Annotated in this window: 49 protein-coding genes and 1 riboswitch (1 of these 50 only partly in view); of the genes, 24 read left to right on the plus strand and 25 right to left on the minus strand. The window is 36.4% G+C overall.

The features are described 5' to 3' along the window. Positions 1 to 284 carry the 3' portion of a TlpA family protein disulfide reductase gene (locus OQZ33_RS09655; RefSeq protein WP_265798831.1) on the plus strand. Its footprint begins 439 nt before the window's first position, so only the last 284 of its 723 coding nucleotides appear in the window; its start codon lies beyond the left edge, outside the window; its stop codon occupies positions 282 to 284. Here the strand turns inward: OQZ33_RS09655 and OQZ33_RS09660 are convergent. Continuing rightward, the gene (locus OQZ33_RS09660) at positions 281 to 1,291 is read right to left on the minus strand and encodes a glycosyltransferase family 2 protein (protein WP_265798832.1); all 1,011 of its coding nucleotides are present in this window, start codon (positions 1,289 to 1,291) and stop codon (positions 281 to 283) included. The two genes, OQZ33_RS09655 and OQZ33_RS09660, sit on opposite strands and share 4 nt — an antisense overlap. Before the next feature lie 4 nt (positions 1,292 to 1,295). Beyond that, positions 1,296 to 2,168 carry a lysophospholipid acyltransferase family protein gene (locus OQZ33_RS09665; protein ID WP_265798833.1) on the minus strand — a complete coding sequence of 291 codons (873 nt, stop codon included), beginning with the start codon at positions 2,166 to 2,168 and terminating at the stop codon, positions 1,296 to 1,298. Between the two features lie 38 nt (positions 2,169 to 2,206). On the opposite strand from OQZ33_RS09665, the gene OQZ33_RS09670 reads away from it, so the two are divergent. The 3 genes from OQZ33_RS09670 to mgtE all read left to right on the plus strand — a co-directional run bounded on the left by OQZ33_RS09670 (position 2,207) and on the right by mgtE (position 5,359). Next, positions 2,207 to 2,818, plus strand: coding sequence for a WbqC family protein (locus tag OQZ33_RS09670; RefSeq protein ID WP_265798834.1), 612 nt, complete (start codon positions 2,207 to 2,209; stop codon positions 2,816 to 2,818). 1 nt (position 2,819) lies between these two features. Next, a complete protein-coding gene (corA, locus tag OQZ33_RS09675) occupies positions 2,820 to 3,941 on the plus strand; it encodes a magnesium/cobalt transporter CorA (protein ID WP_265798835.1) in 1,122 nt (373 codons plus the stop codon). Positions 3,942 to 4,006: 65 nt separating this feature from the next. Continuing rightward, the gene (mgtE, locus tag OQZ33_RS09680; RefSeq protein ID WP_265798836.1) at positions 4,007 to 5,359 is read left to right on the plus strand and encodes a magnesium transporter; all 1,353 of its coding nucleotides are present in this window, start codon (positions 4,007 to 4,009) and stop codon (positions 5,357 to 5,359) included. Between the two features lie 63 nt (positions 5,360 to 5,422). On the opposite strand, the gene OQZ33_RS09685 is transcribed toward mgtE, so the two are convergent. Further along, a complete protein-coding gene (locus OQZ33_RS09685) occupies positions 5,423 to 5,833 on the minus strand; it encodes an organic hydroperoxide resistance protein (protein WP_265798837.1) in 411 nt (136 codons plus the stop codon). 410 nt (positions 5,834 to 6,243) lie between these two features. On the opposite strand from OQZ33_RS09685, the gene OQZ33_RS09690 reads away from it, so the two are divergent. The 4 genes from OQZ33_RS09690 to OQZ33_RS09705 all read left to right on the plus strand — a co-directional run bounded on the left by OQZ33_RS09690 (position 6,244) and on the right by OQZ33_RS09705 (position 10,075). Continuing rightward, the gene (locus OQZ33_RS09690; protein WP_265798838.1) at positions 6,244 to 7,299 is read left to right on the plus strand and encodes a hypothetical protein; all 1,056 of its coding nucleotides are present in this window, start codon (positions 6,244 to 6,246) and stop codon (positions 7,297 to 7,299) included. A gap of 227 nt (positions 7,300 to 7,526) precedes the next feature. Continuing rightward, positions 7,527 to 8,636 carry a gliding motility-associated C-terminal domain-containing protein gene (locus OQZ33_RS09695; RefSeq protein ID WP_265798839.1) on the plus strand — a complete coding sequence of 370 codons (1,110 nt, stop codon included), beginning with the start codon at positions 7,527 to 7,529 and terminating at the stop codon, positions 8,634 to 8,636. Next, positions 8,636 to 9,631, plus strand: a complete 996-nt coding sequence (locus tag OQZ33_RS09700) for a PorP/SprF family type IX secretion system membrane protein (protein WP_265798840.1) — start codon at positions 8,636 to 8,638, stop codon at positions 9,629 to 9,631. Before OQZ33_RS09695 ends, OQZ33_RS09700 begins: the two co-directional genes overlap by 1 nt. Further along, entirely contained in the window at positions 9,632 to 10,075 is a 444-nt protein-coding gene (locus tag OQZ33_RS09705; protein ID WP_265798841.1) for a hypothetical protein, read from the plus strand. Here the strand turns inward: OQZ33_RS09705 and OQZ33_RS09710 are convergent. After that, the gene (locus tag OQZ33_RS09710; protein ID WP_265798842.1) at positions 10,072 to 12,246 is read right to left on the minus strand and encodes an FUSC family protein; all 2,175 of its coding nucleotides are present in this window, start codon (positions 12,244 to 12,246) and stop codon (positions 10,072 to 10,074) included. The two genes, OQZ33_RS09705 and OQZ33_RS09710, sit on opposite strands and share 4 nt — an antisense overlap. A 739-nt stretch (positions 12,247 to 12,985) precedes the next feature. Between OQZ33_RS09710 and OQZ33_RS09715 the strand changes: the two genes are divergently transcribed. After that, on the plus strand, positions 12,986 to 14,338 hold the full coding sequence (locus OQZ33_RS09715; protein ID WP_265798843.1) for a PhoH family protein: 1,353 nt from the start codon (positions 12,986 to 12,988) through the stop codon (positions 14,336 to 14,338). Positions 14,339 to 14,354: 16 nt separating this feature from the next. Beyond that, a complete protein-coding gene (locus OQZ33_RS09720) occupies positions 14,355 to 15,119 on the plus strand; it encodes a hypothetical protein (protein WP_265798844.1) in 765 nt (254 codons plus the stop codon). On the opposite strand, the gene OQZ33_RS09725 is transcribed toward OQZ33_RS09720, so the two are convergent. After that, positions 15,116 to 16,327: a TCR/Tet family MFS transporter gene (locus OQZ33_RS09725; RefSeq protein WP_265798845.1), complete on the minus strand. Its 1,212-nt coding sequence runs from the start codon at positions 16,325 to 16,327 to the stop codon at positions 15,116 to 15,118. The genes OQZ33_RS09720 and OQZ33_RS09725 overlap by 4 nt on opposite strands. A 310-nt stretch (positions 16,328 to 16,637) precedes the next feature. On the opposite strand from OQZ33_RS09725, the gene gyrA reads away from it, so the two are divergent. The 3 genes from gyrA (at position 16,638) to OQZ33_RS09740 (ending at position 21,597) form a co-directional block, all read left to right on the plus strand. Then, entirely contained in the window at positions 16,638 to 19,229 is a 2,592-nt protein-coding gene (gene gyrA, locus OQZ33_RS09730; RefSeq protein WP_265798846.1) for a DNA gyrase subunit A, read from the plus strand. A gap of 25 nt (positions 19,230 to 19,254) precedes the next feature. Further along, the gene (locus OQZ33_RS09735; RefSeq protein WP_265798847.1) at positions 19,255 to 20,343 is read left to right on the plus strand and encodes a tetratricopeptide repeat protein; all 1,089 of its coding nucleotides are present in this window, start codon (positions 19,255 to 19,257) and stop codon (positions 20,341 to 20,343) included. A 108-nt stretch (positions 20,344 to 20,451) separates the two neighbouring features. Next, complete coding sequence (locus tag OQZ33_RS09740) at positions 20,452 to 21,597, plus strand: tetratricopeptide repeat protein (RefSeq protein ID WP_265798848.1); 1,146 nt, start codon at positions 20,452 to 20,454, stop codon at positions 21,595 to 21,597. A 293-nt stretch (positions 21,598 to 21,890) separates the two neighbouring features. Here OQZ33_RS09740 and hemF read toward each other — a convergent pair whose 3' ends face one another. The 3 genes from hemF to OQZ33_RS09755 all read right to left on the minus strand — a co-directional run bounded on the left by hemF (position 21,891) and on the right by OQZ33_RS09755 (position 24,448). After that, a complete protein-coding gene (hemF, locus tag OQZ33_RS09745; RefSeq protein WP_265798849.1) occupies positions 21,891 to 22,784 on the minus strand; it encodes an oxygen-dependent coproporphyrinogen oxidase in 894 nt (297 codons plus the stop codon). A gap of 122 nt (positions 22,785 to 22,906) precedes the next feature. Next, positions 22,907 to 24,136 (minus strand): MFS transporter, encoded by a 1,230-nt coding sequence (locus OQZ33_RS09750; protein ID WP_265798850.1) that lies wholly within the window; start codon positions 24,134 to 24,136, stop codon positions 22,907 to 22,909. A gap of 99 nt (positions 24,137 to 24,235) precedes the next feature. Further along, positions 24,236 to 24,448 carry a coproporphyrinogen III oxidase gene (locus OQZ33_RS09755; RefSeq protein WP_082454911.1) on the minus strand — a complete coding sequence of 71 codons (213 nt, stop codon included), beginning with the start codon at positions 24,446 to 24,448 and terminating at the stop codon, positions 24,236 to 24,238. A 378-nt stretch (positions 24,449 to 24,826) separates the two neighbouring features. On the opposite strand from OQZ33_RS09755, the gene OQZ33_RS09760 reads away from it, so the two are divergent. The 3 genes from OQZ33_RS09760 to OQZ33_RS09770 all read left to right on the plus strand — a co-directional run bounded on the left by OQZ33_RS09760 (position 24,827) and on the right by OQZ33_RS09770 (position 27,441). Further along, complete coding sequence (locus tag OQZ33_RS09760; RefSeq protein WP_265798851.1) at positions 24,827 to 25,312, plus strand: PaaI family thioesterase; 486 nt, start codon at positions 24,827 to 24,829, stop codon at positions 25,310 to 25,312. Positions 25,313 to 25,320: 8 nt separating this feature from the next. Continuing rightward, entirely contained in the window at positions 25,321 to 25,947 is a 627-nt protein-coding gene (locus OQZ33_RS09765; protein WP_265798852.1) for a helix-turn-helix domain-containing protein, read from the plus strand. A gap of 138 nt (positions 25,948 to 26,085) precedes the next feature. After that, positions 26,086 to 27,441: an MATE family efflux transporter gene (locus tag OQZ33_RS09770; RefSeq protein WP_265798853.1), complete on the plus strand. Its 1,356-nt coding sequence runs from the start codon at positions 26,086 to 26,088 to the stop codon at positions 27,439 to 27,441. A gap of 67 nt (positions 27,442 to 27,508) precedes the next feature. Here the strand turns inward: OQZ33_RS09770 and OQZ33_RS09775 are convergent, their stop codons facing one another. The 8 genes from OQZ33_RS09775 to OQZ33_RS09810 form a co-directional block, all read right to left on the minus strand. Continuing rightward, complete coding sequence (locus tag OQZ33_RS09775) at positions 27,509 to 28,243, minus strand: hypothetical protein (protein ID WP_265798854.1); 735 nt, start codon at positions 28,241 to 28,243, stop codon at positions 27,509 to 27,511. A 38-nt stretch (positions 28,244 to 28,281) separates the two neighbouring features. Continuing rightward, positions 28,282 to 28,965, minus strand: coding sequence for a pseudouridine synthase (locus OQZ33_RS09780; protein WP_265798855.1), 684 nt, complete (start codon positions 28,963 to 28,965; stop codon positions 28,282 to 28,284). A gap of 23 nt (positions 28,966 to 28,988) precedes the next feature. Further along, positions 28,989 to 29,891 carry a histone deacetylase gene (locus OQZ33_RS09785; protein WP_265798856.1) on the minus strand — a complete coding sequence of 301 codons (903 nt, stop codon included), beginning with the start codon at positions 29,889 to 29,891 and terminating at the stop codon, positions 28,989 to 28,991. After that, complete coding sequence (locus OQZ33_RS09790) at positions 29,891 to 30,751, minus strand: bestrophin family protein (protein ID WP_265798857.1); 861 nt, start codon at positions 30,749 to 30,751, stop codon at positions 29,891 to 29,893. Before OQZ33_RS09790 ends, OQZ33_RS09785 begins: the two co-directional genes overlap by 1 nt. 3 nt (positions 30,752 to 30,754) lie before the next feature. Next, positions 30,755 to 32,050, minus strand: a complete 1,296-nt coding sequence (kynU, locus tag OQZ33_RS09795) for a kynureninase (RefSeq protein WP_265798858.1) — start codon at positions 32,048 to 32,050, stop codon at positions 30,755 to 30,757. A gap of 65 nt (positions 32,051 to 32,115) precedes the next feature. After that, positions 32,116 to 32,604, minus strand: a complete 489-nt coding sequence (locus OQZ33_RS09800) for a pyridoxamine 5'-phosphate oxidase family protein (protein WP_265798859.1) — start codon at positions 32,602 to 32,604, stop codon at positions 32,116 to 32,118. 53 nt (positions 32,605 to 32,657) lie between these two features. Beyond that, complete coding sequence (locus OQZ33_RS09805; RefSeq protein WP_265798860.1) at positions 32,658 to 33,263, minus strand: DNA-3-methyladenine glycosylase; 606 nt, start codon at positions 33,261 to 33,263, stop codon at positions 32,658 to 32,660. A 10-nt stretch (positions 33,264 to 33,273) separates the two neighbouring features. Then, positions 33,274 to 33,753 carry a GAF domain-containing protein gene (locus tag OQZ33_RS09810; protein ID WP_265798861.1) on the minus strand — a complete coding sequence of 160 codons (480 nt, stop codon included), beginning with the start codon at positions 33,751 to 33,753 and terminating at the stop codon, positions 33,274 to 33,276. 114 nt (positions 33,754 to 33,867) lie between these two features. Between OQZ33_RS09810 and OQZ33_RS09815 the strand changes: the two genes are divergently transcribed. Both OQZ33_RS09815 and OQZ33_RS09820 read left to right on the plus strand, forming a co-directional pair. Next, entirely contained in the window at positions 33,868 to 34,569 is a 702-nt protein-coding gene (locus tag OQZ33_RS09815) for a DUF3291 domain-containing protein (RefSeq protein WP_265798862.1), read from the plus strand. A gap of 2 nt (positions 34,570 to 34,571) precedes the next feature. Next, positions 34,572 to 34,823, plus strand: coding sequence for a hypothetical protein (locus OQZ33_RS09820; protein ID WP_265798863.1), 252 nt, complete (start codon positions 34,572 to 34,574; stop codon positions 34,821 to 34,823). Positions 34,824 to 35,150: 327 nt separating this feature from the next. On the opposite strand, the gene OQZ33_RS09825 is transcribed toward OQZ33_RS09820, so the two are convergent. From OQZ33_RS09825 to OQZ33_RS09855, 7 genes are all read right to left on the minus strand, one after another. Beyond that, positions 35,151 to 35,489 (minus strand): Dabb family protein, encoded by a 339-nt coding sequence (locus OQZ33_RS09825; RefSeq protein WP_265798864.1) that lies wholly within the window; start codon positions 35,487 to 35,489, stop codon positions 35,151 to 35,153. Between the two features lie 87 nt (positions 35,490 to 35,576). Continuing rightward, positions 35,577 to 36,074 (minus strand): YMGG-like glycine zipper-containing protein, encoded by a 498-nt coding sequence (locus OQZ33_RS09830; protein ID WP_265798865.1) that lies wholly within the window; start codon positions 36,072 to 36,074, stop codon positions 35,577 to 35,579. Positions 36,075 to 36,202: 128 nt separating this feature from the next. Next, positions 36,203 to 36,928 carry a diphthine--ammonia ligase gene (locus tag OQZ33_RS09835; RefSeq protein WP_265798866.1) on the minus strand — a complete coding sequence of 242 codons (726 nt, stop codon included), beginning with the start codon at positions 36,926 to 36,928 and terminating at the stop codon, positions 36,203 to 36,205. After that, positions 36,918 to 37,604: an SIR2 family NAD-dependent protein deacylase gene (locus OQZ33_RS09840; RefSeq protein ID WP_265798867.1), complete on the minus strand. Its 687-nt coding sequence runs from the start codon at positions 37,602 to 37,604 to the stop codon at positions 36,918 to 36,920. Before OQZ33_RS09840 ends, OQZ33_RS09835 begins: the two co-directional genes overlap by 11 nt. Before the next feature lie 95 nt (positions 37,605 to 37,699). Then, positions 37,700 to 38,644 (minus strand): ABC transporter substrate-binding protein, encoded by a 945-nt coding sequence (locus OQZ33_RS09845; protein ID WP_265798868.1) that lies wholly within the window; start codon positions 38,642 to 38,644, stop codon positions 37,700 to 37,702. Between the two features lie 135 nt (positions 38,645 to 38,779). Beyond that, the gene (locus OQZ33_RS09850) at positions 38,780 to 39,370 is read right to left on the minus strand and encodes a DUF6580 family putative transport protein (protein WP_265798869.1); all 591 of its coding nucleotides are present in this window, start codon (positions 39,368 to 39,370) and stop codon (positions 38,780 to 38,782) included. 93 nt (positions 39,371 to 39,463) lie between these two features. Further along, positions 39,464 to 41,347, minus strand: coding sequence for a TonB-dependent receptor plug domain-containing protein (locus OQZ33_RS09855; protein WP_265798870.1), 1,884 nt, complete (start codon positions 41,345 to 41,347; stop codon positions 39,464 to 39,466). 96 nt (positions 41,348 to 41,443) lie between these two features. Next, positions 41,444 to 41,632, minus strand: a riboswitch (cobalamin riboswitch). 85 nt (positions 41,633 to 41,717) lie between these two features. On the opposite strand from OQZ33_RS09855, the gene OQZ33_RS09860 reads away from it, so the two are divergent. Beyond that, positions 41,718 to 42,962 (plus strand): serine hydrolase, encoded by a 1,245-nt coding sequence (locus OQZ33_RS09860; RefSeq protein ID WP_265798871.1) that lies wholly within the window; start codon positions 41,718 to 41,720, stop codon positions 42,960 to 42,962. 108 nt (positions 42,963 to 43,070) lie between these two features. Here OQZ33_RS09860 and OQZ33_RS09865 read toward each other — a convergent pair whose 3' ends face one another. Beyond that, positions 43,071 to 43,949 (minus strand): polyphosphate kinase 2 family protein, encoded by an 879-nt coding sequence (locus tag OQZ33_RS09865; RefSeq protein ID WP_265798872.1) that lies wholly within the window; start codon positions 43,947 to 43,949, stop codon positions 43,071 to 43,073. Positions 43,950 to 44,168: 219 nt separating this feature from the next. Here OQZ33_RS09865 and OQZ33_RS09870 point away from each other — a divergent pair, with 219 nt between their 5' ends. From OQZ33_RS09870 to bla, 3 genes are all read left to right on the plus strand, one after another. Beyond that, positions 44,169 to 46,622 carry a transglycosylase domain-containing protein gene (locus OQZ33_RS09870; RefSeq protein WP_265798873.1) on the plus strand — a complete coding sequence of 818 codons (2,454 nt, stop codon included), beginning with the start codon at positions 44,169 to 44,171 and terminating at the stop codon, positions 46,620 to 46,622. 138 nt (positions 46,623 to 46,760) lie between these two features. Next, entirely contained in the window at positions 46,761 to 49,934 is a 3,174-nt protein-coding gene (locus OQZ33_RS09875) for a peptidase MA family metallohydrolase (protein WP_265798875.1), read from the plus strand. A gap of 47 nt (positions 49,935 to 49,981) precedes the next feature. Beyond that, a complete protein-coding gene (bla, locus tag OQZ33_RS09880) occupies positions 49,982 to 50,839 on the plus strand; it encodes a subclass B3 metallo-beta-lactamase (RefSeq protein WP_416338747.1) in 858 nt (285 codons plus the stop codon). 55 nt (positions 50,840 to 50,894) lie between these two features. Here the strand turns inward: bla and OQZ33_RS09885 are convergent, their stop codons facing one another. Continuing rightward, complete coding sequence (locus OQZ33_RS09885) at positions 50,895 to 51,245, minus strand: GIY-YIG nuclease family protein (protein ID WP_265798877.1); 351 nt, start codon at positions 51,243 to 51,245, stop codon at positions 50,895 to 50,897. Between the two features lie 133 nt (positions 51,246 to 51,378). Between OQZ33_RS09885 and OQZ33_RS09890 the strand changes: the two genes are divergently transcribed. Together OQZ33_RS09890 and OQZ33_RS09895 are read left to right on the plus strand one after the other, a co-directional pair. Further along, entirely contained in the window at positions 51,379 to 52,155 is a 777-nt protein-coding gene (locus OQZ33_RS09890) for a LexA family transcriptional regulator (protein WP_265798878.1), read from the plus strand. 78 nt (positions 52,156 to 52,233) lie between these two features. Beyond that, entirely contained in the window at positions 52,234 to 52,683 is a 450-nt protein-coding gene (locus OQZ33_RS09895) for a hypothetical protein (RefSeq protein WP_265798879.1), read from the plus strand. Positions 52,684 to 52,749: the final 66 nt, after the last annotated feature.

A 52,749-nucleotide genomic window follows, 5' to 3' on the forward strand; every position in this document is an offset into this window, starting at 1 on the left:
TAAATGAAATGGTAGATTCTTATAAAACAGATAATAATATTGTATTTCTGGCAGTGGCATTAGATGATAAAAATAAACTGCAAGAATTTTTGAAAAATAATCCCTATAAATATTCAATTATAGACAATGGCAGAGCTATAAGTAATCAACAGACTGTTAATTCATATCCAACGCATGTTGTAATTGATAAGACTGGAAAAATTAAATTTAGCACTAACGGTTTAGCAGCAAATACAGTTTTATGGATTAAGAAATCTATAGACGAAGCGTTGGTGGCAAATTAAAGTTTACTAAAATATTTTATTTTCTTGATGAAGAATGCCCAAACTACGCTATTGTTATATACACCAGCGTGTGCAGCATAAGGCTTCTGTACAGAAGTTCGTTTTTTATTTGTTTTAGCAATCGATTTTATGAAATGCCAATGTCCTTTTGTTACAGCCAATGTAAATTTAGGTTTCCCCGATAATAGGAAGTGCCACCAGGCCACAAAATCTATCCACATTCTAATGCCTATTCTAAAAAAGGCATCACCTGCAGGCAAATTTTTCTGCATAATAATCAGGTTGTTCCTGAAATTTAGATAAGTTTTAAAAGGGTTTTCAGTTTGTAATGTACCGCCACCAACATGAAAAACTTCCGAGGTTGGACAGTACATAATTTTGTAATTTAAATTTTTCAATCGCCAGCACAAATCTATTTCTTCCATGTGGGCAAACAAGTCGGCATCCAGGCCTCCTGTTTCTATCCAGCATCTGCTTTTAATAAAAAACGCTGCACCACTTGCCCAAAATATTTCTTTTTGATCGTTGTATTGGCCCTCATCCGACTCGTAAACATTAAACAAACGACCACGGCAAAATGGATAGGCATAAATATCCAGATAACCACCGGCAGCACCTGCATATTCAAAGTCGCTTTTCTTTAACTGTGATTTGATTTTTGGCTGAGCTGCCGCGATAGAATCATCGCTTTCCATTAAATCGATAACGGGCTTAATCCAGTTGGATGTCACTTCAACATCCGAATTTAAGAGCACAAAATACTCCGCTTCAACCCGCTCCAAAACCTTATTGTAACCACCAGCAAAACCATAATTTAAATCGTTTTTAATGATTTTAACTGTAGGGAAGTTAATTTCTAAAAATGCCACAGAATCATCTGTAGATGCATTATCACCTACAAAAATTTGCAGGTTATCGTATTGGGTAAGTAATATTCCTGGTAAAAATTGTTGTAGAAAAGCCTTTCCATTCCAGTTTAATATGACAACGGCTACTGAAGGATTCATGTTGTTATTCGGGTTTAAATTTCCAGCGTTTATGGCTCCATAACCAATACTGAGGCTGTTCTTTTATAATATCTTCTAAAAATTTAAAGTGCAAGTTAGTAATTTCGTATTCATCCATTAATGACGGATTTAAACACATAGGCAAAACCTCAACATGGTAATAACCTTTCTTCACTACCGTAACTTTAAAATAATAAATTGGTCTGTTGGTTGATTTGGCGATTTTTTCTAATCCCAATAATGCTGCTGTAGGCTGATTTAAAAAATCAACAAAATATTTGGTTTCCTGACGGGTAGGAGCTTGATCAGTTGCAAAACAAAATAATGTAGGTTCGTTTTTATAAGCAGCCAAGCCTCTTAAAGTTTGGCGCATAGCGATAAAAATATTCCCATATTTTGTTCTGAAACCATTAAACCAGGTCTCAACAATTTTATTGCTTAACGGTTTATAGATAACCATCGTTTTAGCCGATGTATTTAGACCTAATGCCAAGGTTCCTAATTCCCAATTGCCATAATGCCCGGTACAGGCCAAAACACTTTCGCCAGCATTAAAATGTTTCTCCAATTGTTCCAAGCCAGAAAATTTCACCCTTTTTAAAGTTTCTTGTTCCGAAATGGTGGTCATTTTTATGATCTCAAAAATGAGTTGTGATAAGAAAAGAAAAAACTTTTTCTCTATAGCAATAATTTCATCACTTGATTTTTCAGGAAAAGAGTTCACTAAATTCTGGCGAACAACTTTTTTTCGATAACCGATTACATAATAAAGAAGATAATATAGTAATCTTGCAAAAAAAAATAAGACAGGCAGTGGTAGTAGCGACACGAGGTATAAAAAAAATACGCCAATGTGCGCCATTACTCTTTTAATCATTATTTTTATTGGTTTCAGCTACAAACATAAATTTTCAAATGCAGAATACAGCTATACTACCATTATTTTATCTTCCTCCTGTAGGTTATTTTAGCTTGATACAGCAATTTGGTAATGATTTTTTAATAGAAAAACATGAACATTTAGCAAAGCAAACCTATCGCAATCGAGCAAGTATCTATTCTCCAAATGGTAAATTAGATCTAACAGTTCCTCTGGTAAAAGGATCAAAAACGCATAAAAAAATGAAAGATGTTCGCATCAGCTATGATTTTAATTGGCAACGTTTACATTGGTTGAGTTTAGAAACCTGCTACCGCAGCTCGGCTTATTTTGAATATTATGAGGATGAACTATCGAGATTTTACCAAAATAGGTTTGAATTCCTTTTTGATTATAATATGGAGTTGATGGAATGGCTATTGCAAAAACTCAAGCTAAAAATTGCCTTAGTCACAACAACTTCTTATGAAGATCAAATTGCTCCAGAGTTAGACTTTAGAGGGATGATGAATCCTAAAAAAAATGGCGATATTGTAAACAGTAAGCCATATTATCAGGTTTTTGAAGACAGGTATCAATTTTTAAACAACTTAAGTATAGTTGATTTGTTGTTCAACCAAGGTCCACAAGCCAAGTTGTATTTATAAAATGGGAAAAAACAAACCTCGCAGTCGCCACAAGCATTATAAAGTTCCAGCGCCAGGAACAAGCCCAGGGCTTTATGCAATCGATGATGAGGCTTTGAAGCCTGTGATCGTTCTTCATACTTATAATGATAAATCTCATAAAAAAGAGGAACTGAAAAACATCAATAATATCGAAAAGCTGATTCAGGATAAGAGCTATAATTATTGGTTCGATATAAAAGGTTTGGCAGATCCAACTATGTTCGAAACGCTTTATTCGAAATTCGACATTAGCAGGTTAGTTTTGGAAGACATTACAAGTTCTTATCAAAGGCCAAAACTGGATGAATATGACAACGATAATTATATTTTTTCTGTAAGCAGACATCTTTATTTAGGTGAGGACGGCGTTTTATGTAATGATCAAATCTCTTTTATCTTATCAGAAAGAACCTTAATTACCTTTCAGGAAACCTATTCTGATTGCTTTGAGCCAGTTAGAAAACGATTGGAGATTGGCAAGGGAAATATTCGCATCGGTGGAAGCAGTTATTTGATGTATGCAATAATGGATGTAATTGTCGACAATTATTTTTCACTGTTGAACTTTTGGGGAGAAGAGCTTGACGCTATTGAAGATAGACTTTATGATCGGCCTGATAAGAGAATCATGTACGATACCCAAGCCATTAAACGATCATTAATCACCATTAGGAAAATTGCCTGGCCAGAACGAGATAAGCTGAACGACATTATTAGAACAGACAGCCCGCTGATTTCTGATCTGACCAAAACATATATGAAAGACGCCTACGATCATTGCATCCAAATCATTGATTTTATTGAGTCGTTAAAGGAAATTGCATCAGCAAATATTGATATGAACCTTTCAATCATCAGCAACAGGATGAACGAGATTATGAAAGTGCTGACCATCATTTCTTCTATATTCATTCCTTTAACATTCATTGCAGGTATTTATGGAATGAATTTTAGCCGGGAAGATCCCGTAACTGGCAAAGTAATGCCAGACAATATGCCTGAACTTTACAGCCCGCATGGTTACATCTATACCTGGATTGTGATGGGTATAATTGCTGTGGTACAAGTGATTTATTTTTGGCGCAAGGGCTGGTTTAAGTAAGTAAATTCTATTTGCTTTTTATACCTTAGTAGCTTTAAACACATATTGGTTAGGTCAAAGGAGCGATGCAGTCATTCGAGATAGATAAAAGCGATGTACTAAAGGTAAAAAATGCCATTTTAGCTGGTGATGAAACCTTAAAAGAGGTTTTAGAGGAATACCATGCTTCGGAAATTGCTATTTTATTCGAAAGATTAGACAAATCTGAACAAAGACATATCATCAATATCCTTCCTGCAGAAATTGCATCAGAAATTATTTCTGAAATGGATGAAGAATCACATCCAGAAGACTTGCTATTTGAACTTCATCCTGATAAGCGTACAGAAATTGTAGAAGAACTAGACTATGATGATGCAACCGATATTATTTCTCAACTCGAAGATCACGAGCAGGCAGAAATTCTGGAAGATTTGCAGGATGAACATGCAACAGAGATTAGGAATCTTTTAACCTACGACGAAAAAACTGCAGGTGGTTTAATGAACACAGAAATTATCTGTGTTAATATTAATCTCACTAAAAAAGATGCCATTGAGGAAATCATTCGCCAGAGTGAAGAAATGGAAGAGTTTTACACCATTTATGTAGTAGACGACGAAAAAATATTCAAAGGAATTGTATCATTAAAAGATATCATTAAAGCGAAACATAACGCTCAAATAACCGAGCTGGTTAAAATGGATGCCGTTTATGTTCATCCGGATACTGACCAGGAGGAGGTAGCATATCTAATTTCGCAGTATAACTTAACCAGTATTCCGGTAATTGATGACAACCAAAAATTATTAGGCAGGGTTACATTCGATGACGTGATCGACGTGATGGAAGCAGAGAGCACTGAAGATATCTTGAAAATTTCCGGGGTATCCGAAGATGAAGAACTAAGCGGTAATTGGGTAGAGGCAGTAAAATCACGTTTGCCTTGGTTAATCATTAACCTCGGCACGGCATTTCTAGCTTCTTCTGTTGTACGGTATTTCGACCCAACCATTAAATTGATTCCATCGCTGGCCGCTTACATGACTATTATTGCCGGGATGGGCGGGAACGCAGCAACACAGGCGCTTGCGGTAACCGTTAGGCGTATCTCACTTTACGATTTAACGGATAAGCAGGCTTACAGAACGGTTTTAAAAGAATTTACTGTAGGTTTAATTAATGGAGCTGTAAACGGAATAATCGTATTTATTTTTGCTTTTTTCTTTGATGGAAACCCTATGTTAGGTTTGGTCATATTTTTAGCCATGACAGGAAATCTTTTAATAGCCGGGGTAACAGGAGCGGGGATTCCGTTGATATTAAAACGTGTTGGGATTGATCCAGCTATTGCGTCATCCATCATTATAACCACCTTTACCGATGTTTTTGGTTTTCTCCTCATTCTCGGTTTAGCCAGCAAGTTATTATTACTCTAACACTATTAAATAAAAAAGTCGGAAGAATTTAATCCGCCGACTTATAATCAAAATTGCAGTTGCTTAAACTGCCGTTACTCTAACCTCTATATTGCCTTTAACAGCTTTCGAATAAGGGCAAGCTCTGTGTGCTTTATCAGCAATAGCCTGCGCTTCTTCATGAGATATTCCAGGAATGTGTACATCTAAATCCGCAGATAATACAAACGAATTTCCATCCTTATTGAAAGAAACCAACACTTTAACATTTGCTTCACTCACATCAACGCCTTCACGTTCTGCAACCGAACCTAAAGCACCTAGATAACAAGGTCCCCAAGCCGCAGCAAATAATTCTTCGGGATTAGTAGCTCCGCCTTGCCCACCAAGTTCTTTTGGCTTTCTAAGTTCGAAATCTAAAATTCCATCGCTCGATTTAATGTGTCCATCTCTTCCTCCAGTAGCTGTAACTTCAGCTGTATATAGCTTTTCCATAATAATTTATTTAACTAGATAAACAAACACTATCCGGCATTGTTTGCAACCACGACACGCTTAAAATTATCGCAGTTAAACGTAATTAAAACCTTTTTTAAGCTAAAAATAGATGGGCAAAAATATTTTGTGTAAAAAAGCACAAAAAAACCAAGGTTTTAATAGAGGTGAGTAAGGTACCCGCAACTGGTACAAAAATCGTTATATGGGGTTAAGATTCTATTTATCAATGAGTTATATCTGGTCTTTTATCAATACCAATGGAGATAAAAATCTATTCCAAATAGTGAGCGTCAAATTTCGTGTAATAAAAGGCATTGTAAGGGGTGCTGAAATGTTAAGCAGATACTAAAATAATATTTTTACAATATCACTTTTTAATTATCGTCCCGTTGATTAATAAATTGTTGTTGATGTTGCTGATAGCGATAATTGCTATTCCATCAAAATTGAGTGCTCAAACCTGTCCGGAAAATATCGGTTTCGAAAATGGAAATTTTTCGAACTGGAAGCTTTTTACCGGGCTTGCAAGTATCGACAAAAACAAGAATGTAATTTATACCAATGAAGTTAACAATCCGGCTTCTGGCAGACATACGCTAATCTCTGCTAAAACGGAGAAAGACTTTTATGGAGGCTTTTCGCTGATCCCAAAAAATGGCGGCAACTTTACCGTAAAGTTGGGGAACAACGGTACAGGAGCCCAAGCAGATGGCATATCTTATTTATTAAACGTGCCTGCAGATAGACCAGAATTTACTCTCACCTATCAATATGCTGTGGTTTTGGAAGATCCAAATCACCCTTTGGAAGAGCAGCCAAGATTTATAGCCAGAGTTAAAGACCTTGAAAAAAATGCTTATATTCCTTGTGCATCCTTTGAGTATGTAGCAACATCTTCATTGCCAGGTTTTACAAAATCGAAGGTCAACAACTCCGTAATTTATAAAGAATGGACACCAGTTACCATTAACTTATCTGGCTATCAGGGCAAAAAATTATTGATAGAATTTATTAGCGCAGATTGTGCCCTAGGTGGTCATTTTGGCTATGCTTATGTAGATGTAAATAATCTTTGTGGCGATTTAATTGTGGGCAATACTTTTTGTAAAAGTGCCGACGAGCTAAATATATCTGGACCTAGCGGCTTCAAAAATTACAATTGGTATAATGCAGATAGATCTGTGAAATATGGTTCAGGCCAATCAATTACGTTAAAACCCACACCGGCTGAAGGATCAAAAATTATTCTGGATTTAATGCCATATGATGGATTTGGATGTCCTAGCTCCGTAGAAGCTGTAGTGCATAGTGTCGATTACCAGGTTCTGGTCCAAGAAAAATACACAGTATGCGAAAACACTGAAATTGATTTGACCAGCGCTAATTATATTCTGAATAAAAATGAGGGCTTTACTTATCTGGTTTATCAGGATAAGGATTTAACGCAACAGGTACTGGCTTAGTTAAGATAACACAAAACAGTAAATATTTCATTAAGGCCACTAATTATAAAGGCTGTGAAAGCTTTGCGACGATTGATGTTGCTGTATTCGATATTGCTAATATCACTGTTAAAAATCCTCCGGCAGTTTGTTATAACGAAACCGTTGATATTACAAACAATCTCCTGTATTCAAACCTAGATGGTATTTCCAGAACTTATTTTAAAGATGAGAAAGCAACTAAAGTTTTGCCAAATCCTAATGCCGTAAACGTCTCTGGTATTTATTATGTTAATTTTTCCAATAATTTAGGTTGCAATAAAATTCTCCCGATTGAAGTTGAAATCAGTTCAAAACCTTTATTAAAGATTAGTAATCCCACTGCAGTATGTTTTCCAAATAAGGTTAACATTTCATCTCCAAGTATTTTTGCCGGTAGCGATGATTCCTTCCAATACAAATTTTTCGAAGATGCAGCCATAACAATCCCCCTTGCTAATCCAGAAAACGTAACTAAAACCGGAACTTACTACGTCACTGCTACTAATGCACAAGGTTGTTCGGTAAACGGTAAAGTTAACGTGGTAATTAATGATCTACCTGTTTTGGTCGTTAAAGATCCATCTGAAGTGTGTTATCCCGAAAAAATCGATTTAACTAACCCCAATCTTTTCGAAGGAAGTTCTGAGCAATTAAGTTATTCATTCTATACAAACGAGGGGATGACTGAGAAACTGGTGAATCCAAAAACGGTATCTAAATCGGGGATTTACTTTGTTAAGGCTACAAACCCATCTGGTTGCTTCGTTTATAGTAGGCTAAAAGTAACCGTTAATCCATTGCCAACCATTGTTCTTAATAAACCAAGACCTATTTTTGATAACGATTTTATTGATCTTACATCTGCAGAAAATATAAAGGGGAGCAAAGATTATCTGAAGGTTGGGTATTTTCATGATGCATCGTTAAGTCGGCCAATTGCTGATCCTACGAGAATTAATAAAGCTGGCATTTATTATATTTCCCTTCAAAATGACAAGGGATGTTCGGTTTCGGCATCGATAGAACTTAACATTTTACCTCAGCCGAAAATTGTTGTTCCTACAGCGTTTACACCAAATAAGGATACAAATAACCGATTGTATCCATTTCTGGTAAGTATTCAAAAGTTGACAAGTTTCAAGGTCTTCAATAAATGGGGAATTCTCGTTTTTCAGACTGATTTAGCCGCAAATGGTTGGGATGGTCAATTCAAAAGCAAAATGCAACCATTAGAAACATTTTCATGGTTTGCAGAAGGGATTGACACCTTTGGCGGAAAATTTCAAACTACAGGTAAAACCATATTGATATTATAATGTACAAATCGCTTCTCCTTTCATTTTTGTGCTTGGTTACATTATGTTGTTCTGCACAGGATCCAAAGTTTTCACAATACTTTGCGGCTCCTCTATCTTTGAACCCAGCTTTTACAGGTTTTTTTCATGGAGAGTATCGCCTCGCAGTAAACACACGCCAGCAATGGGGAAATTTAGGCGATCCTTACAATACTTATAGTGTTTCTGGCGATGTTAAGCTTGTGGAAGACGAAAATTTCACTAACAGCGTATTCAGTTTAGGTTTAAGCGGGTTGTTAGATGAATCGTTTAACAAGGCGCTAAAGTCGCAGTATATCAGTGCAAGCATGTCTTATTATCAATATCTTGATGTAGATCACCGGTTTAAGTTCGGTTTGGCGCCACAAGTGTCTTATGTTTCTAGATTTTTAGACTATAACAAACTAACTTTTGCATCGCAATATACTGATGGGGGCTTCGACAATTCGCTACCGAATTACCTAGATTTAAAGAACGATAAAACCTCTTACTTCGACGTCAATATCGGCGGTAATTTCTCAGCCACTTTTGATCATGTTAGTTTCGTTTTGGGATATGCGCATTATCATTTAACAAAACCTCAGGAAACACTCTTGAATAATACAAACGAATATGTTCCTTCCAGGCAAACGGTAAATTTTGGGATGCTTTATTTGCTTAGTAATTATCTCGATTTAAATGTAACTGGCGTTTATAATGTTCAGCGAAATAATAAAGACACTATCTTGGGTACTGTCGTGGGATTAAAACCCAATGATGAAACTCGATTGAAATTAAATTTCGGAATGTGGTTCAAGTTTAACGAGGCCTCATTTTATCCTTACTTGGGCGTTACAATGGGCGATGTGAGCGCTGGCTTAAATTACACCGTTTACGGAAACAAATTGATGAGTGCAACGCCACGCACTTATGAATTGTCGCTCATTTACCGCCATAACAATTTCAAAGGCTTCAAGGTTCCTTGTCCAAAATTTTAAATGATGAAAAAATTCTTTCTAATAGTTGTTTTTATTCTGCTAGGCGGATGGGCTTATAGCCAACAAACCAAGCGCACAATAGATTATCAATATTTTCGCAACGAGAATAGTTATTACGCTTATGAATTATTCAAAAACACAGATGCTGCACAGGATAATCAATTAATGATTAATTTTTCTGTCAATGTTAACTATAAAAAAGTCGATAAAATCTACATTAAATCGAAAGAGGTTGAGTTTAAATTAAAATTTAAAGAAAGAGAAGAAACTGTCAAAACGGATAATCCAGAACAGAAATTTTTCCCAATTATTTTTAATGGAGATGATCTGGCGGCTATGAAGTTATCCTGTGAAACGCAAATCATTTTTAAACTCGACAACGGACTTCAATATACATTGCCTTTAAATACTTGTAATATCATCGAGCTTATGAAAAAGAATTAGATTTTGACTTTTAAAGTTAGTTTATAAATATCATAAGCCACTTTTTGTATCAAATCAAATTGTTCGGGAACTAGATCTTTACCTTCGTTAATCGTTACGCCGGTATCAGCCAACCTAATTAACGGAACGTTTCCTATAGCATCGTTTCCCTCAACTAAATTATTGATCGAAGTATCGAGCAAATAATTAGTGTTTTGTGCCATTGGTTTTAATGCATCAAAATTCTCAAATATAAATTCATGCTCTTTATTATACAAAGAAAGCGTAGCTACATACGAAGACAATAAATGACTTAATGCAGTAAATTGATGCACTTCTTTTATGTAAAGCTGCTTGCTCTTTGGCTCAGAAAACATTCTTTGAAATAAGGAAGCTAGATTAGCTGTGGCTACATACACTTCCTTTCTGGCCAATTTATAATCCGTTCTGTTATATACTTTTTCGAAATACAATTTTACCACTTGCTCATAGTAGGCTTTGTTAGCTTTTATAATATCAGTCATGGCTTCTTTTAATTTTTCATGTTCCCATGTGGGAAATAGAGAATAACTGGCTAATAATGCAATGCCTGATCCAATGAAAGTATCATAAATCCTTTCTCGAGCCAATGCAATAGAACCCATACCCAGAAAATCGAAAAGGATAAGAATATAAGGGGTCATAAAGAGCACGCTTACTACGTAATTTTTACGTTGGAAACTATAACTGCCAATCATGCAGATGAGCAAAATAGTAAATAAGGCGTTTTTATCATGAATATAACTTACCACAGCCATCCCTATAAAAGCGCCTACCGTAGTTCCAATTAAGCGCTGATAGTTACGCTCTTTGGTTAAACTGAAACCAGGCTTTGAAATCACCAGTATGGTTAATAAAATCCAATAGCTATGCGAAAAATCAAGTATTTGCGAAACGATAAATCCTAACGTCATTACAACAGTAACCCGTAAGGAGTGCCTAAAAGTAGAAGAACTGTAGGTTAAATTTTCTTTAAAAAGATCAAAATCAAATTTCTGGCGCTTAATAAACTTCTCTGTATCAACTTCCGCTCTTCTAAGATCTTTGTTGGTACGAACTTTAAAATAACTAAATATTGTTTTCACTCTTGCCAGAATATTCTCAATATTCACTTCAATGTTCTTCAAAGCGATGATGCCAATAGTACTATATTCCTGATTGACATTATTTTTTTCCAGATTGTTGATTTTAATTTTTAAACGCTCAATTTCTATTAATAACCTTTTCGAGATTACGGGCTTGCCACCACTTTTTAAGGCGAAAGCAATATCATCCAGGGCGTAAGAAATCCGTTTAATGGCCATTTCGTAATCTGATAGAATTCCTGCCTTGTCAAATTGATCGTGCAACTGTTGATAATTGTAATAGGTAGACATTACCTGCTCAAATAAATCAACCATATCTACAAAAACCAGTAAAAGAAAACGCCCCTCCGGACTAGAATCCCTTACAATTTCCCTTGTTCTGAAAAGTAATTCCCTTACTGCGTCTTGTTTTTCATGAACAGAGACCTGGAGCTGCAGTAAATCCGCATAAGTTTTATCATAATTATTATTCTGGTGATAAAATTTAGCCTTCTCTCTTAAAAACTCCGCTACTTCTAAAATTGAATCGCTTAACGATTGCTGTACAAGCCTGAAGGGGCGAAGGCGGTACACGAAATAACTTAAGCCCGTATACCATAAACTGCCGGCCAAAACCATTAATGCGTGAATAATCACATCCTGCCATGGGCGAACATCATCAATACTCAACACCATGATTAATAAAACTGCAGTTCCAACCGACGCTGCCCGAACGCCATAGATATAAAACATGGAGAATATGAAACTCGAAATCGCCAGTAAAAAGCCAATAAAATAATGACTTTTGTTTGTTAAGCCAGTAATGATGGAAAAAAGAAATATCAATACAGTGGTAACCAACATGGCGTTTCGCCTGTGAACCATTGGCCCCGGACTATCCACTACGCTTACGCACAAAGCACCAAGAGAAAGTGTCATGCCGTAAGTTAACAGGCTAAATTGTGCCAGAATAAGAGAGGGGAGAAGCACGCCAATGGTAATGCGTAAACCATCAGCAAAATAGGTACTCAATAAAAAGTCTTGAATATTTCTGATGGGTTGCCTAATCTGCATGTACAAAAATAACATAATACAGAGGTTTTTTGTTGCCTGTAAAATTAAGTTTTCACAAAAAAAAATAATTTTTAAGCAGAATATCCTTAGTCTGCTGGTTCTCAAATATTTGCCTAGTGTTGATAAACTAGATTTTTATAAATGTTCATAAAACTTCTACTTCGTTGTTCTTATAGGTAAAACCGCCAATTATCTTAGTTAATCATGTTGATAACCAGTATTTTTAAGTTGATAATTTTGTTGATAATTTATTTCAGATTTCTCTTGACAAGAATGTGTTTCCCTACTAAATTAGATCATATCAAATACGAAGTACTTTGAATTCTGACAAAACAATCCAAAAGAGACAAGGAACTGAAAAGGGAATTGTTTCGGATAAGTTTACAGGGAAAACAATTAATTTCAGAAAGGGTTAAACTGAGTATGAATATGTAATAACCTGATCGAAAGATCGCTATTATGAAAATTGCACAGGCCCAAACAGAGCTTATTGAAAACTAAGAAGTTTACGGACAGAATAGTTGGAAATAAATTTTCACGAATCGTAAAAGTTGCAAAACCTAGCGAAAACGGAAAAATCAAGGTAACAAGAATTAGATGCTTTAAATTACAACTACGGTTGATTTTAAGGTTAAAACGGGGAACTGAATCGAAAGAAGAAGGACCCCGTTTTTATTTGGCTTCATTTTTAAAATCATTTAAAAAGAATGATCAATCTTTCGGCTATTATTTGCTAAAACAGTAAATTTACCAAATGGCCACAAAAGGTAAATTAACTTCTGACCCCAAGAAAAAGATTTTTGTTTTAGATACATCTGTCATTTTATATGATCATGATGCAATCAATAACTTTCACGAACACGACGTGGCTATTCCTATCCAAGTTTTAGAAGAACTCGATAATTTTAAAAGTGGTAACGACACTAGAAATTTTGAAGCCCGAAGTTTTATCCGATTGATCGATCAAACATCTAAGGAAAAACTGATTAGCGATTGGGTGGCACTAAAAGCTCAAAACGCAGGAAAGTTCAAAGTAATACTGAACGAACAGCCGCTAAAAATAAATGCAGAAGAAATTTTTGGAAAGGGTAAAACCGACCATAAAATCTTGAATGCAGCTTTAAGCTTACGCGAAGAAAATCCGGAGAAAAAAGTAGTATTGGTTTCGAAAGATATCTGCTTACGCTTAAAAGCAAAAGCTCTTGATTTATTTGCTGAGGACTACGAAACAGGTAAAATCAAGAATGTAGATGAGCTTTATGCTGGTAAAACAGAGCTTCTTAACTTCGATGAATCAATAATTGAATCCGTAAAAAAAGATAAACTCTTAAGATCAGCAAATATTGGCCTGCCAGCTAAAGAAGGAAATCATTTCTTCGTTTTAAAAAATAAAAGAAAAACCGCCAACGTTTTTTTTAACCATAATAATCAAACCATTTCTTTAGTTTCAACAGATCCGATTTTTAAAATAAAGCCTAAAAACATTGAACAGGCGTTTGCCATTCACGCTTTATTAGATGAAAATATTAAGCTCGTTAGCATCCAGGGGAATGCCGGCACAGGCAAAACACTTTTAGCACTTGCCAGTGCACTTGAACAGCGCAGAGATTTTAGACAAATTTATATTACCCGTCCCATTGTATCTCTTAGTAATAAGGATATTGGTTTTTTACCTGGAGATGCAAAATCGAAAACAGACCCATTCATGGCCCCAATTTGGGATAACCTACGCTTTATTAAAGATCAGTTTGTTAGCGATGATAAAATGTCGGCGAAAATTGATGAACTGATTACTACAGAAAAGATTGCCATAGCCCCACTGGCGTTTATTAGAGGGAGAACGCTAACCAAAATCTTCTTCATTATTGATGAGGCCCAGAACTTAACGCCTCATGAAGTTAAAACCATTATTTCGAGAGCTGGCGAAAATACAAAAATCGTCTTTACAGGCGATATCTATCAAATAGATACGCCTTACCTGGACTCAGAAAGTAATGGATTATCCTACCTCATCGAGAATGCAAAAAACCATCCTCTTTATGCGCACATTACCCTCCAAAAGGGCGAACGCAGTGAATTGGCAAACTTAGCAAACGTGTTACTCTAACTTAACTAAAACAACAATGTTCTCCATCTTCGTTCTCTTTTTTGGCATCCAGTGGTTAAACAGATACCTTGATAGTGATTCCAATAAACCAACTATCCCCGAAAATCCTGGAATAGAAAATAATCCAATTCAAAACTATTACCCACTATTTTTTCACTCTGTGATTATTCTATTAATCCTAATATCCTTTTTCTCCCCAGCTGTTTTAGATCAAGAGAAAGTGCATGTCTTGATCTCAGATGGTATTTTCCAGTTTGTTAGTACCGTTCTAATTTTGATTATCACCATCATAAATCCTTTTGTAAATCTATCGCCTGAATTGAAAATGAAGATTGAAGATGGGGCGGAAGCCACTAAAGCACCCTGGTTATTCTGGCTCACAAAAGGAAAAAACTGGCAGCTGCTTAAGGCACTCGCGTGTATACTCATTGTTGCCTATTTTATTTATCAAGACTATCTGGTTATTCCTAATTTCAATCAAGGCACAGTTTCGGGTGTCGCTGTAATTTTGATCTTATTTTTCGTGTTCGGAAATATTTTCGAGTTGATCAAAGATCCTGTGCTTTTTAAAAAGAAGACCGTTTTCAGGTTATCAATGCTTTATCGATCCATCAAATTATCGTTTTTCATATCAATCGTATTAATTATTCTCGGACTAATCATTTCATCAGCCTTTAACAAAGCGCTCGAAAAAGTAGCTAACATCGAAGCTGTTGTACTGCTGATATATAACGTTGTGATGGCAGTTAATGAATTTAAAGTGATACAGGCTCGTAACTAATGATATTTCTGTAGGGACCGAAGTGCAATAAAAAACCCAATTAGGGTAAGCACTGCACTTAAAATGAATGGCGCACCAGGAAAATATACCGGAGCATTTCCTTCAATAAAATAAGCAAAAATATGGGTCATCACCCACGGAGCAATAATGGCAGCCAAACTTTGCAATCCAGTTAAAACACCTTGCATTTCTCCCTGAGCATTTCCCGCCACCTGATTGGAAATAATCCCCTGCATTGCCGGTCCGCCAATCCCTGCCAATCCGTACGGAAGCATAAAAGCAAACATCATCCAACCTTTAGAGGCGAATGCAAAAGCCGTAAATCCGACTACGTAAAGTAATAAACCTATATAAACCGCCCGCTTTTCACCAATTTTCGGAAGGATAATTCTAATCAGGCCTCCCTGAACAATCCCGATGACAAGACCAACAAAGCCCAGTGAGTAGCCAACCCAGGCGGCATCCCAATTGAATTTTTCCATCGTATAAAATGTCCAGTTAGATTGAACTGAATGACTCGAAAAATACAAAAGGAATAATGTAACCATCAAACCGAGTAAGGCAGGATATTTCCCAATGCTGATGAGAGACCCAACTGGGTTCGCTCTTTTCCATTCAAACGGCCTTCTTTTATCCACTGGTAAAGATTCTGGCAATATGAAATATCCATAAAGCCAATTAATGAGCGACAAACCCGCCGCAATCATAAATGGAACCCGTGTTCCAAAATGGCTAAAGATACCACCTAAAACAGGCCCCAGAATGAAACCAACGCCGAAAGCTGCACCTACCAAACCAAAATTCTGAGCTCTTTTTTCGGGTGAAGATATGTCTGCAATGTAAGCTTGTGCTGTGGTAAAACTCGCACCAGTAATTCCAGCGATAATTCTTCCAACAAATAACCAAACGATTGATGGTGCAAAGGCCAGAAAAATATAGTCAATCCCTAACCCGAATAACGAACTTAATAAAATTGGCCTCCTACCAAAACGATCACTCAAGGCCCCGATAATAGGAGAGGATATAAACTGTACCGATGCATATGCCAGTGTAAGCCATCCACCATATTCTGCTGCTAAACCATAGCCACCACCTGTAAAATCCTGAATTAATTTTGGCAAAACGGGAATAATTATTCCAAAACCCGTAAAATCAATGAGTAAGGTAATCATGATAAAACTCATTGCAGATTTTCTTTCCTTGGCCATGTTAAGATTGATTTACCACAAAAATATAATTTTGAACGCAGTATCTCCGCTTAAAATTAAGTAAAAACCGACCGGGCAGGTTAAATGGATGAGCTGTTGAGATTATCTGTAGATAAGACAATTGATTTAATCAAAGACAAATCAATTTAAACTACGCTTAAAAGAATCAAAAACATTTAATGACTTGATGAGCCGAACTAAAGGCCAAAACTTTTCCACAATGCCTTATTTCGGCATATTTTTGCTAAATTCGCAAGGTTATAATAATAGCTTTTTTAAATATCGTTTTTGATAACGAGAATAATAATTTATGGCAGAAGATTTAGAGAATCAACAAAACGACAAAATCATCCAAATTAATATAGAGGAGCAGATGAAATCGGCCTACATTGACTATTCAATGTCGGTAATCGTATCAAGGGCTTTGCCTGATGTACGCGATGGATTAAAACCGGTTCACCGCAGGGTGCTTTACGGTATGCTTGATCTTGGCGTAACCAGTAATAAACCACATAAAAAATCTGCCCGTATTGTGGGTGAGGTTTTGGGTAAGTATCACCCACATGGTGATGCATCTGTATATTTTACTATGGTTCGTATGGCTCAAGATTGGAGCTTACGTTATCCAATGGTAGATGGACAAGGAAACTTTGGCCACATCGATGGAGATTCACCTGCAGCAATGCGTTATACGGAGGCACGTTTTTCAAAAATTGCCGAAGAAATGCTTGCTGATATCAACAAAGATACGGTAGATTTTCAGTTGAACTTTGATGATACGTTACAAGAGCCAACAGTTTTACCAGCAAAAATCCCTAACCTTTTGGTTAACGGATCTAGTGGTATTGCGGTGGGTATGGCCACTAACATGGCGCCACATAACTTAACCGAATGTATTGAAGGTATTGTAAACTACATTGATAACAGAGATATTACCATTGAGGAATTAATGAAGTTTGTCAAAGCTCCTGATTTCCCGACAGGTGGTATTATTTATGGCTACACTGGTGTTAAAGAGGCTTTTGAAACCGGTCGTGGACGTATTGTAATGCGTGCTAAAGCTGAGATTGAGAACCTTCGAGACCGCGAAGTAATTATTGTTACCGAAATTCCTTACCAGGTTAATAAGGCCCAAATGATTGAGCGTACAGCTGAATTAGTGGGTGAGAAAAAATTGGAAGGTATTTCGAACATTAAAGATGAATCTAACAAAGATGGTATCCGGATCGTTTACGAGATAAAACGCGATGCAAATGCATCGATTGTTTTGAACAATCTATACAAGTACACCGCTCTACAAACATCTTTCAGTGTAAATAATATTGCGTTGGTAAAAGGTCGTCCGCAGATGCTCAATCTGAAAGACCTGATTGTACATTTTGTAGATCACCGCCATGATGTTGTTGTTCGCCGTACGAGATATGAACTAGCAGAAGCTGAAAAACGTGCCCATATCTTGGAAGGTTATTTAATTGCTTTAGACCATTTAGATGAAGTAATTAAATTAATTCGTGCATCAGAAACTCCGGAAGAAGCCCGCGTAGGTTTAATGGAGAAATTTGGCTTAAGCGATATTCAAGCACGTGCTATTCTGGATATGACATTGCGTCGTTTAACAGGACTAGAGCGTGATAAGATTAAAGAAGAGTATGCTGAATTGATGAAAACCATCGAATATTTGCAATCTATTTTAGCTGATGAAGGTTTGCGTATGCAAATTATCAAGGATGAATTGGAAGAAGTAAAACAGAAATTTGGTGATGAACGCAAAACGACCATTGTTCACTCTGCGGAGGATATGAGCATGGAAGATTTCATCGATGATGAGGAAGTGGTGATCACAATCTCTCACGAAGGCTATGTTAAACGTACACCAGCAACCGAATTTAGAGCGCAGGGTAGAGGTGGAAAAGGATCAAAAGGCAGTACCTCGAGAAATGAAGATTTCATTGAGCACATGCTGGTAGCTACTAACCACAACTATATGTTATTCTTTACCGAAGCCGGAAGATGTTTCTGGCTGAGGGTTTACGAAATTCCTGAAGGCTCAAGAACCAGTAAAGGAAGAGCCATTCAAAACATCATCAATATTCCAAAAGATGAAAAAATTAAGGCTTATATCAAAGTTAAGAACCTTAAAGATCAGGAATACCTAGAGAATAACTTCATCATCATGTGTACTAAAAAAGGTACCATTAAGAAAACTTCTCTTGAGGCATATTCTCGTCCGCGTGTTAACGGTATTAATGCAATAAACATTAACGAAGGTGATGTTTTACTAGAAGCATGTTTAACCAACGGCCAAAGCGAAATTGTTATGGCTTTACGTTCAGGAAGAGCAATTCGCTTTAACGAAAGTACTGTTCGTCCGATGGGTAGAACGGCAACCGGTGTACGCGGTGTTAGATTGGCTCACGACAAAGATGAAGTTGTTGGCATGATTGCTGTAAACAATCCAGAGGTTACGGTGTTAGTAGTATCAGAAAAAGGATACGGAAAACGGACTGATATTGAAGATTATCGTGTAACTAACCGTGGCGGTAAAGGAGTTAAAACCATTAACGTTACTGAAAAAACAGGACAATTAGTATCAATTAAAGACGTTACTGATAGCGAAGATTTGATGATCATCAACAGATCTGGAATAGTAATCAGAATTCCTGTTTCTGCATTGAGGGTGATGGGTAGAGCTACTCAAGGCGTTCGTTTAATTTCACTTAAAGGTGATGATGAGATAGCGTCTGTAACAAAAATCGACCACGAAGAAGATGAGGAAGAAACAGTAGATTTAGCTGATGTAGTGGTAACTGACGGTGAAGAAATAGAGCCAGATACTGCCGAAGCTGAAGAAACTGATGATGATGAAACAGACTCAGAGGACGAAACGGAAGAAGAAAATTAACTAAATAACGATTAGAATAAATATTATGAAAAGAGTATTTCTAGGTATAATTTTAGCAGGAGCAGTAAGCTCTGCATTTGCTCAGAAAAGCGAAGTTAACGAAGCAAAAAAGAAGTGGGGTATTTTCCAGTTAACCTCGCAAGGAGCTAGCACGCCATTACCAAAAAAGATGGAAGCGATTAAGGCTGGGTTAGCGCATACAGATAAAGCGATAGCTGATGAAAAGTCTAAAATAATGCCGGAAGCTTGGTCTTACCGTGCTTTATTTGCTTCATCTGCAGCGATTATCGATACTGTTGATGCTGCTAACGCAGATGCTAATCTAAAGATAGCTCAAGATGCTATTGTTGAAGGTAAGAAGATCGATACTAAAGGCGCTGAGAAAGATAATTTTGCTTTGGCAGAAACCAACATCGCTAATGCAGTTAGAAATGCCGGCGTGATGGCTTATAACAAAAAAGATTACAAAACTGCATACACTAAATTTGTTCAAGCTACAGAAATCAATCCACAGGATACAGCAATGTATCTAAATGCTGGTATTGCAGCAAGAAATACTGAAAACTGGCCTGCGACAATTCAACAATTTAAGAAAGTAATTTCATTAAATTCACCACAGTCATCAGACTTGTATAACGAATTGGTTGACATTACGTTGCGTAAGCAAAAAGATACCACTGCTGCTTTAGCTATAATTAAAGAAGCAGCTGCTAAATATCCTGAAAATGTAGAGCTGATTAAAACTGAAACTCAAATTTATATTGATAGGGGTGATGCAGCAAAATCTGAGCAAATGTTAAATTCTTTGGCCGCGAAGGAGCCAAATAATGCAAGTTATCAGGTTTTGTTAGGAAACATTTATTTCTCTCAGGCATTGAAGCTTCAAAATGATAGAAATAAAATTGATGCTAAAAAAGTAAAAGAATTTAATGAGGTAACTGCCAAAATGAACGGTTTGTTAGATAAGTCGTTACCTTATTACAAAAAAGCTTTAGAAATTGATTCCAAAAATGTTGGTGCTTTAGAGACCTTAAAAACCATTTATGGATTTAGAAATGATACCAAAAATTATGAGGATATTAAGAAACGTTTAGATGCGCTTCCAAAACAATAAAAATCTCATAATTCTAAAAAAGAGTCCCGATTTTATCGAGACTCTTTTTTTTTGTTTATTTTTACAGCATTCGCAGTTTTTAATCAATCATTACACAACAATTATCCTATGCAAAGCGGTTCAAAGTTATTATTAGTGCTCTTAATATTCACTTCACTTAATGCTTTAGCTCAAAAAAGTCAAATATTAATCGCCAGGAATTCTGTTGGAAAATTGCAGGCTTCAATTGCAAATAAAGAAGACGAAAAAAAACAATTGGCCATAATTACTGAGGGATTAAAATCAATAGAATCTGCAGAAAAAGACAATAAAACAAAAAATTGGGCAGAAACCTGGGCAATAAAATCTTACCTCACATCTTACGCATCGTTAATCGACACAGATAAAGCAAATGCTGATAAATTTTACGATGCCGCCAATAGCGCAATCAAGCAGGCGAGGGGCTTGGATAAGTATGAAGACAATTCAGGCTTAATAAAGGCATCACATCATAATATTTTAATTAAAAAACAAGAGAAAGCTAATGCATCTTTTTTTAATAACGATTTTACCGAAGCCTATACGGATTTGAAGGAAGTAAGCGATGCTTTTCCCGCTGACACGACCTTAGCGTTAAACACCGGAATTTGTGCTTTGAATATCCAGAATTATGATGAAGCTATCAACTACTTCAAAAGAGCTAAAGAAAACGGAATTCAAAATGCAGCCATGTTTCAAAAACTTGCGCAACTTTATGTAGGCAAATATGATAATGAAACTGCCATTAAAACTTTAGAAGATGGTTTAGTAAAAAATCCTTTTCAAAAAAATTTAACCAACGATTACATCAATCTTTTACTAGATACCGAAAATTACACCAGAGCTGCAACGCTTATTGAAGGTAATTTGAAAGTTGAGAAAGGAAATAAGCTTTTATATTTTCTTTACGGTTATTTGCAACAAATAGGTGGAAATAACTCTACTGCAATTTTAGCTTACGACAAAGCCCTTGATACAGATCAAAATTATTTTGATGCTTTGTATCAGATGAGTTTAGCATACATTAATAGTGCAAATGAAACATTAAGCAAGAACGAAGCAGATAAAACTGCAAAATATAATAACTTAATTAACCGAGCACAGTTTGCTTTGCAACGTGCTAATGAAATAAATCCTAACGATAAAAAGACGGTTCAGCTTTTGGTTGATATCTATACCAAAAAGAATGCAACTGATAAAGTGCAGGAACTAAATCGTAAACTTCAAGAACTTTAATTTCCTAATTAGATTCATAGAAGAGTAGGATGTTCAAAATTATCAACTTAACATAATATTAATTATAGGACATTTTGTAATTTAAAAATTAAGGCGCAGCTATTTTGTTTTTGATAGCATTATTGACTCTGGAAATCTATCAAATAACAAATAATACTGAAAACATATTTTAGAGCATTTGCCTTAACACTGAAGTCGGCCAGGATTAATTGCTTAAAGATCCGGCAACCATTTATTTACATACAAATTTCCATTGGAGGATTCTCTAAATGCTTAACAAATTATCCTAAATTTTAAACCCAGTGAATGCCTTTTTTCAGAAATTGCTGTGTTTTATATTCATCTGAATCTACATCAGGTTGAACATTATAGCCCCAGTTAGCCTGTGGTGGCAAACTCATCAGTATCGATTCTATTCTACCATTGGTTTCCAAACCAAATTTCGTTCCCGAATCGTAAACCAAATTAAATTCAACATAACGGCTTCGACGCTGATATTGCCAGTTTTTCTGTGCTTCTGTAAAATCTTTGTCCCGATTTCTATCAATCAGTTCTGTGTAGATCGGCAAAAAAGTTTCACCCACATTCGCCGAGAAATCCAAAATTTCTTCCCATGATAAATTTGTATTTTCTGGCTTTAAACGATCGTAAAAAATACCACCTATACCGCGTGTTTCTTCTCGATGTTTGATAAAGAAGTAATCATCAGCATGATTTTTAAATTTTGGATAAAAGTCTGTGCTAAATTCGTCGCAGGCCTGTTTTAGTTTATGGTGAAAAAAGCGGGCGTCATTTTCGAAAACATAATGTGGCGTTAAATCTATCCCTCCACCAAACCAACGTGTTTCCTCATTAAGCTCAAAATAGCGAATATTCATATGAATAATCGGCACTAAAGGATGATTCGGGTGGATTACGATTGAAACACCGGTAGCAAAAAAATCATCATCTGTAACTTGGAAGGCTTTTTTAACTGCTTCAGGAAGTTTTCCGTAAACGGCCGAAAAATTAACACCACCTTTTTCGATAATGGCGCCATTTTGCATGATTCGGGTGCGGCCACCTCCCCCACCATTTCTTTCCCAAAGCTCTTCTGCAAATTTCCCTTTGCCATCGGCAATCTCCAAACCTCTACAAATCTCATCCTGTATTTGCTGATAACGTTCTGCTACTTCTTCTTTAAACATGGTGGAATTATTAAATACACACAAATTTAACCCTATTGAAATAGCTAATGGGATTTATGTTTAGATAGTACATTTTGTTGACATTAACTGTTAGAAGCTCTCCGGTTGGCTTCTTAAAAGATTTACTCTTCCAGGTAATCCAAATCTTTGCTAAAACTTTCTTTCAACTGACTTAAGCCAAAAACTGCTATAATGGTTAAGATAGCCATCACTAAATAGCCTGCAGTGATTAAACTATATCTTTTAGCTAAAAATTCAAACAGAAATGTAATCGGGATTAGTGCCCCACGCACAAAATTCGGTGCTGTAGTGGTTACTGTTGCTCTAATATTTGTTCCGAATTGTTCTGAAGCGATAGTCACAAAAGTAGCCCAGTATCCGACTGAAAAACCCAAAAATAAACAGATCCAAATAAATGCGCTACTGGTTAAACCAAAACTTGTTAAATACACCACCACGCTAATTACTGATAATAAATGAAAAATAAACACAGTCTTTTTTCGAGACTTAAGTGCCTGCGAAAGTAATCCGGTAACTACATCGCCGATGGCAATGCCGAAGTAAGTAAACATAATCCCTGTCCCAGCTTTTAATGGTTCTGTTGCGCCTAAAGCTTTGCCAAATTCGGGTGCCAGCGTAACCAATATGCCTACAACAAACCATAATGGAATTCCGATTAATATGCAGTACAAATACTTCAAAAACCGCTTTTTGTTATTAAAAAGCATGAAGATGTTTCCTTTAGAGATATCTGTATTGGCTGCATGTTTAAACATTCCGGACTCGAAAGTGCCAACACGCAGCAAAAGAAGGATTAAACCCATGCCACCACCAACAAAATAAGAAGTTTGCCAGGTATATTTTGAAGCTACTGATGCCGCTACCGCTGCTCCAAGTAAACCAATCGCACCAACGATCATCGTTCCATATCCACGTTTCTCCTTATCCATCGTCTCGGCTACAAGGGTAATGCCAGCGCCTAGTTCTCCAGCCAGACCTATACCTGCAATAAACCTAATGATTGCATAACTATTAACTGTGGTTACAAAGCCATTGGCAATGTTTGCTAAAGAATATAAAAGTATAGAGCCAAAGAGAACTTTAATTCTGCCCAGCTTATCTCCCAGAATCCCCCATAGTATTCCGCCAAGCAACAATCCGAACATTTGTGAGTTAATGATCAAAAAACCATCAGACTGCATATTTTCTGCAGAAACGCCAATTTCAGTTAGACTTTGAACGCGTACAACGGAAAATAAAACAAGATCGTAGATATCTACAAAATAGCCAAGGGCAGCTACAATAACTAAAAAAACTACATTACGATTGTTGGCTTTTGATTCAGGTTTCATTTAATATTTGGTTTATCTGCTGAAAGTACAAATAAGCACAAATAAATAAAATAGTTTATAAAAATAAAAGCCACTCTATTGGAGTGGCTTTTTATTCTCCTACATAGGAGGCATTTTTTTTGTTGTATCTGGTGGCATCGTTTTGGATGTATCCGTCGGCGTGGTTGTCGAGGTTGTATCCATTGGAGCTGTTGTTGTAGAATCCATCGTGGTACTGTCTGAAGATCCAGCCATGTTTTTAGATGAATTGCATGCTGATGTGGCAATCATTATCGTACCAGCAAAAGCAAGACTTAAAATTATTTTTTTCATAGTTTTTTAATGTTATCTGTAATCTTAACAACCTTGAAATCATTTGGTTTTATTTTTTTTCTTCAGAAATATTGAGATGCAATTTTATGCTGCTGATTTACAAGGTATTCAATCGAAAAAGTAGAGAGTTATAGCATCTATTTCGTGCCACATAACGGTGATACCTGACTAAAATGCTGTCAAAACTTGAAATAGCATGTTCGTTTTTAATTGAAGAACTTCGTTGTATTGTATAGATAATATATGCGACGCTATCAAATTGTGTAGCAGCATAAATTTTATCAACCTAAACTTGTGTTGCCTTAATTTACCTAATAATTACCAAAACATGCAAGGTAAAACTTTAAAACATGCCAAATCTTTCTGATATTAGGAAGTATGATTATTTCTCAAAATACCTTGAAATGGGTAATGCGCTTTTATCCACCTTTATTTTTTCAGCGCATTTGGGTTCAAAAATTTGAAAATGATTTTAGAAGCTGTACTGTTAAATTGAGTAAAAGCTTTTTAAATAAAAACTATAATGGTTCTATCTTTGGCGGAACAATATATGCCGCAACCGATCCTTTTTATGCACTTTTGTTTGATCAATTGATGCAGCGAAGAGGCTTTAAAGTTAGAGTTTGGTTAAAAAGTGCGTCCATTCAATATCTAAAACCTGGGCGTAGCAATCTTTATTTCACAATTCGTGTTGACGATGAAATGATTGCGGAGGCGGAACATGCTTTAAAAACCATAGGGAAGTTTGTAAAAGCTTATCCTATGGAAATTACAAACAAAAACGGAGAGCTTTGTGCTACCGTGATGAATGAAGTTTATATCAGAAACCTGCACCAAGGCGAAACGCCAAGAGTTGCTTACTAATTGTTGACATGCCGAGTATAAAAAGTTTGATTCTACAGGGTGAGGGCGTTATGCTCGATTTTAAAAAAACAATTACCAACACTCAAAAAATTGCTAAAAGCTTAGTTGCTTTTGCTAATAATAAAGGTGGAAAATTATTAATTGGTGTGGCTGATGATGGCACCATCAAGGGTGTAAAATCAGAAGAAGAAGAAAAATATATGATTTTAACCGCTGCCCATCAATTTTGCAAACCAGCAATAGAACCTTTTTTTGAAGAGATTTACGTTGATGATAAATTGGTTTTAATTGTCAATATTCCACAGAGTGATCTCAAACCGCATTACGCCCTTGATGATCAGAATAAATGGTGGGCCTATATTCGCATAGACGATAAAACTGTTTTGGCAAGTAAAATAATTGTCGAAGTCTTAAAAAATGACCATAAAGATCAGGGCGTACTCATTTCTTATTCTGATAACGAAAAAGTCCTGCTACAATATTTAGCCGCTCATGATAGGATTACATTGAAAGAATTTAGCAAACTTTTGAGGTGTTCCTATCGAAAGGCGCAGAAAATTCTAGTGAACCTGATACTCACAAATGTGGTAAAACCTTATACATCAGAAAAAGAAGAATATTTTGTAGCGGTATAAACGGTTAACTGAAAACTGTAAATTTGCCGCTTTCAATCTTATCTCTTATTAAAGTCCTTTGTTACCGCGGAACAAATCTTATCAATTAACCTTTGTAGATATCTTTTTGAAGTTTAAAAAGCCGACCTTTGCAAACTTATGTTTTCTAAAATTTACGCCAAATACAAACCTTACTATAAAGAAAATCTCCATTTGGCCCTCCCAATTGTGGGTTCACAAGTTGGCCATACGTTGGTACACATGGCCGATAGTGTTATTGTTGGGCACTTTACTGATACAACCCAGCTTGCTGCTGTATCATTAGTGAACAGCATTTTTATTTTGATCATGGTAATAGGCTTAGGAATATCTTATGGCTTAACGCCCTTAATTGCTCAGGAAAATGGTCGCAAAAATGATGAAGAGTGTGGAAAATTATTGTCCAATAGCTTAATCATCAATATAATTGTCGGTATAGTACTTTATATATTGGTGCATTTTGGTGTTTTGCTTGTCATCGATCATTTGAAACAAACCCCGGAAGTTGTTCATTATGCCAAACCTTACTTAGGCTGGCTCTCTCTATCGATTATTCCATTACTTATTTTTCAAACATTTAAACAGTTTGCAGAAGGTTTAGGCTTTACCAAACAAGCCATGTACGTTTCTATTTGGGGTAATGCGCTCAACATCACTTTGGGTATCATTTTCGTAAAGGGAATGTTTGGCTTAAAGCCAATGGGCGTTAGCGGTGTAGGTGTTAGCACCTTTATCGATCGTTTTTTAATGGCAATAGTGATGGGTATTTACGTTTTGAGATCTCCTCATTTCACAAAGTATCTAATCAACTTTAGAATCACTTTTATTGATAAAGTTACCGCTATTAAAATCATAAAAATTGGTGCACCAGTGGCCATGCAATATTCGTTCGAAATTAGCGCATTTAGCGGGGCTGCAATATTAATTGGCACAATCGGCGCAACTGAACAGGCCGCTCATCAAATTGCCATTAGCCTGGCTGCAATGACGTACATGATTGCGAGTGGAATCGCATCGGCGGCGACAATTAAAACGGGTAATAATTTTGGAAAAAAGAACTTCAACGATCTCCGTAGATCTGCAATAGCAAGTTATCACGTTATTCTCTTATTTATGAGCTTGACAGCAATAATTTTTGTGGCAGCCCACCAGTTGATGCCTTTTATTTATACCAACGATTTAAAAGTTGTGGCGATTGCTGGGCAACTGCTTATTATTGCTGGTTTTTTTCAGCTATTTGATGGAACTCAGGTTGTAGGTTTAGGTGTACTACGAGGCATTGGCGATGTTAATATGCCAACACTTATCACATTTTTAGCCTATTGGGTTGTTGGCATACCTGTTGGTTATTTGCTGGGTTTTACTTTTGGACTGGGCGTAAATGGAATATGGTATGGATTAACCTTCGGATTACTGACTGCTTCTATCCTATTGTTCTGGAGATTTCAAAATAAAACAAAACAATTGGCTGGTTAATATCCTTATGTTTGAGATCATAAGTTATTGATATAATAGCTTTATCATTTCTATCCTACCAAAACCACTATTTACCCCCAACGTTTACCACTACACCGATAGTGAAGATCGAATTCCCTGCAGACATGTAATCTCTATTCTTTAAGCCAAAATTACTGCTCGTGGTATATTGTAATTGAATATTTTTGTTTAAGCCCATTCTGGTGAAAAAGATAGGTTCGAAAAAAACATTATCTTCTTTAGGCTGTACTACCCCATTCAAAAAGAATCGATCCATTTTAACGTGACTTATTCGAAGTGCCGTTCCATAATTAATTGGGAAGTCTTTCCCAAACAACCTGAAATTATTTTTCTTTTTTGAACTATAATTGATCTGAAGAAACGATTTTCGGTAATCAACTTCCTGCAACTCACTGCTCACTAAAACATCATTCTTGTAATCCCTAAAGGTTATATCACTCCAACCCTTGCCAACACCTGCATAAATCTCGATAATTCGGTTATTATCTGGTCCGAAGGTATCGAAATAGCCACCACCTATTTCAATCAGCTTGTGCCCGAAATCTTTTGATTTTCGTTCACTATTCATTCTTGAGCCACTAAAAAGCACTCCTATATGATTTGAAACTGCATAAGCGCCGTTAATACTAGCATTGCCCTTTAGGGAAATGTGCCCGCCACCACTAAATTCACCTTGCTTGCTTAACATGGGCGTATTGGGTACATTGGGCATATAAACTGAAGAACAACTGCTGGCAAAAAGCGCTAAAATTGGGAAAGCTAAACGTAAGTATTGATTCATAGATGATTTATAAACAGTTTTTCGGGATAAAAATTGTGTTAAAGTTCCATTTTCATAAAACTCATCACTCTTTTAAATTCATCATGTAGATTGGCCTTTAAATGGATTTTTGTTGATGTTTTAGGATGTATAAAACTCAATTCAGATGCATGTAGTAACATGGTTGTCATGTTCCAATGTTCTAAGAAAAGTTTATTTTGCTTGTTGCATCCGTGGGTTCTGTCTCCTATTATTGGATGCAGGATATGACTAAAATGTCTTCTCAGTTGGTGCATTCGCCCTGTTTTAGGAGTAGCCTCTACCAGTGAATACCTGGAGGTTAAATGTTTTCCGAAAGGAACATCAATCTCGGCATGTGATAGGGTTCTAAATGAAGTATAAGCATCTTGCATCGTTCCATTCTCTTTAGCTAAAGGATAATCAATATTCATCGCTTCTGGCGTGAAACCCCTAAGAATAGCTAAATATTTTTTTTCAGTTTCTGCATTCATAAATTGCTGGTGCATGACAATTTCAGATTCCTTATCAAACGCAAACAACAAAATACCGCTTGTTTTTCTATCTAACCTGTGCACAGGACTTACGTGCTTCCCAACCTGATCTCGCAACATTTGCAGCGCAAATTCTGTTGCATCTCTGGCAATTGAAGATTGATGCACCAATAAACCATGAGGTTTATTAATGGCAATCAAATGTTCATCCTGATAAATAATCTCCAACATTCGGCGAAGATAAGGATATTGCTTTAACTAAATAAATCAAAAGCTAAACGATAAGTATTGCAATGCGCATCAACAATATCTTTAATGTCGGTAGAATAACCGCCGCCCATACTCACCTGTAAGGGGATGTTATTATTTTTACAGGTCACGAGTACCATTTTATCCCGTTCTTTACAACCAGCTTTACTTAATGACAACTTTCCTAATTTATCGGTAGAAAGTACATCAACTCCAGATAAATAAAATACAAATTCTGGTTTCGAACGCTCGAAAGCAGAATTTAGATTCGTTTCTAATAACGACAAATAGGCGTCATCTTCGATATTATCATCAAGAGGTACATCTAAATCTGAAATTTCTTTGCGGAAGGGAAAATTTTTATCTCCATGCATAGAGAAAGTAAATACATTTGAGTTATTCTGAAAAATTTCAGCAGTGCCATTACCCTGATGAACATCTAAATCAATAATTAATATTCGATTAGCTATTTTATTACCTATCAGATAGTTAGCAGCAACCGCCTGATCATTTAATAAGCAAAAACCTTCTCCCCAATTACTACCTGCGTGATGCGTTCCGCCGGCTACGTTAAAGGCAATTCCATTTCCAATTGCAAACCTGGTCCCATCAATTGTACCTTGTGTGATACGCAACTCTCGTTCAACCAATTGCGCATTTAATGGAAAACCAACCCTTCTCTGATCTTTCGCAGATAGCGTTAAATCCCGAAGCTGTTCCCAATACGATTTTTCATGTGATAGAAGAATGATGTCTTCTGCTACCTTCTCTGGATAAAATAAATTATCCTTTTCAATTGTTCCCTCATGTAACAGTTGTTCGGGAATCAATTCGTATTTAAGCATAGGAAATCGGTGACCTTCCGGTAGCGGGTGAGCATATAGCGGGTGCCAGGCTATTTTTATCATTAACTCAAAATCTCCTCAATATGTTTCTCGATGTTATTTGAGATTTTATCTACTGGTAAGTCATTAGGATCATAACCAAATGGGTCTTCTATCTCTTCAGCTATAAGCTCCAAACTCGCTAATACATAGAGGATAAAGGGAACGATTAAGACCAAATAATATCCTAAACTAAAAACCCAACCTATTGGAATGGTGAGCACGTATACAAAGATGAATTTTTTAATGAAAACACTATATGAAAATGGAATTGGCGTGTTTTTGATACGTTCGCAGCCGCCACATATATCGGTAAATTGGTTTACATCGCTGGTAAGCACAATCAGCTGTTCTTGAGTAATCAAACCTTGTCGTGTTAAGTCATACAGTCGGGAAATCATACTGCTTGCGATTTGATTTGGAATATGCTTACTTTCTTCTACCTCAATCAGGAAACTGTTTTTACCAAAATATTTCTTCTCACGAAGATGCTCTTTTAATGCAAAAGCATATTTGGGAATACCATATTCAAAAAATCTAACTTCATCATTTGGCAATTTGAGGGCTTTAATTTTCATCGCAAAGTTGCGACTAACGTTTGTCAATGAACCCAGGAGTCTTCTTCCTTCCCACCATCTATCGTAAGAGGTGTTGGTGCGAAATACCAAGAGCATCGAAATTACAAAGCCCAACAAGCTGTGCATCATACCGATATTGCTTACGTAATCACTTTTTGAAAGTTTGAATATATTAAGCTCAAGAAATGCTACAAAGGCAGAAAAAATTGCCATGCTGATCATCAAGGGCCATAACTTTCGAAAGGTATCACCCTTATGAATGTGAAAAATAAATGTAAACCAATCTTTCGGATTATAGTGGATCATAAGTTATATAGCTTTTAATACCTTTTTAGATACTTCAATAAGTGCCTTTCCTGTTAAATAAATATCTTCGAAGAAATTGTACAAAGGAATCGGGCTTAAGCGTATTACATTTGGTTCACGCCAGTCGCCAAGGATACCGGCGTCCACTAATCCATCAAAAACTTCCTTTCCATTATCTTTTGCAATGATAGAAAGCTGTGCGCCACGATCTTTAGAATTCTTCGGTGTAATGATTTTAAACTGTTCGGCATTTAATTCTTTATTCACCTCATTGATAACGAATTCTAGATAATTAGTTAAATCTATACTTTTGTTTCTCAGGTTATCAATATAGCCTGCCTTTTCAAATATTTGCAACGATGCATGGTATAAAGCCATTGGCATTACCTGAGTACAACTCACCTGCCATCCATCTGCTCCGCTTTCAGGGACAAAGCCTTTTTCCATTTTAAAACGCTTACTTTCCTGATAACCCCACCAACCCGCAAACCTGTTAAGCTTGTCGTTTTCAAAGTGTTTTTCATGTACAAAAATCCCACTAATTCCACCAGGACCTGAGTTTTGATATTTATATGAACACCAACAAGCAAAATCTACTCCCCAATCATGAAGTTTAACAGGAACATTACCTGCGGCGTGTGCTAAATCCCAACCTACAATTGCGCCAACGTTATGCCCGGTTTTAGTAATGGCTTCCATATCATACCATTGTCCGGTGTAATAGTTTATTCCGCCGAAAAGCACTAAAGCTATTTCGTCCCCATTTTCGGCTATCTTAGCCAATATATCTTCGGTTCTAAGCGTATCTTCTTCCTCACGAGGGAACACTTCTATAATTGCATCATTAGGATCGAAGCCATGAAATTTTACCTGACTCTCTATTGCGTACTGATCAGAGGGAAATGCTCCACCTTCCATGATAATCTTAAACCTTTTTCCTTTGGGTTGATAAAAACTGACCATCAACAAGTGTAGATTAACAGTAAGGGTATTCATCGGACAAACCTCTGCTGGCGATGCGCCAACAATTGGTGCCATCAGCCGTTTAAGCTCCTTATGATAAAACATCCAAGGCTCTTCACCATCAAACCAACCTTCTACCGCATAATTTGCCCAATTATCCAATTGATTGTTTAATACCTCTTTAGCAATTTTAGGTTGAAGTCCTAAAGAATTGCCACACAGATAGATAAATGACCTGTCTTTATACTTTGGAAAAAGGAATTGGGCTCTGAATTCTTTGAGCTGGTCTTTCTGATCTAAAGCATTCGCAAAAGCTAATGTATTTTCTAATTTCATTGCCTCAATAATACAAAAAAAGCAGGTATTGTTTCCAATCCTGCTTCCTGTAGATGTATTTTAAATTAAAATTTAATCGTGTCGTGCTTACCTAAATCCGGTGTATCTCCTGTCACAGCAGCTTTCAAGATACTAAATAGCACTACAATTTTTGAAGATGATGAATCCCAATACTCAGCTTCAGCTGGTGTAACTTTTATAAGAATCAATCTAGGATCTTCCACCCCGTCTGGAAACCATGCCTTAACAAATGGAGAAAAGTATGCTTCTTTGCGCACCTGATCATCAACCAACTCTGCTTGTCCTTTTACTGTTAGATACGTGTTTTTGGATGGATCGCTATAAGCCAGCAGCACATTATTTTCCTTTGAAATTTCTTTAGATTTTAATGAATATTCATTCGTAAAGAACCAAATACTTCCATTGTCTTCAATCTTTGCGGTTCCCATTGGTCTGCTACCAAGCTCATCGTTAGCAGAAAAAGTGGTGAACATACAAGTGCGAACACTTTCCGCCATTTCTTTTAATATCGCTATATTTTTTTCGTTTTTCATGATTTTAAATCTTTGAAAGAAAACAGCGGGAAGGATGAAATGTTTGACTGAAGCTAGATCTTATTTGGTTTGCTTACGTATTTATTGTCCTTAACGAAGAAACGTAGTGGCAGTAGAGCATGTTCTTCCGCATAGGCAATACCTACCCTGGGCGTCGTTGCAATCTCCTCGTCGTGAAAAGTAATCTGATGGTCTTCTATCCACACATCATCTCCAGTTAGATATTTAGCATTGAAAGAACGGTCAATGCCAAGCGCCTTGGCTGCCGAGCCTGGACCAGAGGATATGGCAGCCTTTGTATACGGCATATTGCGGCGATCTTCCATAATCTCCTTGCCTATTAAAGGCTCAATTGCCCTGATTAAGATTGCATGAGGATCGTTAATGGTGGCGCTTACTACGTTAAAAAGGTTATGCACTCCATAACATAAATAAACATATGCAATGCCGCCCTTGGCATACATTGTTTCTGTTCGGTTAGTTCTTCTGCCACCATAAGCATGCGAAGCTTTATCTTTGATACCGAAGTAAGCTTCAGTTTCTACAATGGTGCCTCCAGAAATATTACCGTTAACATTAGTAAATAAAACTTTACCTAGTAAATCTTTTGCCAATTTAACGACATCTTCACTGAGGTAATATTCTTCAGGTAACTTCAATTCAAATAAACTATTGATTTAACAAAATTGATATAACTTGCTCTAAATAAACTTGGTCTGTTTCATCAAAATGACTTAAAAATTCACTATCAACATCCAGCACACCGATTACTTCATCATTTTTAATTAGTGGCAATACAATTTCTGACTTTGATGCGGAAGCACAGGCAATGTGTCCCGGAAAGTCATCAACGTTAGGCACTATCAGCGTTCTATTTTTCTCCCATGATGAACCACATACGCCTTTACCTTTCTTGATTCTAGTACAGGCCACAGGACCTTGGAATGGTCCTAAAACAAGCTCATCGTTTTTAACTAGGTAAAACCCTACCCAGAACCAATTAAACTGTTCCTTTAATGCAGCCGCAACATTCGCCATGTTCGCCACGAAATCTGTTTCTCCCGTGAGGAGAGCTTCGATTTGAGGAATTAACGATTGATACTGCTCAGCCTTCGTAGCGGTTTTGATGATAGTTAAGTCTTCTGCCATGGATCAAAGTTAAAAAGGTTTTTGTTGATTTTTACTTCATCGATTGATAATGACAAAAAATTGAATGAAGCACAATCTTAATTTTATTAGTTTTGAAGCACATAATTCTTCAGTATGATTGTTGCCTTAACCATTACCAAATTTAATAGGATTACAATACCGTTCGCATTTTTGGGAATGGCGATTTTAAGAATCCCATTATGGTTAAACAATAAATGTAAATTCTGGAAATTAATGGGCAGTGGCAAAGACGCACAAGTCGACTTACCTCCAGACTTTAGACATTGGGCAATCTTAACAAATTGGGAAACCCGGGACGATTGCGACGCCTTTTATAATAAATCTTTACCGATAAAGTGGTTTCGTTTTTTTGGATCAGAAGAGTTTACTATATTACTTAATCCTTTATCTTCACATGGTTTATGGTCTGGAAAGCAACCTTTTGTCGTTAGCAAAAATTCAATAAAATCAACTAATCAAATTGCCGTAATTACCCGAGCGGCTATTAAATTCAGCAAGGTTAAAGATTTTAGAAGTAACATTAAAAGAGCGGCGGACGCAATGAGAAAAGCAGACGGCTTTATATTATCGGCCGGAGTCGGTGAAAATCCATTCTTAGATCAGGCCACGTTTTCCATCTGGACAGATGCACAGTCCATGAAAAATTATGCTTATAAATCCCACGACCATTCTGATGTAATCAAATTGACTAGAGAGCGGCAATGGTACTCAGAAGAGTTATTCGCCCGATTTGAAATTATCGAAAGCAGTGGAACGCTTAATGGTTTATCAATTACAACTATAAATAACCTTTAAACATGAGAGTAATCGCAGAACTTCCACATCCGGAATGTAAGATTAGCATTTTTGCCATGAATCAAAAATACATCGTAAAATTTGAACAAGGAACTTTTGAGCAAAGCTATAAACTTGCAGAGCTAGATTTGAGTGGCGACGGTGTTAATGATGTATTTGAAATCTTGGACGAAGAGTTTATTGCGTCCGTGGTAGATCGGTTTAAAGTTATGCGAACTGATTTTGCCCTAGCTTATAAAAGGCATCAATTTTAACCCTTAACTATCTGGTAATTAAGAGGTTAATGACATATTCAAAATTATATTCTGAATATTAGGCCATTTTTAACTATTATAATACGAAAAATATAAATTAAAAGTTGATATGAGTTATTATATTTCATTGATTATCTGTAAATTAATTAACTAATCAGAATAATATTTCGAGTGCCTATTTCGCCAAATTATTGGGATATCCGTCATTATCATTGGTATGATATGATAATCGAAAACACTTTATTTAATTACTGGGTTCAACCCCCAGTGTCATCTCTGGATGCAGAACGTTTGGGAGATACAAAAGAATAGATTACGCCTGGCAATTCATAAATTAATGATCGTATCATGAACCACTACCCTATACCAGTTTTTAGAAAATTTCTCAACTGCATCTAAGTGAGTTGGATCTTTCTGGTAAGCGTTATGATCTTCAATACTATCAAAGGTGATTGTTAATGAGTAGGTGAAAGAATTGTCCGTCACTGATCTTGCGGGTGTGCTCGCCGCTAATCCATAGTGTAAGCTTTTAATCAATTTGATAGACTTTAAACTTTCGAAAAAATTAGCAAAATCTTTAATTTCATCTGTTGTTAACTGTGGCTTCAACCAAAACAATACGAAATGTTGAACTTTTGGTTTATTGAGGTTAGTATTTTCTATCATTTGAAAGGGATTCTAAAGTTTGAAATTATATAGGCATAAAAAAAGCGGCTGTGATAAGCCGCTTTAAAGTAAATATTATTTTTAAAATTACTGTACTCTACCTGATTTTTTATCTTCACCTCTACCGATTAGATAACCGCCTCCAGCTCCAACTAAACCACCAATAATAGCACCTCTACCTTTTTTCTTATCAATTAAAGCACCACCAACTGCGCCAGCTGCACCACCTATTACCGCACCTTTTGCGCCATCACTCCAGCCTTGTTTCTTAGCTGTTGGTTGGGTACCACCGTAAGAACTAGAACTGCTACCACCTGAACTAGCATAAGATCTGGATGATTTAGATGATGCTGCACCAGCTCTTCTAGCTTCTGCTAATTCTGCCTGATGTTTAGCTTCTTTTTCAGCTTCCAGTTTAGCTGTTTCTGCTTTTTTGAAACTATCTAAACGTAAACTATCTTTAACTGCTTTTATGGCAAGTTGTTTTTCTGCCTCTTGCTGTTTTAAAGCGGCTTCCTCTTTTGCTTTATTGTTACAAGCAAACATTACTGAACTCAATGCGATTACTACGAATATCTTTTTCATAACTTTTTGTTTATATGAATCTTGTTTTGCTACCTAACCTCACAAAACAGGTTTCATTAGGATGTGTATTTTAGTTAATTACCTGTACTAAAGAAAAAATGATGCCAAAAAGTTTTAATTAATAAAAATTAATTTAATAAATCGATGTACCAGAAGCCGATGGTCGGAGATTTTGATCCTGTATGTTCCTGATCAACATCATCTGTTTTTGGTGCATTATAGGTTCTAAATACTTTATCGCCTAGCTCGAATGGGATTTTCTTTTTAAAAATAGGGCCTTCGAAAGCAAAAGTGTGAAACTCTCCATTTTCGCCACAGGGATCAATGGCTGATGGTAAATCAGAAATTAAAACTTTGGTAATTATTTCTCCGCAAAAAGTCTCTAAATTTTCTTGTGTGCAAACAATGATGGTTTTATAGTTCAAGTTAAGAAAGTCATCAATCAGTTGAGTGGTATCTTTTTTCCATAACGGAAAAATGGCCTTCAGTCCAATTTCTGCAAGTTTTGTTTCTCGATAGCGACGAAGATCTTCCAAAAAGATGTCTCCAAAAATGGAATGTGTAATACCCTCTTCCTTAAATTTTGTTAGGTGAGCATGCATCACTTGATCATAGCTTTCCATGTCAGGCATTTCACCTAAACGAATTTGATATAGTGGAATGCCAATACTTTCGGCTTGAGCGATAAGCAAAGATTCTCTAACACCATGCATCGAAATCCGGTTATATTGTTCCGTAACCGTTGTAACCAGGTATTTGATTTCTATTGTGGGATCCTGAAGGGCATAATGAAGCGCTAAGGTACTATCTTTCCCTCCGCTCCAATTAAAAATGCAAAGTTTTCTATCGTTCATTATTCAGGATCTCCTTTAGTTGAGTAACGCCCTGAACAGCATTCGCTTCAATCTTGACTACATTTCCATACCTTTTCACATTAGGTGTTACGGGATCGATAATATATTTGATAGCTTCGGCGGGAACAAAATCGATTAAACCAGCGGCAGGATAAACTGCCAATGAAGTGCCAATCAAGACGAAGATATCTGCTTGCTGACAAATATCAGCGGCAACTTCAATCATAGGCACGGCTTCGCCAAACCATACCACATGCGGACGAAGCTGCGAACCCAATTCGCATAACTGCCCCATTTTTAAGTCAGATCCTTCTATAGCATAAGTCAAATCTTCCCTTAGATTTGATTGTGATTTTGTGATGATGCCGTGAAGATGATGTACTTTAGTTGAACCAGCTCGCTCATGTAAGTCATCAATATTCTGCGTAATAATATCTATATCAAATTCTTGCTCTAATTCAGCTAAGAGCTGATGCGCTTTGTTGGGTCTTGCTTCGATTACCTGCTTTCTTCGCTCGTTATAAAATTGCTGCACCAATTCAGGATTACGCTCCCAGGCCTCTGGAGTTGCAACATCATAAACATTATAGCCTTCCCATAAGCCATCAGCATCCCTGAATGTTTTTAATCCACTTTCTGCACTTATACCTGCACCTGTTAAAACAACTATCTTCATAAACTAAGATTATCAATTATTGGATTGCCATGGTTTGGCCACCCGTAGATGATTTATAGCACTTCTCCTCTCCATGGGAGAATACTCGTTTAAATTTAAAACAGCGAAGATTGAAATGTCTTTGACTCGGAAAGATTGATAAATTTCGCAGTGATTGATTCGTCGGCTTTAAATATCTCCGGGTGAAACATACAGGCCAATGCTTCTATTCCTTCAACCAATGTACCGATGCTGGGTTGGGTAAACATATCAAAATCTGCAATGTACACCTGATTCTGTTTTACGGCTGCTAAATCTGTCCAATTGTTTTTTACCAGAAGCAGATCCATTTCGGCCAAAGTTCGTGTTTTATCAAAACCGCAAGGGGCAATTACCAATACTTCAGGATTGTATTTTACGACTTTATCCCATTGGGTTACAATTGAATCTCCGGCAGGATTGGAAAGCATATCTACCCCACCAGCAGCTGCGATTTGAAAAGGAATCCAATGGCCACAGTTGTAGATCGGCTCAATCCATTCCATCAGCATCACTCGTTTTAAAGGTGCTTTATTTGCCCGTAGTTCATCTAAAATAAAGTCGGTTTTCTGTTGAAGATTGGCTAAGTACCTCAAAGCAACTTCTTCCTTCCCTAAAGCCTTTGCAATAGTTATGGCACATTCAAAAACATCCTGAAGGTTATTTGGTGATAAAGGAACGAGTGTCGGTTTTTTAGACAGTTTCATTACAGCGGTTTCGGTACAAACGGTATCAATGTTGCAAACCTCACATATATCTTGTGTGAAAACAACATCTGGAGCAATGCTTTCTAAAAGTTCGTCATCAACCCAATACAAACTTTTACCCTGTGCTTTTGAAGCGGAGAAGATACGATCGATTTCGATACTCGAATAATTTTTACCCTCTAACACACATCTTACTACTTTAGGTTGATCTGCAGCCTCTTTCGGACATTCAAAAGTTACGCCGTACAAGTATTCTTGCAAACCCATATCGTAAATCATTTTGGTGGCAGCTGGTAAAAAAGAAACGACTTTCATTGGATATAAGGTGTTTTAAATGGAGAATGGATAATTTTTTTTCAGCTGGAGCTTATCCAACGGGGAAAATATAAAGTTAAAAAAAATCCTCTTTTGAAACAGATCAAAAGAGGATTTAACAAGGTTATTAAGAAATTAAATGCTTTGCTTCTGCATTTTAAGAACCGGATATTTTGATTTTAATATTTCAAAAGCACCAAAAATAATAGCACCGTAAATTAAAGTTCCTTCTAAAAACCTGATTTCAAATGGAATTGCTTTAACCAGGCAGCTCCAGTATCCAGCTAAAGTTTGTGGATATGATGGGTTTTGAAACCATACTCCGAAATCGGTTACAATCCAGTGAATAAAAACAATTGTCAATGTAGATGAGAGTAAAGAAACCACATTTATCTTTTTCAATAATACTCTTCCTACCAAAACCATCAAGGCGAAAGCAAGATAGGTCCAATACCATCCTTCATATAAAAAACCATTACTGTATTTGCTAAAAATTGTACTGGCTAAAATAAAATCGCTTAAAAACAAGCTCACCAATGGAAAAGCAAAAGCTTTTGCATGATCTTTAAAATATGCGCCACCAAACAGCGCTACCGCTCCAATAGAAGAAAAGTTCGCAAACTGAAGCTCATCTGAGTTAAACGTTACCAGTAAACGGAACAAAGTAATTACCAATATGATTAGTAACAAAATGAGGTTACGGGGATTAAATTTCAAATTAGACATATATTAGTATAGTAATTGGTATAAAGTATTTAGTTAGTAAGACAAGTTGCTTGTGATGTACGATTTTTTATCACAACACAAAGTTAAATTTTATTAGCGGATATTAAAACTTAGGCCTGTATTAAAATTGAAACCCATGGCATTGTAACCGATGATTTCGTTATAGTTTTTATTCAAAATGTTTTTAGCATCGAAAAAGATTTTAAACCGTTTTTTCGCAAACGCATATTCTGCATAAGCATTTAATAACTTATATCTTGGCAATGTTTCTACAACATAGTCGGTAAAATTTCCATCCGTACGTGAACCAAAGTACCTCAAATTGGCATTAATGAATAAATTATCAGTTGCCTGGATGCCTGTTGTAATGCCAAAAGCATGTTTTGGTCTTCTAAAAAGAAAATCTTCCACTTTATTATTTACACTGTTATATTCGTTTCCATCAGTAAAAGCATAATAACCATTAAGGGTAAATTTCCATATTTTAACTGCTGGCTCAATTTCAAAACCTCTTACTTTTTGACTTTCCTGATTAATGTACCCAACTGCGAAATCGTAAATGATCGCATCTGTTAAATCGCGTTTGAAAGCCGCTCCACGCAACGAGAATTTATCATCAGCTAAACTTAGATTAAAACCAGCTTCATAGTTCTGAGACTTTTCTGGTTTCAGGTTTAAATTTGATCCGTATTGCCCGAACAGCATATTCAGTGTTGGAATTTTAAAAGCTGTTGAAACCGTACCGAATAATTTTAGTTCTTTAATTACATTAATACTCGGTGTAATGGTGTAAGTGTAGTTTTCACCATATTGCTCGTGTTTGTTATAGCGACCGCCAACTTCTAAATTGAAGATACTTAGATCATGCAAAAAGAGTGAGCCGTAAGCGGCAAAAATATTACTCTCCGGTTTGTTGCCTGCCGAGGATAGCCTCATCACCCTGTTATCAATGCCTACCAATAAATCGAGTTTATCTCCAAGCTTTTGGTTATAAAATAAATCAAGCAAACTTATTCTTCCAGCACCAACACTTTCATATGGAAAACCGTCAAAACTACTTAAGGTATTGTTCGAAGTGCTTTGGTAACTATAATTTAAATTGATCTTGCCCGTTCCAAACTCGTATTTGGAATTTACACCCCCGCTAAAATTTTTCAGCAGTGAATGGTTGGCTGCTATTCCATCAGTAAAAGCAGCTTCATCAATTTTGTAATTACCTTCAAAATATCTGATAAAAGGATTAACAGAAAAATGTTGATCCAACTTTATTCCGAAGTTTGCATTTACCCCATCTGTCTTAAAGCCATCTTTATCAAACGCTGTATTATTTTCCACTGGGTTTGCTGCTTCAGATATCCCATCCGTTTTATGATGGGTGTAGTTTATATTATAGGTAAAAGCATCAACACTGCCATTTAAGCCAATTGTACCTTTATAAGCCTCGTAACTGCCTGCACTGGCTACACCGTAAATTGTATTGCCTTTTGGTCCGCCTTTTTTGGTGATAATATTGATTACCCCAGCAATGGCATCAGAGCCGTAAATAGTAGACTGGCCGCCTCGTAGAATTTCAATGTGATCGATTTGATCGATAGCAAAAAGGCGAAGATCGAAAGCGCCGCCGTTTCCCGAGGGATCATTCTGAACGATTCCATCAATTAATACAACAGCGTAAGCACTTCCCGCTCCGCGGAAAAAAACTGATTTGTTAGCACCAGGATTACTTCCTGAACCTGCTACAATAATACCGGCTTGTTCGCTAATCAATTCTGGAAGAGATTTGCCCTGACTGCGATCCAATACTTCCCTACTGATGATACTAACCACTTTACCTGTTTGTGATTGTTTTTGATCATTCTTGGTGGCAGAAATTACCACATCTTTCAGTTTCAAGGTATCCTGTGCCTTAACTGATTCACCAATTGCGATTTGCCCCAAACCTAAGCCTGCGGCAATTAAAATTTTTGTTTTGTTCATTTGATTGTGAGTTTTGCCCACAGCCAGCAGATAGAAAAGGAAATGAAAATACGAAAACGCTAAGTACTTCAATCCAAGCTTCAATCCCCGAAAGCTGTGAAATTATATGCTAAAGGCAGGTCTTCTGACTTACTCCCGATTTTTAGCCTTCCCATTCTATGACTAGAAAAGTGGCGTAGAATTAAAAATCATTATAGAGCTTACAGCTGCGGGACAGTTTTGGATTTACACCAAATTCCCTTTTAATTCTGTGACAACACAGAAACCAAAAGCGGCGCAAAGCTAACAAAATTAAACAAGTTGTAAAATGGATGATGGAGAAAGCATTTCTTCAATCAAAAGTTTAACTTTAAATATCAAAACCAAAATAATGAGAATCCTACTTTTGATCACCCTTTTATTAAACTATTCTGTCGTTATGGCTCAAAAAACTGATACTATAATGCTTGAAAAGTTAATGGAATCAAAGCCGGAATTATTTGGTTCTGTTCTTAACCATCGAGATAAAAATCAGGTTCAGATTTTATACACCCAGATTACCCGTGATGTTAAAAACAAACCACGTTTTAAGAGCTACAGTTTTAATTTAGATCCACACCATTATTTCTATCCTGCAAGCACCGTAAAACTTGCGGCTGTTATTTTTGCTTTGGAAAAAGTAAACCGATTAAAAAGCATAGGCTTAACTGTGAAAAGCATTATGATAACCGATAGCGCTTTCCGTGGACAAACTAAAGTTGAAAAAGATGGCAGTGCGGAAAATGGTCTTCCAACCCTTGAACATTTTATTAAAAAGATTTTGCTTACCAGCGATAATGATGCCTTCAATAGGTTGTTTGAGTTTATCGGACGTGCTGAAATTAATGATAAACTTAAAAAATATGGTTTTAGAGATAGCCGAATTTTGAACCGTTTGGCCATAGGCGATGCGGGAGAAACCGCTAAACATACCAACCCAATTCGTTTTTACAATAACGACCGTTTGGTATATGAGCAAGAAGCGCAATACGATCCGAAAGAATACGAATTAAACTTAACTAACTTGGTAATGGGTAAAGGTTATTTAGATAGCGCAGATAAACTGGTAAATAAACCTTTTAGTTTAGCCAATAAGAACGCATTTGCCATCAATGATCAACATCGTTTAATGCAAAAACTAATGTTTCCAGAAGCTTTACAGGCTCATGAACGATTTAACCTTACCGCTGCAGATTATAAATTGATCTACACTTACATGAGCAAATATCCAACAGAAAGTGATTATCCAAAATATGATGAAAAGGAATTTTGGCCAACATATGCTAAAATGCTTTATTACGGTAGAGAGAAAAATGTAACTCCAGATCCAAACATCAGAATTTTTAACAAATATGGCGACAGTTATGGCTACATTATAGATAACTCCTATTTCGTAGACTTTAAAAATGGAATCGAATATTTACTTACCGCCGTTGTACAGAGTAACGAAGATGGGATTTATAACGACAACAAATATGAATACGATACGGTGTGCTTTCCATTCATGAAGAACTTGGGGCGAACGATTTACGAAATGGAAACCAGTCGTAAAAAGCCTAAAACAGATTTATCTAAATTTAAGATGAATTATCAGTAAGAGCTAATGTATTTTAGCTGTTATGTAAGACTGTTCTTGATTTAATGGCAATCTCATTTCATTCAATTTTATGACCAAAAAGAAGTTGCCACGTTCAAGCAGGTAGAATTATTCGCTTAGTAAAGCCGTTTTAGTTTCCATCAATTTACCTTGTTCAATTTCGTCCAGAACAGGAAATTTGATGTTCAGGCTTTTCAATTTGTCGGCAATTATTTCGCTAATCGCTAATCTGGCAAACCATTTTTTATCTGCTGGAATAATGTGCCATGGCGATTCTTCCGTGCTTGTTTCGTTAATGGCGTCTTCATAAGCCTTCATATAGTCATCCCACAAAGCTCTTTCCTTAATATCACCAGAAGAAAACTTCCAATTTTTGGTAGGGTCTTCTATCCTATCCAAAAACCGTTGTTTCTGTTCATCCTTACTCACATTCAAAAAGAATTTAAGCACTACTGTTCCATTTGCAGCCAGATGTTCTTCAAAATTTTTGATGCTTTCATAACGCTTCTTCCAAAAATTTTTATTGATTTTCTTTACCTCATCAAAACCTGGGAGGCTTTCACTCAAAATATATTCCGGATGAACCTTGCAAACCAATACGTTTTCATAGTGCGAACGATTATGAATCCCAATTCTTCCGCGTTCTGGTAATGCTTTGATGTGTCGCCACAAAAAATCATGTTTATATTCTTCGGATGTTGGCACTTTAAAACTGAAAACCTGGCACCCCTGCGGGTTTAATCCACTCATTACATGTTCAATGGCGCTATCTTTCCCGGCAGCATCCATCGCCTGAAAAATAATGAGTATAGAATGCGTTGCTGATGCATATAATTTTTCCTGTAAATGATTGACTTCAATTTTTGAGTTTATCAATGCATCTTTGGCCGTTTCTTTATTGTATCCACCGGTAAAATCAGTTTTCGCACTTTTAATCGAAAATTTTTTATCGCCCTGTACAATTAGCTCCTTAAATTCGTTTTTCATTTTTATACCATATTTTTTTGGTGATTGATTCAGTACCTATCTTAATCTCTCAATATTTTTGATCGTAATTAGCATCTCACAATATACAGTTTCGGATTAATCCAGAACCCATGTTTTAAATATAGTACTAAAAAATTAGTAAATTAAAAACGTTAATTTGCATACAGAGTTTTTTATATTTATCGCCACAGCATTTACCAAATTATCAGCACGTTCAATATGTTCAAAGAGATAAAAAACAAGTACTTACGTTATTTTACAATCTTAATATTCTTTATCATTATTTTCTTTTCTGCCCTTCAACTCAATTTTTTGTGGTTGTTTGGCTATTCTCCAAGTTATCGGGATATCAAAACGCCTACATTGCGTGTAGGGTCTGAATTATATACAAGTGATGGAAAACTGATTGGTCGATATTTCAAGGAAAACCGTACTCCGGTAAGTTTCAGTGATATTGCGCCAAGTGTAATTAATGCTTTGGTAGCTACCGAAGATGTTCGCTTTTATAAACACTGGGGGATTGATGCTCAAGCTGTTGGGCGTGCTGTTGTTGGAATGGGTAAAGATGGTGGTGCCAGTACCATTACTCAACAACTGGCCAAAAATTTATACAGAACCAGGTATAATAAATCGCAAGGTTTTTTAGTGAAAATTCCCCTTGTTAGAACGCTTATTGTAAAGCTTAAAGAGTGGTTAACTGCTGTAAAAATTGAATCTAATTACTCTAAAAATGACATCATCACCATGTACCTGAACACGGTTTCTTTCGGTAATAATACTTACGGAATTAAGACCGCTGCTCGAATTTATTTTGATAAGGAAACTAAAGATTTAGCTACCACTGATGCTGCGATGCTTGTTGGTATGCTGAAAGGAACCAGCCTTTATAACCCAACCAAAAATCCAGAAAAAGCTTTGGTACGCAGAAATGTGGTATTGAGTCAGATGAATAAAAACAATAAACTAAGCAAGGATAGCTTGGCCATACTTTCGAAAGAGCCCATCAAACTTAAAGAAGGTAAAATGGAAGACGGAAGCGATGGCGACTCCTATTTGCGTGCCGCAGTATCAAAATATCTGGAGAAGTGGTGTACCGATAATGGATACGATTTAAATGAAGATGGCTTAAAAATATATACCACCATCGATTCGAAACTGCAAAAATATGCTGAAGAAGCTGTTGCAGAGCAGATGAAAACCTTACAGCGCAGGTTCTACAGCGTTTGGGGCAATGAAGATCCCTGGTACGACTCTGAAAAGAAAAAAGTAGAATATCCGGACCGGGCAATGAAAAACCTCCCTATTTATGCCTTGCTTCAGAAAAAATTTCCAAATCAACCAGATTCGGTTGCCGCTTATTTCAACAAGAAGAAAAGAATGCAAATTTTTACCTACAAAGGTGATCGCGATACTTTGTTTTCAACCTTGGATTCTATCCGTTACTACGGCAAAATATTGAACACTGGTATGATGACGATGGAACCAGCCAGTGGAAAAATCAAGGTTTGGGTGGGTGGTATCGATCACAAATTTTTCAAATACGATCACGTTAATCAGGCTAAACGCCAGGCTGGTTCTACATTTAAACCGTTCGCATATTTAACAGCGCTAGAGCAAGGAATGAGTCCTTGCGATAAATTCACAGACAAACCTGTTAAAATTGAATATAAAGATAAAGGCGAAACCAAATATTGGGAGCCCAAAAATGCCGACTACAGTGTTACTTACCAGGAAATGAGTTTGCGTTGGGCAATGGCCAGATCTGTAAATACCATTACAGCGCAAGTAACTGAAAAAGTTGGATGGGATAATGTGGTAAAATATGCTCACGAGTGTGGTATTGATAGTCATTTGGAATCTGTTCCATCGGTAAGTTTGGGTTCAAACGATGTTACGGTTTATGAAATGGTAAAAGCTTATGCCACATTCATGAATAAAGGCATAAAAACTGATCCGATTTTGGTAGAAAAAATTACAGATCTTGATAATAATATCATCGAAGAATTTAAGCCTAAAACCAAAAGAGTATTATCTGAAGAGATTGCCTGGTTAATGACCTACATGTTCCGTGGAGGCATGGAAGAACCAAGAGGCACCTCTCAAGCTTTGTGGGAATGGCCAAATCTATTTAAAAAGAATAACCAAATTGGTGGAAAAACCGGTACTTCATCAGATTATGTTGATGCGTGGTATATGGGGTTAACCAAAGATTTGGTAACCGGTGTTTGGGTAGGTTGCGATGAAAGAACAGCCCATTTTAAAAATGGCGAACAGGGTGAAGGTTCTCGAACAGCGTTGCCAATATTCGCCAAATTTATGGATAAAGTTTACATGGATCCATCAACAGGATATACCTATGGACCATTTCCGAAAGCAACGGTAGAAATTACTAGAACTTATAATTGTCCTAGTCCGCAATATGTTCGCGATACTAGTTCAAATGATAGCGTCGAGGTAGATTCTACAGAGTTTAATCCTACAGAAACTCCTGAGGTAGCAGAACCAACAACAACGACCGAGCAAGAGGTTAAAAAAGATGAAAAGAAACCTGATCCTGTGCAAAACCTACCTGCAACAACGGTTCCGTTAACAAAAAAAGAAGAACGTGAACTAAGAAGAAAACAGAGACAGGAAGAGCGTGACAAGAAAAAAAATGAAAACGGCGGTAATTGATTTTGAACGTGATTTATACTCATGATTTCACTGTTTCAAAACTGTCAAATTCCTGATTGTGATTTTAAGAATTGCTATTTTTATCCATTCGATAGAATCTTCGTTATTAATTATTTGAATAATCAAAAACACACATTTATGAAAATAAGCGCTACTTATTTCAAGCAATACATCCCTTTATTGCTTTTGATTATGATTTCGTTTTCTTCCAGAGCCCAATATTTTGGTCAAAATAAGGTTAGATATAAAAAACTTGATTTTAAAGTTTTGCAGACACCACATTTTGAGATTTATTACTATCTGAAAAATGAAAACATGCTGAAACGTTTTTCTCAGGATGCAGAAACCTGGTATAAAATGCATCAGGAAGTTTTTAGAGATACATTTTTAACTAAAAATCCTATTATTCTATATAACAATCACCCTGATTTTCAGCAAACTACGGCATTGCAGGGAGAAATAGGGATTGGAACCGGTGGTGTTACTGAAGCATTAAAAAACAGGGTAATTATGCCTGTAATGGAATTGAACAGTCAAACGCGGCATGTTTTAGGCCATGAGTTGGTTCATGCTTTCCAATACCATGTTTTATTGGAAAAAGATTCGATAAGTTTAGAAAACGTAGGTAAAACGCCACTTTGGATGGTTGAAGGAATGGCTGAATATCTATCCATTGGTAAAAAGGATGCCTTTACTTCTATGTGGATGCGTGATGCAATGCTGAATAGAGATATTCCATCGTTGAAAGACCTTACTAATTCAAACAAATATTTTCCGTATCGTTATGGTCAGGCATTCTGGACTTACATCGGTTCGCAGTATGGCGATACCACGATAGTTCCGCTATTTAAAAATACCGCTAAATACGGTTACGAAAATGCGATAAGATATACATTTGGTTATGATGATAAAACGTTATCTGGTTTATGGAAAAATTCGATTGATGCGCATTATAAACCGATGTTAAAAGCAGACAGCTCGCAAATTAAAATAACAGGGACTAAAATTATCGATAATAAAAATGCAGGAAACATGAACGTTGCGCCTGCAATTAGCCCTGATGGTAAATATGTGGCGTTCATGTCTGAGAAGGATTTATTTGGCATTGATTTATTTCTGGCCGATGCCAAAACAGGAAGAATTATTCGGAAGCTTACCAGTCAAATATCCAATGGCCACATCGACGATTTTAACTTTATAGAATCTGCAGGTGCTTGGTCGCCCGATAGTAAACAGTTCGCATTCAGCATTTTTAGCCATGGCAAAAACCAGATGATGATTATCAATGTCGCGAACGGATCAACAGTTTCGCAGACAGCAATGAATCAGGTGCAACAGTTCGGCAATTTGACGTGGTCGCCAAATGGAAAAGACATTGCATTTTCTGGGATGGTTGAAGGGCAAAGTGATATTTTTTCATACAATTTAGATACGAAAGAAATTACACAAATTACCAACGATGTTTATTCAGATTATGCGCCCAGCTATTCTCCAGATGGGAAAAAAATAGTTTTCTCATCAGATAGAGCAGCTATTCAGAACAAAAACATTAATGCGGTTTTGCCAATCAATTTGGCCATTTACGACATTTCAGCTAAAGAAGTAAAGAATCTAGATGTGTTTCCAGGAGCAAATAACTTGAATGCGCAATTTTCTTCTGATAGTAAAAACATATACTTTTTATCGAACAGAGATGGATTTCGGAATTTGTATAAATATAATTTCGACGGTAACACGGTTGATCAATTAACCGATTACTTTACGGGCATAAGCGGAATCACAGAATTTTCTCCTGCCATTTCAGTTTCTGGTACTGATGATATCGTGTATAGCTATTACCGCTACCAACGCTACACCCTTTATAACGCAAAATTAAGCAGCTTTAAAGCCAAAAGAATTGGCAATCAGGAAGAGAATTTTGATGCCGCTATTCTCCCACCGATGGAAAATTATGGGGTAAACATCATCAATTCGAACTTGAACAACTTTGATCGCTTCGAAAAAATTGTTGCCGACTCTATGAAAACCGTTGCTTACCGACCAAAATTCAAGTTGGATTATTTGGCCAATAGTGGCGTTGGGGTTTCAACCAGTCGATTTGGAACCGGAGTTTCTGGCGGAATTGTGGGCATGTTTAGTGACATCTTAGGAACCAACCAAATTATTGCTAACATTTCCGTTAACGGAGAGATTTACGATGCTGGTGGTTTGGTGGGTTACATCAACCAGAAAAGCCGAATAAATTGGGGTGCGGCAATTTCGCATATCCCTTATGTATCAGGTTTTAGTTCTTACGGGTACGAAAAACTACCTGCTGATAATAATACCACTGTTGATGCTTTAAATGAAAGAACAGATATCATCAGAACTTTTGAAGATCAGGTGCAGCTTTTTGGTGCCTACCCTTTTAGCAAGATACATCGGTTTGAAGTTGGTGGCGCATTCTCGAGTTATAGCTACAGAATTGACCGTTACAGCAATTACTACAATACCGCTGGTTATTACATAGGTTCGGATAGAAAACGCCTCGATAACGAGCAAGCTACATTAGATTACGGCGTTCCGTTTAATTCATTTACACTTTATCAATTAAACGCTGGCTTTGTTGGCGATAATTCTATTTTCGGTTTAACCGGACCACTAGATGGTTTTAGATATCGCATAAGTGGTGAGAAATATTTCGGTACTTACAATTTTGCTGGCGCAACTGCCGACTTAAGAAAATATTGGAGATTGAAACCAATTACAATTGCAGCGAGGTCTTATAATACTTTTAGAATTGGAAAAGATGCCGATCGACTATATCCAATGTATGTTGGTTATCCTTATTTAATTAGAGGTTATGAATCCAACTCAATTTACAAAACCACTTCAGCACAGTCTTCAGAATCTTTTGATATTAACCAATTAACAGGAAGCAAGATTGCCGTTTTCAATTTTGAATTAAGGCTACCTTTTACCGGGCCTAAAAAATTAGCGGCGATACCATCTGGACTATTGTTTAGTGATTTAAACTTGTTCTTCGATGCCGGGTTAGCGTGGACAAATGATACAAAAGTTAAATTCAAGAGTGAGCCGACTTACACAGCTGAAGTAGTAAGAGACACAAACGGAAACCCGGTGTTGGATAGCAACAGAAATCAGGTTACTTATCAAGCAACAAATGAGCGTGTACCTGCAATGAGCGTTGGTATTTCGCTACGAGTTAATGTATTTGGATACTTTGTTTTGGAGCCTTACTATGCAATTCCCTTCCAACGGAAGGATGTTAAAGGAGGTGTATTTGGTTTAACATTCGCTCCTGGATGGTAAATTAATTTGCGTATTATCAAATTTTAAAGTTTAAAATGGTATCTGGTATTAAATATATCGTATTGATCGCTTTCTTATTTTTCAGCGGATTAATCTTCGCACAAAAAATAAATGAGCCGAAAAATAATCCTAAAGAGTGGTCTGAAAAAACAGAACCGTTTAGAATTGCCGGAAATCTATATTATGTAGGTACTTACGATCTTGCCTCCTTTTTAATTGTGACCAACAAGGGCAACATTTTAATCAACACAGGTTTGGCCAATTCGCTTCCGATGATTAAGGAGAATATCAAAAAACTAGGATTTGATTATAGAGCAACCAAAATACTGTTACTTACTCAAGCCCACTTTGACCATTTAGGTGCAATGGCCGATATTAAAGCTGAAACGGGCGCTAAGCTTTATGTTGATGAAAAAGATGCTGCTGCCGTTGTGTCGGGAGGCAAATCAGATTACGAAATGGGTAAATATGGAGTGACTTTTAAACCCATCAAACCTGATCATCTGCTCAAGAATAATGACAAAATAAATCTAGGCAATACTACCTTAATCATGCTACATCATCCTGGGCATACAAAAGGTTCATGTAGTTTCATTTTCAACACAAATGATGGTAAAAAAACTTACAGGGTATTAATAGCAAATCTTCCATCCATCATCATCGATAGGAAATTTTCTGAAGTAAAAGATTATCAGGGCATTCAAAACGATTATGCCAAAACTTTTGAAGCAATGAAAAACATCGATTTCGATTTATGGGTGGCCTCCCATGCCAGTCAGTTCAATCTTCATGAAAAACGTAAACCTGGAGCTGCTTACAATCCGAATGCATTTGCTGATAAAGCAACCTATTTAAAAAACATCAAAGATTTGGAAAATATTTTTCTCAAAAAGATTAAGCAGTAATCATCTAAAAAGAATCTAAACTTTAGACATTAAACTAGTCTAAACTTGATAACTGTTAAGACAAACTGGTAAATGCTAATTTAACCTGGTTAGTCATATTTCTGTGCAGCAAAATATTTTCGAAATCTAAACCAATTGTTAAATCAATCCAATCCGGATTACAAGATCTTACCAATCTTTCTTTTTGCATTCGGGTAAAACGGCTGATCAATTTAAAACGAGCTAATGCCTGTGGCTCGGTTTTAAACTCTTCAAAGTAAACTAAACGCGTTAACTGCTTTCCATTATCGAAAAATAAGTTCGGCATCTGCTTGTAAAAATCCAATGTCTTAATCAAATCAGAACTCATGCCTACATGCATGCTTGTACGGTTTCTGTCGGTAACGATGTAAACAAACTTTTTCATTATAATAGATTTAAATATTAAAACTAAACTATTTAGTATACCCTCTTGCAATTCAAAATAATATTACTAACTTTATGAGCATAAAATTACTAACTATTTTAGTAATTCCAAATTTATTTTAAAATTTATTTTTATGTCGAATATTTCAAATAATTTAAAGTACCTCAGGAAGAAAAAAGGCCATACACAGCAAAATTTCGCCGATGTGATGGAGATTAAGCGTTCGCTTATTGGTGCATACGAGGAAGACCGGGCAGAACCAAAATACGACTTGCTAAAAAAAATAGCAGAGTATTTCGAGCTTACTATTGATGAATTTATCAATGAAAAGATAAGTGACAGCTGGAAACCTAAACCAAAAAGTTCTGGTTCAAACTTGAGAGTGCTAAGTATATCTGTTGACCAAAATGATAGAGAAAATATAGAATTGGTTCCTGTGAAAGCAAGTGCAGGTTATTTAAATGGTTTCTCTGATCCTCAATATATAAGCGATCTCCCAAAATTCCAATTGCCGCTCCCAGCTTTAAGGCAAGGTACTTTTCGTGCTTTTGAAATTATGGGCGATAGTATGTTGCCTGTTCAACCGGGTAGTGTAATAATTGGTGAGTATTTGGATAATTGGAATGAAGTTAAAACCGGCGAAACCTACATCGTGATCAGTAAAAACGAAGGCGTTGTTTATAAAAGAGCGGGTAACCGATTTAAAGAAAACAAAGATTTAAAGTTGATATCAGATAATAAAGTATACGACCCTTATACCATTGCGGCTGATGATATTTTGGAAATCTGGAAAGCAAAAGCCTATATTTCTACTTCATTGCCTGAACCAACCCCAGATCCAACAATGGAAACCTTAACCCAAATGATGTCGCAAATGCAGAAATCCATTTCCCAGCTTAATAAAAATTAACACTTTTTAACTTATCGCGATTAAACCGTTTGCCTTATTTCATATCTATTAGAAAACAAACACATAAAAAACATAGACATGAAAAAAGCAATTTTAACAATAGCAATCGCAGTAATGGGTTTCACTGCTGCATTTGCTCAAGACACTACAAAAAGAGCTAGAAGACAAATGCCGAAAATGACTGCAGAACAGCGGGCGGAAAAGGCAACGGCTAGATTAGAAAAAGAATTAAGCTTAACTGCTGATCAGAAAACGAAAATTTATGCCGTTGAGCTAGAGAATGCTAAAAAGGTAGAAACATGGAGATCTGCTGATCAAGGTGATATGAAAGGCAAGATGAAAGAACGCAAGGAAGCGATGCAAGCTCAGAAAGCCAAAATAGATGGCATTTTGACAGCAGAACAAAAAACCAAAATGGAAGCCATGAGATCAGAAGCGAGAGAGAAAGGTGACAGAATGAGAAAAGGAATGGGCAAAGGCAAAAGAGATAAAGCGCCAGTGGTTTCAAATCCTCCTACACAAGGTTAAGAATTAAGAAAATATTCGATAAATAAGAAAAGCGTCCAATTAATTTGGACGCTTTTTTCGTGTGCT

Origin of the sequence: Pedobacter sp. MC2016-05 (assembly GCF_026239735.1) — a bacterium.
Lineage (GTDB): Bacteria > Bacteroidota > Bacteroidia > Sphingobacteriales > Sphingobacteriaceae > Pedobacter.

Bases quoted from the DNA above. Each gene is read 5' to 3' on its own strand.
- corA (WP_265798835.1), top strand. From the start codon at position 2,820: ATGGGAAAAAACAAACCTCGCAGTCGCCACAAGCATTATAAAGTTCCA.
- OQZ33_RS09665 (WP_265798833.1), bottom strand. From the start codon at position 2,168: ATGATTAAAAGAGTAATGGCGCACATTGGCGTATTTTTTTTATACCTC.
- OQZ33_RS09815 (WP_265798862.1), top strand. From the start codon at position 33,868: ATGATTGTTGCCTTAACCATTACCAAATTTAATAGGATTACAATACCG.
- OQZ33_RS09755 (WP_082454911.1), bottom strand. From the start codon at position 24,448: ATGAAAAAAATAATTTTAAGTCTTGCTTTTGCTGGTACGATAATGATT.
- OQZ33_RS09715 (WP_265798843.1), top strand. From the start codon at position 12,986: ATGGCCACAAAAGGTAAATTAACTTCTGACCCCAAGAAAAAGATTTTT.
- OQZ33_RS09810 (WP_265798861.1), bottom strand. From the start codon at position 33,753: ATGGCAGAAGACTTAACTATCATCAAAACCGCTACGAAGGCTGAGCAG.
- OQZ33_RS09845 (WP_265798868.1), bottom strand. From the start codon at position 38,644: ATGAAAGTCGTTTCTTTTTTACCAGCTGCCACCAAAATGATTTACGAT.
- OQZ33_RS09760 (WP_265798851.1), top strand. From the start codon at position 24,827: ATGATTATTTCTCAAAATACCTTGAAATGGGTAATGCGCTTTTATCCA.
- OQZ33_RS09800 (WP_265798859.1), bottom strand. From the start codon at position 32,604: ATGAAAAACGAAAAAAATATAGCGATATTAAAAGAAATGGCGGAAAGT.
- OQZ33_RS09740 (WP_265798848.1), top strand. From the start codon at position 20,452: ATGCAAAGCGGTTCAAAGTTATTATTAGTGCTCTTAATATTCACTTCA.
- OQZ33_RS09850 (WP_265798869.1), bottom strand. From the start codon at position 39,370: ATGTCTAATTTGAAATTTAATCCCCGTAACCTCATTTTGTTACTAATC.
- OQZ33_RS09890 (WP_265798878.1), top strand. From the start codon at position 51,379: ATGTCGAATATTTCAAATAATTTAAAGTACCTCAGGAAGAAAAAAGGC.
- OQZ33_RS09700 (WP_265798840.1), top strand. From the start codon at position 8,636: ATGTACAAATCGCTTCTCCTTTCATTTTTGTGCTTGGTTACATTATGT.
- OQZ33_RS09835 (WP_265798866.1), bottom strand. From the start codon at position 36,928: ATGAACGATAGAAAACTTTGCATTTTTAATTGGAGCGGAGGGAAAGAT.
- OQZ33_RS09820 (WP_265798863.1), top strand. From the start codon at position 34,572: ATGAGAGTAATCGCAGAACTTCCACATCCGGAATGTAAGATTAGCATT.
- OQZ33_RS09840 (WP_265798867.1), bottom strand. From the start codon at position 37,604: ATGAAGATAGTTGTTTTAACAGGTGCAGGTATAAGTGCAGAAAGTGGA.
- OQZ33_RS09870 (WP_265798873.1), top strand. From the start codon at position 44,169: ATGTTCAAAGAGATAAAAAACAAGTACTTACGTTATTTTACAATCTTA.
- gyrA (WP_265798846.1), top strand. From the start codon at position 16,638: ATGGCAGAAGATTTAGAGAATCAACAAAACGACAAAATCATCCAAATT.
- OQZ33_RS09765 (WP_265798852.1), top strand. From the start codon at position 25,321: ATGCCGAGTATAAAAAGTTTGATTCTACAGGGTGAGGGCGTTATGCTC.
- OQZ33_RS09790 (WP_265798857.1), bottom strand. From the start codon at position 30,751: ATGATCCACTATAATCCGAAAGATTGGTTTACATTTATTTTTCACATT.
- OQZ33_RS09705 (WP_265798841.1), top strand. From the start codon at position 9,632: ATGATGAAAAAATTCTTTCTAATAGTTGTTTTTATTCTGCTAGGCGGA.
- OQZ33_RS09725 (WP_265798845.1), bottom strand. From the start codon at position 16,327: ATGGCCAAGGAAAGAAAATCTGCAATGAGTTTTATCATGATTACCTTA.
- OQZ33_RS09855 (WP_265798870.1), bottom strand. From the start codon at position 41,347: ATGAACAAAACAAAAATTTTAATTGCCGCAGGCTTAGGTTTGGGGCAA.
- hemF (WP_265798849.1), bottom strand. From the start codon at position 22,784: ATGTTTAAAGAAGAAGTAGCAGAACGTTATCAGCAAATACAGGATGAG.
- OQZ33_RS09735 (WP_265798847.1), top strand. From the start codon at position 19,255: ATGAAAAGAGTATTTCTAGGTATAATTTTAGCAGGAGCAGTAAGCTCT.
- kynU (WP_265798858.1), bottom strand. From the start codon at position 32,050: ATGAAATTAGAAAATACATTAGCTTTTGCGAATGCTTTAGATCAGAAA.
- OQZ33_RS09770 (WP_265798853.1), top strand. From the start codon at position 26,086: ATGTTTTCTAAAATTTACGCCAAATACAAACCTTACTATAAAGAAAAT.
- OQZ33_RS09830 (WP_265798865.1), bottom strand. From the start codon at position 36,074: ATGAAAAAGATATTCGTAGTAATCGCATTGAGTTCAGTAATGTTTGCT.
- OQZ33_RS09885 (WP_265798877.1), bottom strand. From the start codon at position 51,245: ATGAAAAAGTTTGTTTACATCGTTACCGACAGAAACCGTACAAGCATG.
- OQZ33_RS09670 (WP_265798834.1), top strand. From the start codon at position 2,207: ATGCAGAATACAGCTATACTACCATTATTTTATCTTCCTCCTGTAGGT.
- OQZ33_RS09775 (WP_265798854.1), bottom strand. From the start codon at position 28,243: ATGAATCAATACTTACGTTTAGCTTTCCCAATTTTAGCGCTTTTTGCC.
- OQZ33_RS09685 (WP_265798837.1), bottom strand. From the start codon at position 5,833: ATGGAAAAGCTATATACAGCTGAAGTTACAGCTACTGGAGGAAGAGAT.
- OQZ33_RS09825 (WP_265798864.1), bottom strand. From the start codon at position 35,489: ATGATAGAAAATACTAACCTCAATAAACCAAAAGTTCAACATTTCGTA.
- OQZ33_RS09660 (WP_265798832.1), bottom strand. From the start codon at position 1,291: ATGAATCCTTCAGTAGCCGTTGTCATATTAAACTGGAATGGAAAGGCT.
- OQZ33_RS09895 (WP_265798879.1), top strand. From the start codon at position 52,234: ATGAAAAAAGCAATTTTAACAATAGCAATCGCAGTAATGGGTTTCACT.
- OQZ33_RS09720 (WP_265798844.1), top strand. From the start codon at position 14,355: ATGTTCTCCATCTTCGTTCTCTTTTTTGGCATCCAGTGGTTAAACAGA.
- OQZ33_RS09750 (WP_265798850.1), bottom strand. From the start codon at position 24,136: ATGAAACCTGAATCAAAAGCCAACAATCGTAATGTAGTTTTTTTAGTT.
- OQZ33_RS09780 (WP_265798855.1), bottom strand. From the start codon at position 28,965: ATGTTGGAGATTATTTATCAGGATGAACATTTGATTGCCATTAATAAA.
- OQZ33_RS09875 (WP_265798875.1), top strand. From the start codon at position 46,761: ATGAAAATAAGCGCTACTTATTTCAAGCAATACATCCCTTTATTGCTT.
- OQZ33_RS09710 (WP_265798842.1), bottom strand. From the start codon at position 12,246: ATGTTATTTTTGTACATGCAGATTAGGCAACCCATCAGAAATATTCAA.
- OQZ33_RS09785 (WP_265798856.1), bottom strand. From the start codon at position 29,891: ATGATAAAAATAGCCTGGCACCCGCTATATGCTCACCCGCTACCGGAA.
- mgtE (WP_265798836.1), top strand. From the start codon at position 4,007: ATGCAGTCATTCGAGATAGATAAAAGCGATGTACTAAAGGTAAAAAAT.
- OQZ33_RS09865 (WP_265798872.1), bottom strand. From the start codon at position 43,949: ATGAAAAACGAATTTAAGGAGCTAATTGTACAGGGCGATAAAAAATTT.
- OQZ33_RS09860 (WP_265798871.1), top strand. From the start codon at position 41,718: ATGAGAATCCTACTTTTGATCACCCTTTTATTAAACTATTCTGTCGTT.